Below are 48,119 nucleotides of genomic sequence, written 5' to 3'. Positions count from 1 at the left end.
CCTCCCCGGGGCCGACCCCGCGAGCCCCCGTCCGCCGGGCGCCGCCGGACCGCCCCGGCCGCCGGGAGGGCCGTGCGCCGGACACCGCGGGCCGCCCCGGCCGCCGCTCCCGGCGCGGCGCCGCCGTCCGCCCGGCCGCAGGTGGGGCTGCCCGCGGCGGGTCCGGCGTGCCCCGCGGCAGCGCGTGCGGCTCGGTTAGCCTGTGCGGCATGGACACCGCCGCCGCGCCCGGGTTCCGGCCCGCCACCGCACAAGACGTTCCCGCGCTCGTCGCGCTGATCGAGTCCGCCTACCGCGGCGACGCCAGCCGTGCCGGATGGACGACGGAGGCGGACATCCTCCAGGGGCGGCGCACCGATCCCGAAGGTGTGCTCGCGGTCATAGAGAAGGCCGACAGCAGGCTCGTCGCGGTGGAGAGCGACGGCGAGCTGGTGGCCTGCTGCCAGCTGGAGCACCGCGGCGGCCACGCGTACTTCGGGATGTTCGCGGTGCGCCCGACGCTCCAGGGCGCGGGGCTCGGCAAGGCCGTCATCGCGGAGGCGGAACGCTTCGCCCGCGACGAGTGGGGCGTCGCCGAGATGCACATGACGGTGATCTCGGTCCGCGAGGACCTCATCGCCTGGTACGAGAGGCGCGGCTACGCCAGGACCGGGCAGACCAGCGCCTTCCCGTACGGCGACGAGCGGTTCGGGCTGCCGACCCGCGACGACCTGGAATTCGAGCTGCTGGCCAAGAAGCTCTGAGGGCTCCTCCCGGCAGGGCTACAGCCGTCCCGCCGCCGTGATCCGGCGCAGGAAGTCGCGGGTGCGCGGCTCGCGGGGCGCGCCGAAGACCTCGGCCGCGGTACCCCGCTCCAGCACCACCCCTCCGTCGAGGAAGCACACCTGATCGGCGACCTCGCGTGCGAAGGCCATCTCATGGGTGGCGATCACCATGGTCATGCCCTGCTCCTTGAGGTCGCGGACCACGGCCAGGACCTCGCCGACCAGTTCCGGGTCGAGCGCGGCAGTGACCTCGTCCAGGAGCAGCAGCCGCGGCCGGGTGGCGACCGCCCGCAGGATCGCCACCCGCTGCTGCTGGCCGCCGCTGAGCCGGTCGGGGTACTCCCCGGCCCGGTCGGCGAGGCCCAGCCTGCCCAGCAGCCCTCGCGCACGCTCCTCCGCCTCGGCCCGCGGCACCTTGTGCACCCGGCGCGGTGCGAGGGCGATGTTGTCCAGCACGGTCATGTGCGGGAAGAGGTTGTAGGACTGGAACACCACGCCGATCCTGCGGCGTACCGCGTCCTGGTCCGCGCGCGGGTCGGTGATGTCCTCGCCGTCCAGCAGGATCGCACCGTCGTCGACCTCCTCCAGCAGGTTCACGCAGCGCAGGAGGGTCGACTTGCCGGAGCCCGAGGCGCCGATGAGCGCGGTCACGGTGTGCGCGGGCACCTCCAGGGTGAGGTCCCGCAGCACCACGGAGCCGCCGTAGGTCTTGCGCACCGACTCCAGCGACAGCACGGGCGTGCCGGTCAGCGCGGGCACGGCGTCCTTCGCCAGCGGGTCGGTGCTCATACGGCGCCTCCCTGCGACTGGCGCCGGTTCATCCGGGCGGTCACCCAGTCGGTGAGCCGCGTCATGGGGATGGTGAGTGCCACGAAGATCACTCCGGCGACGACGTAGGGCGTGTAGTTGAAGGACCGGGACGCGACGATCTGGGCCGCCGCGACCGCGTCCACCGCGCCGCCGATGGACACCAGGCCGGTGTCCTTCTGCAGCGACACCAGGTCGTTGAGCAGCGGCGGCACGACCCGGCGCACGGCCTGCGGCAGCACCACGTACCGCATGGTCTGGGCGCTGCTCAGGCCGAGCGAGCGGGCCGCGGCGCGCTGGCTGGGGTGAACCGTCTCGATGCCGGCCCTGAACACCTCGGCCACATAGGCGGTGTAGGTCAGGCACAAGGCGAAGCCGCCCAGCAGGACCGGGTCGTTGGTGACCCCGCTCAGCCGCAGCGCGGGCACTCCGAAGACGACGGCGAGCAGGCAGATGATCAGCGGCAGCCCCCGGAAGAAGTCCACGTAGGCCGTGGCGAGGGCGCGCAGCGGAAAGAAGACCGGCCCGCGAAGGGTGCGGACCACGGCCACCAGCAGCCCGGCGACCAGGACGACCGCGCCGCACACCACCATCAGCTGGACGTTCAGCCACAGGCCGTGCAGCACGTCGGGCAGCGACTTCTTCGCGTAGTGCCAGTTGAAGAAGGTCTCCCGGGTGCGCGACCAGCCCGGCGAATTCACCACCAGCGCGACCAGTACGGCCGCCGTCGCGAGGGTGCTGCCCGCCGCCACCAGGCCGGCCCTGCGGGTCCTGGCGCGCCGGTCGCGCTCCCGTTCGATCCGCCGGGCGGACGGCCGGTAGAGGTCCGGCGGGGCCGGGTCGTCCCGGACCGTCACGACAGCAGCGGGGCGTCGACGGCGTCGGAGAGCCACTGCTTCTCCAGCGCGGCGAGCGTGCCGTCGGTGCGCAGCGCGGTGACGGCCTTCGAGACGCACGCGGTGAGCCGGCTGCCCTTGTCGAGCACCAGCCCGAACTGCTCGGGCGCGCCGCCGGCCGCGGCGAACTGCCCCACGACCTTGGCGTCCTGGACCTCGGCGCCGGTGATGTAGAAGGCGGTGGGCAGGTCCACCACGATCCCGTCCACCTGGCCGTTCTTCAGCGCCGCGACGGCCAGGTCGTTGCGCTGGAAGGCGGCGGGCTGCTTCGAGGGCTTGACCACATCCGTGACCGTGTCCAGGCTCGTGGTGCCGATCTGGGCGCCCAGCTTGGCGTTCTTGAGGTCGGCGATCGAGTGCGCGCCGGCGATCTTCGACCCCTTGCGGGCGACGACCGCCTGCCGCACGTCGTAGTAGCCGGGCGAGAAGTCGACGGTCTTCTTGCGGTCGGCGTTGATCGAGACCTGGTTGATGTCGAAGTCGAAGTCCTTGGCGCCCGGGGCGAAGGCGGAGTTGAACGGCACGGTCTTCCAGGTCACCTGGCCCGCCGCATAGCCGAGCTGCTTGGCGACGGCGTACGCGACCGCCGACTCGTAACCCTTGCCGTTGGAGGGCTTGTTGTCCGAGAACCACGGATCGTACGCCGGGTTGTCGGTGCCGATGGTGAGCGTGCCGCCGGAGTGGGTGGGCAGCGCGCCCGACGGGCACGCGTCGGCGGCGGTGGTGGCGGACGCCGAGCTGCCGGCGGCGGGCGACGACGGCGAGTCGGACGCCGTCGAATCGTCCTGCGGGGAGCAGCCGGCGAGCGCGAGGACGAGTGCGAGCGGGGCGGCGGCCGCGAGGGCGGCGCGCTTCCGGGCCAGTCGGATCACGGGACGCATGGCGGGACCTTGGCATCCCGCGCGGCAACTGTCCACGTGATTGAGGTCGATGTCCGGATGGCGGACGTTTGTGTCCGCAGTATTGCGCGCGCAGTCCGTACGCCCCGCCCGGTCCGCGTGGCGTGCGCCGGGCGTGGCGTACGCCTTACGGCTGCTCGGCGGGCGCGGTCGGCAGGTCGGTCGCGGCGCCGTCCAGCCGCAGCGCCCGGGCCAGCGCCCAGTCCTGCGCGGTGTTCACCGTCCAGGCCATGACCGCGATCCCCGCGGCCTGGCAGCGGCGTACGACGTCCAGGCTCAGGTGGGTGAGGTCCAGGCTGACCAGCCGGGCGCCGACCGCCTGGGCGCGGGTCACGATCTCCGGGCCGAGCCTGCTGGCCACCAGAACGGTGCGGACGTCGGGCAGCAGCGCGTGGATCTCGGCGAGTGCCTCGTCGTGGAAGGACAGCACGCTGACCCGCTCGGTCTCGCCGCGCTCGCGGAGCGTGTCGGCCAGCGCGCGGGCCGCCGCAGCGTCCTTGATCTCGGCCTGGATCGGGCAGCTCACCGCGTCGAGCACCTCCTCGAAGGCCGGCACCCGCTCGCCGAGCCCGGCGTCCAGGGTGCGGATCTCGGCGAGCGTGAGGTCGCGGATCGCCCCGCTGCCGTCCGTGGTGCGGTCCACGTCGGCGTCGTGCATCACCACCAGTGCGCCGTCCTTGCTCAGATGGAGGTCCAGCTCGATCTGGTCCAGGCCGGCCTGCTCGGCGCGGCGGAAGGAGCGCAGGGTGTTCTCCGGCTCGACGCCCATGACGCCGCGGTGACCGACGGTGAGGAAGCTCATACCGGCACCATAGGCCGTGCGGGCGACACCAGGCCGAACGCGCCCTGACGGCCCGGCGCCGCCGGGCGGACAGAGGAATCCGTCGCCCCGTACCGGGACAACGGCCGCAAGAACGGCCGTCGAGAGGTGATTCGGCAGGACGATCCGCTTCGACCGCCCTTGTAGCGGGAACAATGTCGTGGATACGGTAGGGTCACGACATTTTTTTCTGTAAAGGAGCGGTCATGGGTGAAGTTCTTTCGTCGGCGACGGCTCACACCGGCCGGCCAGCCGGTGACGACGTCGCCGGGCACCCCGCGTGGGCGGCGCTCAAGCAGGCAGTCGAGGCCATCAGGCCCTGGCAGCTCAAGGACGGCTCCCTCGACTTCGACGCCGAGGGCGCGCCCACGCGCGAGGACGCGGCGCGCGCGGTGGAGCGGGTCGTGGACGCGGTCGGGCAGCTGACCGCGCTGCTCCCGCACGACGCCGCCTATCACCGCGCCCTGGCCGCCGACCTGCGCCGCTGGGCCGACGACGGCTTCGCCGTCCCCGACTTCCTGGACTCGCTGCTGGCCTTCCAGCCGTCCGCCGACCGCCGCGACGGCCGCCGCCATGTGGTCGTCTTCCCGATGTACACCCAGAACGGCAACCCGGACCGCAACCTGGAAGCCGTCGCCCTGCGGGTGATGTGGCCCGACTGGCTCGCCGAACTGGAGCGCACCAGGTACGACAACCCGCAGTTCGTACCGATCACCTTCGAGGACTTCACCCCCGGCTACGACACCAATTCCGCGGTGCTCTTCCCCGAGACCGTCGCCGTGCGCACGCCCCCGGAGCGGTGGACCTGGGGCGCGATCTTCTGCGACCGCGAGGCGGCCCGCTTCCGCGCGGTGACCGCCGCCGCGGTGGACACCCTCGGCCTGGAGCTGCCGCCGGAGGCCGCGCGCCTGGTGGCCGACCAGGAGCTGGCCCAGCAGACGTACGTGCTCTGGGACATGATCCACGACCGCACGCACAGCCACGGAGACCTGCCGTTCGACCCGTTCATGATCAAGCAGCGGGCGCCGTTCTGGATGTACGGTCTCGAAGAGCTGCGCTGCGACCTCACGACCTTCCGTGAGGCCGTCACGCTCCAGGCCGAGGGCCACCCCATGGGGCTCGGCGTGCAGTACGCCATCCTCTTCGACCGGCTCTTCCGCTTCCCGGTCACCGGGGAGCGGGTCCGCAACTACGACGGACTCGGCGGTCAGCTGCTCTTCGCGTACCTGCACAAGCACGACGCCGTACGCTGGACGGACAACACCCTGCATATCGACTGGGAGCGCGCACCGCAGGTCACCAACCAGCTCTGTGCCGACATCGAGACGCTGTACAGGGACGGCATAGACCGCCCCAAGCTCGTGCACTGGTTCGCCGCGTACGACCTGGTCGCGAGCTATCTCTCACCGCATCCCGGCTCGGTCTGGGCCAAGGGGCCGGACGCCCTGGACCTGACGCTGCCCCCGCGCAAGCTCGTGGACGACGTGCTGGCGGACGAATTTCCGCTCAGCATGTTCTACGAAGCCCTTGCCAAGAAGCTCCGTGAAGTGATCGCCTCCACCAAGGGGATCACGGGCGAAAGCCCGGTACGGAGCGCCGCGTGACCGGTGCGGCCGAGGAGGCGGACATGACGACCGACACGTATTCCGGCGGTCTTGACGGAGCGGTGATCGCGGTGGCAGGTGCCGGCGGACCCGCCGGCCGCGCCGTACTGCAGCGGCTGGCCCGCGAGGGCGGCCATGTGATCGCGGCGGACGCCGACCCCGAACGGCTGGCGGAGGCCGTCGACGCGGCGCGCTACGACGCGGGCGGCGCCGACATCACCGGGGAGATCGTCGACCTGCTCGATCTGGAGGCCACCCAGGACTGGGCCGGCCGGATCGAGAAGGACCACGGCCGGGTCGACGGCCTGGTCCACCTGGTCGGCGGCTGGCGCGGCTCCGCGTCCTTCCCCGAGACCGAGCTGGCCGACTGGGACGTCCTGCACAAGCTGCTGATCCGGACGGTGCAGCACACCTCGCTGGCCTTCCACGACGGCCTGATGCGCAGCCCCGGCGGCCGCTACGTGCTGATCAGCGCCGCCGGCGCGAGCCGGCCCACCGCGGGGAACGCCGCCTATGCCGCGGCGAAGGCCGCGTCCGAGGCCTGGACGCTCGCGCTCGGCGACTCCTTCCGCAAGCTCAGCGGCGACACCGGGCCCACCGCGGCGGCCACCGTACTGGTGATCAAGGCGCTGGTGCACGATGGGATGCGGGCCGAGCGCCCGCAGTCCACCTTCGCCGGTTTCACCGATGTACGCGATCTCGCCGACGCGATCGCCGACGTCTGGAACCGCACCGCCGACGACGTGAACGGGACCCGCCAGTGGCTGACGCCCCAACCGTGACCGACCCGACCGTGACCGTTCCGGCCGTGACTGACCCGGCCGACCCGACCACCGGCGCGCGGCGGGAAGCCGCGCCGACCGACGCCGTACGGCGGCACGACCCGGGCGTGCGCGGCTTCGCCAGCGACAACTACGCCGGAGTCCACCCCGAGGTCCTGGCCGCCCTGGCACTGGCCAACGGCGGCCACCAGGTCGCCTACGGCGGGGACGGCTACACCGCCCATCTCCAGGAGATCTTCCGGTCGCACTTCGGCCCCACCGCCGAGGTCTTCCCGGTCTTCAACGGCACCGGCGCCAACGTGACCGCGCTCCAGGCCGTCACCGAGCGCTGGGGCGCGGTGATCTGCGCCGAGTCCGCGCACATCCACGTGGACGAGTGCGGCGCGCCCGAGCGTGTCGGCGGGCTGAAACTGCTGACCGTCCCCACCCCCGACGGCAAGCTCACCCCTGAGCTGATCGACCGGCAGGCGTACGGCTTCGACGACGAGCACCGGGCGCAGCCGCAGGTCGTCGCGATCACCCAGACCACCGAGCTGGGCACCTGCTACACGCCCGAGGAGATCAAGGCGGTCTGCGACCACGCCCACCAGCTGGGTATGGCCGTGTATCTGGACGGCGCGCGGCTGGCCAATGCCGCGGCGAGCCTCGGAGTGCCGCCGGCCCGCTTCACCACCGACGCGGGCGTGGACATCCTGTCCTTCGGCGGCACCAAGAACGGCCTGCTGCTCGGCGAGTGCGTCGTGGTACTCAACCCGCAGCGGGTCCGCTCGCTGGCGTACTTGCGCAAGCTGTCGATGCAGCTGGCGTCCAAGATGCGCTTCGTGTCGGTGCAGTTCGAGGCGTTGCTGGCCGGCGACCTGTGGCTGCGCAGCGCCCAGCACGCCAACGCGATGGCCCGCAGGCTGGACGAGGCGGTGCGCGGCATCGACGGGGTGCGGGTGCTGCGGCCCGTGGAGTCCAACGCGGTCTTCGCTGTCCTGCCGCGCCAGGTCAGCGAGCGGCTGCAGAAGCGCTACCGCTTCTACTTCTGGGACGAGTCGACCGGCGAGGTGCGCTGGATGTGCGCCTTCGACACGACGGAGGAGGACGTGGACGGCTTCGCCGCGGCCATAGCCGAGGAGATGGCGTCCGGCGGATGAGGCGGCGCGTGTGCAAGCTGGATATGTATACGTGATGCAGTAAATTGATTGATCGGAGGCCGGTGGATCTCTAGGGTCGGTCCATGCAACCGATCCCGGAGACCGCTGTCCTCTCCGCATATCTCGCCGCCGACGACGTCATCGACCACCACGACCCGCTCGTGCGGGAAACCGCCGCGCTTCTGGCCGAGGACACCGGCAGCCCGCATGAATATGCGGAGGTGGCCTTCGAATACGTCCGCGACGCGATCCCGCACTCCTTCGACTCCGGCGATCCGCGGGTCAGCTGGCGGGCGTCCGACGTGCTGGAGCAGCGCAACGGCATCTGCTATGCCAAGTCGCACGCCCTGGCCGCGCTGCTGCGGGCCCGCGGCATACCCGCCGGGCTCTGTTACCAGCGGCTGACCGAGGACGACGGCTCACAGCCGGCCCTGCACGGCCTGATCGCCCTGCGGCTGCCCGGCACCGACCGCTGGAGCCGGCTGGACGCCAGGGGCAACCGGCCGGGCGTGGACGCCCGCTTCTCGCTGACGACCGAGCGACTGGCCTTCCCGGTCCGCCCGGAGCTGGGGGAGCGCGACCACCCGCTGGTCTACGCGGCCCCGCCGGCGGCCGTGGTGGCCTGCCTGCGGGCGGCGCGGAGCAGCACCGGCATCGTGCTGCCCGCCGACCTGCCGGACCGGTCCTAGGCGGCCGTCCTAATCGGCCGCCTGCTGCGCGCGGTCCCGCTCCGCCGCCACCTCGGGTGTCGGGGCGGTGCCGCCCAGGTGCGACGGCAGCCACCAGCGGTCGTCGGGGCCCGAGGGGCGGCCGGGGTACGTCCGCTGGGCGTCCTCCAGCAGTTCCTGGACCCGCAGCCGGAGCCGCCGGGTGAGCGCCCCGGGCTTCTCCTCGTCGTGCGGGCGCATCTGCTCGCCGATCCGCATCGAGATCGGGAGCCTCGTCCTGCCGAGATTGCGCGGCCGGCCCTTGGTCCACAGCCGCTGGGTGCCCCACAGCGCCATCGGCAGCAGCGGCACCCCCGCCTCCATCGCCAGCCTGGCGGCGCCCGACTTGAACGACTTCAAGGTGAAGGACTGTGAGATGGTCGCCTCGGGGAAGACCCCGATGATCTCGCCCCTGCGCAGCGCCTCCAGTGCGTGCGCGTACGCGTGCATGCCCTCGGAACGGTCCACGGGGATGTGCTTCATGGCGCGCATCAGCGGCCCCGACACCTTGTGCCGGAAAACCGACTCCTTGGCCATGAACCGCACCAGGCGCTTGGCGGGCAGCGTCGTCAGGCCGCAGAAGACGAAGTCCAGATAGCCGATGTGATTGCTCACCAGCAGGGCGCCGCCCTCACGCGGTATGTTCTCGGTGCCCCGGATGTCGAACCGCAGGCCCTGCACCTTGAACATGGTGCGGGCGAAACCGATCACCGGTGGGTAGACGAGTTCGGCCATGTCAGGGCACCTGCTCTCTCCGGGGCGGCGCTCCCGGCGGAAGTTACGCGCCCGTAGGTTGTCCGGCCGCTGAGCGATGGTGCCCTGGCAGCGGGTCCGCTGTCACCCCGGGCGGTCCCGACCCGGGGAGATTCTTCTCACGTCACGCCATTAGCACCGCCACGCCGCCTCCGCGTCGATGGCCGGTTGCCCCGCTCAGGTGAGAGTACGCCTCAGGGCCAGGTACATCTCGCACCCGAGGCAATAGGCGAAGGCGGCGTTCAGAAAGGCGGCGGCGAGGGCGCAGCCGGTGGCCGCCATGCCCAGCCACTGCGGGCCCGCCAGGTAGCCCACCACCCCGACAACGGCGAAGGCCAGCCCCACGGCCTGTGCGAAGCGCGGCGGCGCCGTGTCCTCGGTGGCGGGCGGCGGGCCGATCCTGGGGCGTATCAGGGTGCGGAAGACCCAGCCGTACGGCGACCGCTGCACACCGGCCGCCGCGCCCACGGCGAACAGCGCCGCCTGGACCGCGAGCAGCACGCCGCTGCCGGTGGTCAGGACCGCCGCGAGCACTGCCGTGGTGAGGGCCGCGCCGAACCGGGGGCCGCGTACGTCGATGTCCATGACCGGAATGATGACCGACCCGCGGGCGGCTGCGCCCGCGGGAATCATTGCGGTCGTATAAACGCTGACGTGCGGGAATACGGCGCGGTTCGCGCGCGGGCGGACAATGCGGCGCGGTGGCGGCGGAGGAGGAGGACGGCGATGACGGGCCTGGTGGTGTGCCTTGCCGTGCTCGCGGCGGCGAGTGCCTTCGGTGTCCTGCACCGGCGCAGGGACGGGAGGATCCGGGTGGGTGCCAAGGACGGCGACGAGCGGCTGACGGCGGCGGACCTCGGCGGGCCGCTGGGCGAGCGGGCCACCCTGGTGCAGTTCTCCAGCGCCTTCTGCGCGCCCTGCCGGGCCACCCGGCGGGTGCTGGCCGAGGTCGCCGCCCTGGTCGAGGGGGTGCGCCATGTGGAGATCGACGCCGAGGCGCAGCTCGACCTCGTCCGGCGGCTGCACATCGTCAAGACGCCCACCGTGCTGGTGCTCGACGCGGACGGCGCGGTGGTCCGCAGGGCGTCGGGACAGCCCCGGAAGGCCGACGTGATCGCCGCGGTGGGCGCCGCTGTCTGACGCGCGGTTCGGCGCCCCGGCGGGCGGGGTAGGGCAGCTCACAGCGGACGAACCTTGCGAAGCGGCGGCACTGTCTGTGTACTGGCGAGTAATATATCTGCCGGGGTACTCGCCGCGACGTGGGTTGCGTCCCGGCGGGGACCCGCAGCCGCAGGCGCCTATGCTGCCAATTCCGGGGCACTTGCCAGGGCGCTGCCGGGGCAGTTGACGAAGACGTGCAGGACGATGCAGTAGGTAGGAGAGCAGGCGTGAGCTTGAGGATCGTAGTCGCTGTGAAGTACGTGCCCGACGCCACCGGCGACCGTCACTTCGCCGAAGACCTGACCACCGACCGCGACGCGGTCGACGGCCTGCTGTCGGAGCTGGACGAATACGCCGTCGAGCAGGCGCTGCAGATCGCCGGCGCCGCCGACGACGCCGAGATCACCGTACTGACGGTCGGTCCCGAGGACGCCAAGGACGCGCTGCGCAAGGCGCTGTCCATGGGCGCGGACAAGGCCGTGCACGTCGAGGACGACGCGCTGCACGGCACCGACGTCATCGGGACGTCGCTGGTGCTCGCCAAGGCCATCGAGCACGTCGGCTACGACCTGGTCGTCACCGGCATGGCGTCCACCGACGGCACGGCGGGTGTGGTGCCCGCGCTGATCGCGGAGCGCCTGGGCATCCCGCAGGTCACGCTGCTGTCCGAGGTCGCGGTGGCCGACGGCAAGGTCACCGGGCGCCGCGACGGCGACGCGGCCAGCGAGCAGCTGGAGGCGTCGCTGCCCGCACTGGTGTCGGTCACCGACCAGTCCGGCGAGGCCCGCTACCCGTCCTTCAAGGGCATCATGGCCGCCAAGAAGAAGCCGGTGGAGGCCCTGGACCTGTCGGACCTGGGCATCGACGCGTCCGACGTGGGCCTCGGCGGCGCCTGGACCGCCGTGCAGGACGCCACCCAGCGCCCGCCGCGTACCGCGGGCACGATCGTCAAGGACGAGGGCGAAGGCGGCAAGCAGCTCGCGGCCTACCTCGCGGAGCAGAAGTTCATCTGATGAACGGCCCCGCCCGGCGCCCCGCGCCAGGGCGTGGCAGCGACCGCAGGCCCGCCCCCGCCCCTCACTTTCCGCAGGAGAACGATTCCCATGGCTGAAGTCCTCGTCCTTGTCGACCACGTGGACGGTGCCGTCCGCAAGCCGACCCTCGAACTGCTGACCCTGGCCCGCCGGATCGGCGACCCGGTCGCGGTCCACCTCGGCCCAGGCGCCGAGGCCGCCGCCCCGGCGCTCGCCGAGCACGGTGCGGTCAGGGTGCTCGCCGCCGACGCGCCCGAATTCACCGACTACCTGGTCGTGCCCAAGGTGGACGCGCTGCAGGCCGCGGCCGCCGCCGTGTCGCCGGCCGCCGTCCTGGTGGCGTCCTCCGCCGAGGGCAAGGAGATCGCGGCCCGCCTCGCGCTGCGGCTCGGCTCGGGCATCATCACCGACGCCACCGACCTGGTGGCGGGCGACGACGGGCCGGTCGCGACCCAGTCGGTCTTCGCCGCCGCCTTCACCACCAGGTCCCGGGTCAGCCGCGGTGTACCGGTGATCACCGTCAAGCCGAACTCCGCACCGGTCGAGACCGCCCCCGCGGCCGGCACCGTCGAACCGCTGGCGGTCACCTTCGGCGAGCTGGCCACCGGCACGAAGATCGTCGCCCGCACCCCGCGCCAGTCGACCGGGCGTCCTGACCTGACCGAGGCCGCGATCGTGGTCTCCGGCGGGCGCGGCGTCAACGGCGCCGAGAACTTCTCGGTCATCGAGGCGCTCGCCGACTCGCTCGGCGCGGCCGTCGGCGCCTCGCGCGCCGCGGTGGACGCCGGCTGGTACCCGCACGCCAACCAGGTCGGCCAGACCGGCAAGTCGGTCTCGCCGCAGCTCTACATCGCCAACGGCATCTCCGGCGCGATCCAGCACCGGGCCGGCATGCAGACCTCCAAGACGATCGTGGCGGTCAACAAGGACGCCGAGGCCCCGATCTTCGACCTGGTCGACTACGGCGTGGTCGGCGACCTCTTCCAGGTCGTCCCGCAGCTGACCGAGGAGGTCAAGGCCCGCAAGGGCTGAACCGCCGCCGCGCGACCGCGTTCCGGCCCCCGTACGCCCCGCGTACGGGGGCCGCGGCGTGCGCCCTTCGGGTGTTGACCCGGCCGAACGCCGCGGCTAGCGTCGCTTCAACGGTTTGTTGAATTCGGGAGGGTGGTCCATGCCGCAGCCGGCCGGTACGACACTTGCGGACGCGTACGTCGCGGAGATCGGCGCGTCGCTGGCCGCCACCGACGCCGAACTCGCCCTGCGCTACCCCGGCGACCCCGGCACCCGGCAGCCGGTGCACACCGTCTATGTGCCCGCCGACGCCTTCACCGCGGGGACCGTGCGGCATTGGGGCGACCGGGCGCTGGCGGCGCTGGACGAGCACGCGCCGGACGCCGCGGCGCTGGCCGGCGTGGTCGGGCTGCCCGACGGCCTCGCCGCCGACGTCCACGACCGGGTGCGGGACAAGCTGCGCCGCGAGCCGGTGGAGGACCTGCGGATCGACTTCGAGGACGGCTACGGCGCCCGGTCCGACGCCGAGGAGGACGCCGCCGCGCTGGCGGCGGCGCACACCGTGACCGCGATGACCGAGGACGGCAGCGCCCCGCCCTGGATCGGCATCCGCATGAAGTGCATGGAGGCGGCCGTACGGGACCGCGGCATCCGTACCCTCGACCTCTTCCTCACCGCGCTGCTCGACGGCGGCGGGCTGCCGGAAGGGCTGGCGCTCACGCTGCCCAAAGTGACCTTTCCCGCACAGGTGGCCGCCATGGCCGCGCTGTGCGGGCAGTTCGAACGGGCCGCGGGGCTGCCCGCGGGCCGGATCGGCTTCGAGATCCAGATCGAGACCACCCAGTCCATCCTGGGCCCCGACGGCGCCGCCACCGTGCCCCGGCTCATCGACGCGGCGGCGGGCCGCGCCACCGCCCTGCACTACGGCACCTTCGACTACAGCGCCGCCTGCGGGATCAGCGCCGCCCACCAGGCCCCCGACCACCCGGCCGCCGACCACGCCAAGGCCGTGATGCAGGTCGCCGCCGCAGGCACCGGCGTACGGCTCTCCGACGGCTCCACCAATGTGCTGCCGGTCGGCCCGACCGAATCGGTGCACGCCGCCTGGCGCCTGCACTACGGGCTCGTGCGCCGCTCGCTGGCCCGCGGCTACTACCAGGGCTGGGATATGCACCCGGCGCAGCTGCCGACCCGTTATGCGGCCGTCTACGCCTTCTGCCGGGAGGGCCTGGACACGGCTGCCGCGCGGCTGGCCGACTACGTGGCCGAAACCGCGGGCGCGGTGCTCGACGAGCCCGCGACGGCCCGCGCGCTCAGCGGTTATCTGCTGCGCGGCCTGGACTGCGGCGCTGTGGACCCGGCGGAGGTCAGCGGGCGCACCGGGCTGGCCCGCGGCGAACTCGACGCGCTGGCCGGCCGGTAGCGGTACGCCCGCCGGGGGGCGGCCCCGGCGTGTCAGGAGGCCGGCGGGATCTCGCCGGAACCGCGCGGGATCAGCCGGGCCGGCAGTTCGATGCGGCTGGGCTCCTCCGAGGTGACGCCGTCCAGCCGGCGGAAGAGCAGCTGCGCGGCGTTGCGGCCGAGGCCGGGGGCGTCCTGGGCCACGACGGTGACCGGCGGGTCGAGCAGGTCGGCGAGTTCGAAGTCGTCGAAGCCGACCAGTGCGACCGGCTGCGGGCGTCCCGACAGCACGCGTACCGCCGTGACCGTCACCCGGTTGTTGCCGGCGAAGAGCGCGGTGACCGGCTCGGGCCCGGTGAGCATGGTGGCCAGCGCCGCCCTGACCCGGTCGGGCGTGGTCGGGCCCATCGCGTACCAGTCGGGGCGTACCGGCAGCCCGGCGTCGGCCATCGCCTCGCGGTAGCCGCGCAGCCGTTCGGCGGCGGTGTGGATGCCGGGCTGGTCGCCGATGAAGCCGATCCTGCGGTGGCCGTGCGCGATCAGGTGGGCGACCCCGGTGCGGGTGCCGCCCGCGTTGTCGGTGAGGACGACGTCCGCGTCGATCCGGCCGGCCGGGCGGTCCACGAACACCGTGGCCACACCCGCGTCGATCTCCGGGGTGAGATAGCGGTGGTCGTCGCCGGCGGGCACCACGACCAGGCCGTCGACCCGGCGGGCGCAGAAGGCCAGCACCAGTTCCTGCTCGCGCCGCGGATTCTCGGTACTCGAACCGGTGAACAGCAGCGCGCCGTGCGCGCGGGCCACATCCTCCACCGCGCGGCTGAGCGACCCGTAGAAGGGGTCGGCGAGGTCTTCGAGCACCAGTCCGACGCTCGCGGTCCTGCGGGTGCGCAGCAGGCGGGCGCTGTCATTGCGCCGGAAGCCGAGGGCGTCGATGGCGGACTGTACGCGGGCCACGGTGTCGGGCGTGACGCCCGGTTCCTCGTTCACCACCCGGGAGACCGTCTTGAGTCCGACGCCCGCCCTGGCGGCGACATCCTTCATGGTGGGCCGGGGGACACGTCCAGGAGTATGGGTCACGGTCGTAGTATTCCCTGCGGCAAGAGATGGACAACGTTGTCACGGTCAGGCGAGACTACCTCTGGGACCGCCGTCGCGGAACCCGGGCGACACAACGATGAAGGAGACCCCCGAACGATGCACCCCCACGGCGCGACCGGTCCACTCGTGGCCGCACTGGACATCGGCGGTACGAAGATCGCCGGGGCGCTCATCGACACCGAGGGCCGCCCCGTGGCGCGGGCCCTGCGGCCGACGCCGGCGGGGCAGGACGGCGAGACGGTGATGCGGGCCGTCGCCGAGGTCGTCGCGGAATTGCGCGCGGCCCCGCAATGGTCCGCGGCGGTCGCCGTGGGCATCGGCAGCGCGGGCCCGGTGGACGCCCCGCACGGCACCGTCAGCCCGGTCAACGTCCCCGGGTGGCGCGACTTCCCGCTGGTACCGCGGGTCGGCGAGGCGGCCGGCGGCCTGCCCGTCGTGCTCACCGGCGACGGCGTCGCGATGACCGCGGCCGAGCACTGGCAGGGCGCGGCCCGCGGCTACGACAACGCGCTGTGCATGGTGGTGTCCACGGGCGTCGGCGGCGGGCTCGTGCTCGGCGGGGCGCTGCTGCCCGGGCCGACCGGCAACGCAGGGCACATCGGCCACATCAGCGTCGACCTCGACGGCGACCCGTGCCCGTGCGGCTCCCGCGGCTGCGTCGAACGCATCGCGAGCGGCCCCAACATCGCCCGCCGCGCCCTGGAGTCCGGCTGGCTGCCGCCGGCCGGCACCGAGCCCACCGCGGCGGCCGTCGCCGAGTCCGCGCGGGCCGGCGACCCGCTCGCGACGGCCTCCTTCGACCGCGCCGCGCAGGCTCTCGCGGCCGGTATCGCCGCAACCGCGACCCTGGTCGAGATCAATGTCGCGGTCATCGGCGGCGGCGTCGCGGGCGCGGGCCCGGTGCTCTTCGACCCGCTGCGCGACCACCTGACCCGCTACGCCACGCTCTCCTTCGCCGCGGGCGTGGACGTGGTACCGGCCAAACTCGGCACGGACGCGGGCCTGGTGGGCGCGGCAGCGGCGGCGGCCCAGGGCCTCGGCCTGGCCGGCTTCGTGGCCGGCTGACGGCGCGGGCTCGGGTCCGGGGGGCCGGGACCGGCAGGGTCGCTGCCGCGTACGATCGGCGATGACCTCTCCCGTCACCCTCACGGCCGGCGCGACGCCCACCGCTCCCGCTCTCGTCCTTCGCCCCTGGTGCGCGGAGGACGTCGCTGCGCCGGCCGAGGTGCACCGGGATCCCGTGTTGCGGCGTTGGACGCGCTGTCCCGTGGACACTGAGGACGCGGGGCTGACGTGGGTGCGGGCCCAGGCCCAGGAGTGGGGCTGGACAACGGGCGAGCGGTTCGGCTGCGCCGTCCTTGAAGCGGCCCATGACGCGGGGCTCGGCGCGGGACTTGACGCGGCGCCGCCGCGGTTGGTGGGCTATGTGGTCCTCAAGGGCGTCGTTTCCGATACGCCGTCCGCCGAGGCCGGCTACTGGACGGCGGCACAGGCGCGCGGGCGGGGTGTGGCACCACGGGCCGTCGAGGCTCTCACCGCCTGGTCCTTCGAGGCCTTCCGGGCCGACGGCCTGGAACGCCTCGAACTCCTCCACCAGGTCGACAACCCGGCGTCCTGCCGCGTCGCCGGGAAGAGCGGCTACCGGCTCGACAGGACTCTGCCGTCGGCTCCTCCCGCCTACCCGCGCGACGGTCACCTGCACATACGGCACGCCGCTGCCTGACCCTGCTTCGCCGCGGCAATTGCGGCGGCGCCGGAGCGGGCGGCCGTGCGGCGGGCACGACGGGCCAGCAGCAGGACGGCGCACGCGCCGACGAGGCAGGCGGCGGAGCTGAGCAGGAAGGCGTGGTTGGCGCCGGTGGCCAGTGCGGCGGCGGGAGAGGGGCCGCGGGCCGCCGTCACGACCGAGACGGTCAGGGCGACGCCGAGGGCGGAGCCGACGTAGCGGGCGGTGTTGTTGGCGCCGGAACCCATCGCGCTGCGCTCGGCGGGCACGCCGGCGACCGCCAGCCGGGCCAGCGCCGCGTTGAGGATGCCGCTGCCGACACCGGCGACGGCGAGGCCAGGGAAGAGCCGGCCGTACGAGCCGCCGACGTGCATGCCGTACAGGGCGCCCTGGCCGACCGCGGAGATGGCCAGGCCGAGGGCGGCCTGGGTGTCGGCGCCGATGTGCGGGGCAAGGCGGCGGGCCAGCAGCGCGGACACCGCGGAGACGCCCGACCAGACCACGAAGAGCAGACTTGTCGACACCGCGCTGGTGCCGAGCACCCCCTGCACCATGGTCGGCAGATAGCTGAACAGGCCGACCACGGCCAGACCGGTGGTCAGCGCTCCGACTCCGGCGGCGAGGAAGGCGGGGCTGCGCCACAGGGCCGGGTCCAGCAGGGGTTCCGCCACCCGGCGCTCCACCGAGGCGAAGACGGCGAGCGCCAGGACGGCCGCGGCCAGCAGGACCAGTACGGCCGGCCGCAGCCAGCCGCCGCGGCTCTCCCCGAACCCGGCGACCAGCGCGGCCGTGCCGGCTCCGAGGGCGACCGCGCCCGCGACATCGAGGCGGCGGGGGTGCTCGGCCCGCGACTCGGGGACTGCCGCGGTGAGCGCGGCCACCGGCACGGTGAGCAGCGCCAGGCCCCAGTAGAGCGACCGCCAGCCCCACTCCTGGGTGAGCAGGGCCGCGTAGACCGGGCCGATCGCGATACCGCCGCCGACAGTCGCGCCCCATATTCCCAGGGCGCGGACCCGGTGCCGACCTGCCGGGTGGGCGTCGGCGATCAGGCCGAGGCCGGCGGCGAGCACGGCGGCGCTGGCCACGCCCTGGAGGATCCGGCCGGCCAGGAAGAGCGCGGTGTCGGGAGCGGCGGCCGACAGCGCGGTGGCGAGCAGCAGCAGGACCGCGCCCGCCGCGAACGTACGGCGCCGCCCGCGGGCGTCCGCAACGCTGCCCATGGTGAGCAGCAGGGCGGCCAGACCCACCGGTGTGCCGGTCAGCATCCAGGTCTCGGCGACCGCGCCCGAGTGCAGCCCGCGCGAGGTGGCAGCCAGCGTGGTGGCGGGGGCGGTGAAGGCCATCAGCGTGACCAGGGTGCCCAGGCCGACGGTCAGCAGCGTCATCGCGGCTGCCGCACCGGGTCCGCCGTCGGACTCCGGGTCAACGGGCGGGGCGGCGGCCGTCGCCGCGGTGCGCTGTGCGGCCTGCGTGTTCATCGGGTTTCCTCCGCTGGGGGAGCCGGTCCGGGAGCGCCGCGACAGTGAGTCTGGTCAATGAACTCATCGGAGCGGACCGCAGACTAGCATGTAAGTCTGTTCAATGAACCTGGCGGTAGGCTGGGCCGTATGGCACTCGGAACCGATTACGCCCAGCAGGACTGCTCGCTCGCCCGCGCCCTGGAGGTGGTCGGCGAGCGCTGGAGCCTGCTGATCGTGCGGGACGCCTTCTACGGCGTCCGCAGGTTCAACGACTTCCTGGTCCACCTGGACATCCCGCGGGCCGTGCTCACCGCGCGGCTGGCCGCGCTCACCGGGGCGGGAGTGCTGCGCAAGGAGGCCTACCAGCAGTCGCCCCCGCGGTACGACTACGTCCTCACCGACGCCGGCCTCGACCTGTGGCCGCCGCTGCACGCGCTGATGCGCTGGGGCGGGCTGCACGCCTCGGCGGGAGAGCCGGCCAGAACCTTCCACCACGCCGTCTGCGGCACCCGGCTGGACATGACCGGCGGCTGCCCGGTGTGCGGGGTGGCGCAGGTGGCGCCCGCCGACGTCGAGAGGCGCTACCTGCGCCCCGGGGACCGTCCGGGCCGCGCCGACCCGGTCGCCGCCGCGCTCACCGCCCCGGCCCGGCTGCTGCAGCCGGTACGCGGCGCTGCCGGGGCGGGCGCGTTTGCCGGGGGCGATGATCCGGGCAATTCGTAGGGGTCAACGGATAAGGGGGCACCGTGATCATCTGGGTGAACGGGGCGTTCGGCGCGGGCAAATCCAGCGCCGCGCGCGAGATGCTCGACCTCATACCGGAGAGCACCCTGTACGACCCCGACGTGCTCGGGGGCTGCCTGCGGCAACTGCTGCCGGAGAAGCGGCTCCAGGAGGTCACCGACTACCAGGAACTCCGGATCTGGCGGCGGTTGGTGGTCGAGACCGCCGCCGCACTGCTGGCCGAGGTCGGCGGAGTCCTCGTGGTCCCGATGACGCTGCTGCGCCAGGAGCACCGGGACGAGATCTTCGGCGGGCTCGCCTCCCGCGGGATCGAGGTACGGCATCTGCTGGTCGATCCCGGAGAAACGATCCTGCGACGTCGGATCACCGCGTGGACCGAAAACCCCGACCGTTCCCCGGTCGGCGAGCCGGCCCGGCGCTGGGCGCTGGAACGCATCCCCGACTACCTCGACGCGCTGCCCTGGCTGGCGCGTGACTCCCATGTGCTCCGCACCGCCGAGCTCACGCCGCGGGAGACGGCGCTGCGACTCACCGAGGCGGTCGGCCGCGGCGAGGGTGCCTGCGGCATCGTACAGACTCCTGAGCCGCGGGCCGAGACGGTGGCGGCAGGAGTGCTGCTCTTCGACGAAGCCGACCGTGTCCTGCTGGTCGACCCCACCTACAAACCCGGCTGGGAATTCCCCGGCGGAGTCGTCGAGCGCGGCGAGTCACCGGTGCGGGCCGGACACCGCGAGGTCGCCGAGGAACTGGGCATCGAGCTGACCCGCGGGCTCGAACTCCTCGTGGTCGACTGGGAGCCGCCGCACCCGCCGGGCCACGGCGGGCTGCGGCTGCTCTTCGACGGCGGCCGGGTGCCGACCGCCGACATCGGCCGGCTGATGCTGCCGCCCGCCGAACTCCGCGACTGGCGCTTCGTCACCGAGGACGAGGCCGCCGGCCTCCTGCCGCCGGTCCGGCTCGACCGGCTGCGCTGGGCGCTGCGCGCCCGCGAACAGGGCCGCCCCCTCAACCTGGAAGCCGGTCACCCGGTCGAATGACCCGCCGCCGGTCCCGCCCCCGGCGCTCGGGCGGGTCCGGCAGCACGCGTCCCCGGCGCTCAGCCGGCCGAGGCGGGCGCCTTCGACGCCGCATAGCGCTGCAGGAAGACCGCCTCCGCCAGCGCCAGCCGCTCCAACTCCTCCGGCGACACGCTCTCGTTGGCCGCGTGGATCTGCGCCTCCGGCTCGCTCAGCCCGATCAGCAGGATCTCCGCCTGCGGGTAGAGCGTCGCCAGCGTGTTGCACAGCGGGATCGAACCGCCCTGCCCGGCGATCGACAGCTCCTGGCCGTACGCCTCCCGCATCGCCTCCGCCATCGCCTCGTAGGCCGGGCTGCTGGTGTCCGCCTGGAAGGGCTGGCCGCTGCCGCGCTGCGTCACCTCGACCCGGGCGCCCCACGGCGCCGCCGACCGCAGATGCTCCGTCAGGGCGTGCGAGGCCTGCTCCGCCGTCACGCCGGGCGGTATCCGTACGCTCACCAGCGCGCCCGCCGTGGCCTGCACCGAGGGCGTGGCGCCGATGACCGGGGGCGCGTCGATGCCCACCACGGTCACCGAGGGGCGGGCCCAGATGCGGTCGGCGACATTGCCCGTGCCGACCAGCTCCACCCCGTCGAGCACCTTGGCGTCCCGGCGGAAGTCCTCGTCCGGATAGCTCAGCCCCGCCCATGTGCCGGAACCGTCCAGACCGTCGACGGTGGTCGCCCCCGAGGCGTCCCGCAGCGAATCGAGTATCCGGATCAGTGCCGCGAGCGCGTCGGGCGCCGCCCCGCCGAACTGGCCCGAGTGCAAGTTGCCCTCAAGCGTGGCCACCCGCAGCTCCAGCAGCACCATGCCGCGCAGCGTCGAGGTCACGGTCGGCACCCCGACCCGGAAATTCCCCGCGTCGCCGATCACGATCGCATCGGCAGTGAGCAACTCGGGGTGCGCCTCGGCATACCGCTCAAGACCGCCGGTGCCCTGCTCCTCCGAACCCTCCACGATCACCTTGACGTTCACCGGCGACCCGCCGTGCTCACGCAGCGCCCGCAGTGCCGTCAGATGCATCAGCAGCCCGCCCTTGCAGTCCGCGGAGCCCCGGCCGTACCACCGGCCGTCGCGCTCGGTCAGCTCGAACGGCGGTGACAGCCACGCCGACTCGTCCAGTGGCGGCTGCACGTCGTAGTGCGCGTACAGCAATACCGTGGGCGCGCCCACGGGGCCCGGCAGCAGGCCGTAGACCGACTGGGTGCCGTCCGGTGTGTCGAGCAGGGCCACGTCCTGGAAGCCCTCGTCCCGCAGTGCTCCGGCCACCCAGGCCGCCGCCTTCTCGCTCTCGCTGCGCGGGAACTGCCGCTCGTCGGCCACCGACGCGAACGACACCAGCTCGGCCAGCTCGATACGGGCCCGGGGCATGAGTGAGGCGACGGTCTCGGACAGCGGAACGGACGGCATGGGCTGCTCCTCGCAAGAAATCAGGGGGCTGCTGTGGTGGTTGGCGTACGCAATGGGTCGCTGCCGATGGTGCCACAGCGAACCGAACCCGGGGGGCGCAATAGGATGCGCTGAGCAGGGGCGACGACAGCCGGACGGGCCGAGCGGGAGCGGAAACAGACGTGAGCGGTGAGCAGGCGGCGCAGGACAGCGGTGCGGGGGATGGCGAGACGCCAACGGTCTGGGACGTCGTGGTGATCGGAGCAGGCCCCGCGGGAGCGTCGGCCGCCCATGCGGCGGCGGTCACCGGGCGCCGGGTCCTGCTGCTGGAGAAGGCGGATCTCCCCAGGTACAAGACATGCGGCGGCGGCATCATCGGCCCTTCGCGGGACGCGCTGCCGCCCGGTTTCGAACTGCCGTTGCGCGACCGGGTGCACGCGGTCACCTTCAGCCTGAACGGCCGGCTGACCAGGACCAAGCGCTCCCGGCAGATGCTCTTCGGGCTGATCAACCGTCCCGAATTCGACGCGGCCCTGGTCGACGCGGCCCGCGAGGCCGGCGCCGAGGTGCGCACCGGTGTGACCGTCTCCCGGGTGGAGCAGCACGGCCCCGGTGTGCCCGACCGGCGCACGGTGGCGGTGATAGTGAACGGCAGCGGGGGAGCGACAGGCAAGCGCGACGAGGAGATCGTCTACGCCCGCTCCGTGGTCGGAGCCGACGGCAGCGCCAGCCGGATAGGAGCACACGTCGGGGTCAAGCTCGACCAGGTCGACCTGGGCCTGGAGGCGGAGATCCCGGTACCGGCGGCCGTGGCGGAGGACTGGAGCGGCCGGGTGCTCATCGACTGGGGTCCGCTGCCCGGCAGTTACGGCTGGGTGTTCCCCAAGGGCGACTCCCTCACCGTGGGCGTCATCTCCGCCCGCGGCGACGGCGGCGCCACCAAGCGCTACCTGGACGACTTCATCGCCCGCCTCGGTCTGGCCGGCTTCGAGCCCAGCGTGTCCAGCGGGCACCTCACCCGCTGCCGCGCCGACGACTCGCCGCTGTCCCGCGGCCGGGTGCTGGTCTGCGGTGACGCGGCCGGACTGCTCGAACCCTGGACCCGCGAGGGCATCTCCTACGCGCTGCGCTCCGGCCGGCTCGCGGGGGAGTGGGCGGTCCGTATCGCCGAGTCGCACGACGCGGTGGACGCCCGTAGGCAGGCGCTCAACTACGCCTTCGCCGTCAAGGCCGGCCTCGGCGTCGAGATGGGCGTCGGCCGCCGGATGCTCACCCTCTTCGAGCGGCGCCCCGGCCTGCTGCACGCGGTGCTCACCACCTTCCCGCCGGCCTGGCGGGCCTTCGCCGGCATCACCCGCGGCAGCAGTTCGCTGGCCGAGATCGTCCGTACCCACCCGATGGCCCGCAGGGCGCTGGACAGCGTGAACCGGGCCTGACGGCCGGCCGCGGCGGCACCCGGGGGCGGTGCGCACGATCCGGCGCCCCCGGACCGTCACTCACCCCTGCCCGCGCCTCCGGCGTCGCGCCCGGCCTCTTCGGCCGGTGATATCCGGAAGACCGGGTGCCTGGGCGCTATCGCGCGCAGCTCCTCAGCGGTGGAATCCGGGCCGACGCCGCCGAAGAAGACCCCGACCTCGGCCTTCCAGCGCTTGAGGTACCCGCGCAATATCGGGGTCTTGTCGTCGTCGGCGACCTCCACCGCGGTGAACTCCTCGACCTTCTTCCCCAGGTGCAGCCGGCCGCCGCCTGCCGCCCGCATGTTGTGCGTCCACTGGACGTGGCCGCGAGGAGCCACCAGATAGCGCTCGCCGTCCAGCGTGAGCACATTGACCGGTGTGGTGCGCCACTCGCCGCTCTTGCGGCCCCGGACGGCCAGCACCCGGGAACCCCAGACGCTGAAACCGCGGCGGGTCAGAAACGCGACGGTGCGGTTGAGGACATTGACGGTGAACCAGCCGGGCTTCTGAACGTGCTGGACCTGCTCGGACATGAGGGTCTCTCCCGATTCTGTGAGCGGTGCTCTCGCTTGAGAACAGTGTGCCCGATGAGTGCGCCTCAAAGCAAGAGCACCGCTCTCTAATTTTTTCATGGCTCTCGTTCTTGGTCATCGCTCTTGGAAGTGGCACACTGGACCCCATGAGTGCGATCAGAGGAGCCAGGGAACGGGCCAGGGCGGAGATCACCGCGGCCATCAAGGAAGAGGCGGGCCGGCAGTTGGCCGTGCACGGACCGTCCGGTCTGTCGCTGCGCGCGGTCGCCCGCGAGCTCGGGATGGCGTCCTCCGCCCTCTACCGCTACTTCCCCAGCCGCGACGACCTGCTCACCGCCCTCATCATCGACGCCTACAACGCGATCGGCGCCGCCGCCGAGCAGGCGCTCGCCGAGGCCGATGCGGCGGTACCGCCCGCGCGCGCCGCCGGACCCGCCGACGGGACGCCCCCGGCCGCGGACCCGCTCGACCGCTGGGTCGCGGTGTGCCGCGCGGTCCGCGGCTGGGCGGTCGGCCACCCCTACGAATACGCCCTGATCTACGGCTCGCCCGTGCCCGGCTACGCGGCGCCGCAGGACACGGTCGCACCCGCCTCCCGGGTCGCTCTCACACTGGTGTCGGTGGTCCGTGACGCCCATACAGCCGGCCTGCTCGGCGAGCCCGCCGGCCGCCCGCTGGCCGGTCCCGTGCGCGCGGACGCCGGGCGGCTCGCCGCCGAGCTGGCCCCCGAGCTGCCGATACGGGTGATCGCCGCGCTGGTCGCCGTGTGGGCCCAGGTCTTCGGCATCGTCAGCTTCGAGCTCTTCGGCCAGTTCAACCGGGTCGTGGCGGCTCGCGGCGAATTCTTCGAGCAGGCCGCGGTCTTGCTGGCCGCTCAGGTGGGGCTGCGTACGGACGGCGGCCCCCGGGCCGGTGCGATACCCGTCGGCGCGGTGGCGACCACACCGGGCGGCAGCGCCGCGGACGGCGGTGACGGCGTACTCCCGGCGAAGTAGCCACGGTGACCCCGAGCAGCGGATGCCGGTGCCGCGGGCCGCGGTCTAGCGTGGACGGATGACGCGCGAGGTGCAACCGGAGAGTCCGCCGCGGCATGGGCTCTTCCCCGCCGGCCGGGGCGGTGGCGGTATGCCCTCGCTCTGGGTGCCCGCGCTGGCCCTGGCCTTCGTCCAGGTCGCCGGCTCCAGCGTGGCCGGACGACACCAGACCGTACGCGTCGACCTGGACCGGCTCGGCTGTCTGCTGCTGCTCGCGGGCCCCGCGCTCCTCCTGCTCCGCCGCCGCAGGCCGGTCCAGGTGGCCGCGGGCACCGCCGTGGTGACGCTGCTCTACACCGTTCTCGGCTATCCCTACGGGCCGGTCTTCGCCAGCCTCGTGGTCGCCTTCTTCAGCGCGGTGGCCGCCGGGCACCGCAGAGCAGTTCTCATCGTGGCGGGCAGCGCCTACGTCGGCCACGTGCTGGTCGGCGAGTGGCTCTACCGCTGGCTGCCGCCGTCCGGGGACACCCGGACGTCGTGGATGGAGCTGTCGGGCGCCGCGGCCTGGCTGCTCGCGGTGCTGGCCGCGGCGGAGCTGTTCCGGGTGCGGCGCGAGCAGATCGCCAGGGAGTGGCGGGAGCGGGCCGAGGCGGAACGGCGCCGGGTGGACGAGGAGCGGATGCGGATCGCCCGTGAGCTGCACGATGTGCTGGCGCACAGCATCTCGCTGATCAATGTGCAGGCCGGGGTCGCCCTCGCGCTGATCGACGAACGGCCCGAACAGGCCCGCAGCGCGCTCACCACCATCAAGGCGGCGAGCAAGGAGGCCCTCGGCGAAGTGCGGCAGGTGCTCAGTACGCTGCGGGCGCCGGGCGAGGCACCGCGTACTCCGGCCCCGGGCCTGGACCGGCTGCCCGAGCTGCTGGAGCAGGCCATGGCCGCCGGGCTGCGGGCCGAAGTGACCGTCGAGGGCGCCCGGGTGCCACTGCACCCGGGCGCCGACCTCGCCGCCTTCCGTATCGCTCAGGAGGCGTTGACGAACATCGTGCGGCACTCGGGATCGCGCACCGCGCGCGTACTCCTCGGGTATCGGTCCGACTGCGTCGAGGTACAGGTGGACGACGACGGGCCGGCGGTGACCGGCATCGAGAGCGGCGGCAACGGCCTGGTCGGCATGCGCGAACGCGCTGCCGCGCTGGGAGGCACGGTCGAGACGGGGCCGCGCCCCGGCGGCGGCTTCCGCGTACGGGCGAGGCTGCCGCTCATCGCACCCGACCCGCAGGACTGGCCCGACCACACCGGGCCGCTGCCCGCGGGGGAGCCCGCCCTCAGCGGGCCGCCACCAGCAGATGACCCCGCCCCTGCCTGGCCGCCGTCCTCCGGGGACCCCGCCCCTGCCGGGCCGCCGTCTGGGGTGGACCTCGCCTCCGGTGGATCGCCGCCCGCGCCCGGGTCGGGTGCGCGCGCCGGTCAGGAGGTCACGCGTGGCCCCGGTGCCCCCGCCAGACGGTCGGCCGTCGAAGCCCCTGTCTCCGCCGGGTCACCGGCCATGGATGATCCGGCCCTCGCCGGGCCGCCGTCCTCCGGGGATGCCGCCCCTGCCGGGCCGCCGCCCGCGGCCGACCCTGCCCCTGCCGGGCCGCCACCCGCCCGCGACCAGGGCACCGCCATGAGTGCCGAGTGCCCCGCCACCGATGCCGCCGACAGGGGCCGGCCGTACGATGCGGGTCGGCGGCAGGGGATGACCGCCGCCGGGGAGCGACCATGATCCGCGTTGTGCTGGCCGACGACCAGGCGCTGGTGCGGGCGGGCTTCCGGGCGCTGCTCGACGCGCAGAGCGACATCGAGGTCGTCGGGGAGGCGGCCGACGGGCGGCAGGCACTGGAGGCGGTGCGCGAACTGCGCCCAAACGCCGTGCTGATGGACATCCGGATGCCGGTGATGGACGGGCTCGCCGCCACCCGGCACATCACCGGCGACACCGCGCTCGAACAGGTGAGAGTGGTCGTCCTGACCACGTTCGAGCTGGACGAATACGTCTTCGAGGCGATCCGCGCCGGCGCGTCGGGCTTCCTGGTCAAGGACACCGAGCCGGCCGAACTCCTGCGCGCGGTCCGCGCGGTGGTGGCCGGCGACGCACTGCTGTCGCCCGGCGTCACCCGCCGGCTGATCGCCGAATTCGCCGCCCGTTCCAAGGAACCGGCAGCGATGAGCGCCCTCGACCAGCTCACCGACCGCGAGCGCGAGGTGATGGCGCTGGCCGGTATCGGCCTGTCCAACGACGAGATCGCCCGCCGCCTGGTGGTCAGCCCGCTCACCGCCAAGACCCACGTCAGCCGGGCCATGATCAAGCTGGGCGCCCGCGACCGCGCCCAGCTGGTCGTGCTGGCCTACGAGTCCGGCCTGGTACGCCCGGGCTGGCTCGGCTGACCCCGGCGGACCGCCGTCGCAGGCCCGTACCCGTACCGGTTCGGCGCCGCCCAGCCCGTACCTGCGCCACCTCGGCGCCGCCCAGGCCCGTACCCGCACAAGCTCGGCCCCCAGACCGGTGCCCGCTCAGCTCGTACACCCCCACAAGCCCGGCCCCGCACCGGAAAGGCGCGGGGCCGGGGCCGTGCGGGGAGGCCGCAGGCAGGCGGGAATCAGTCGCGCACCGCGCCCCCGTCCGAGGCGGAGGCAGGTCCGGACGCGGACCCGGAAGCAACCGGAGCCGCCGCCGGAACCGGAGCCGCGGACCCCGCCCCGGCCCCGAGCGCCGATCCGCCCTCGCCCCGCACGGCCCACCGCGCCTCGTCGTCGGCAGACGACGCGACGAGGATGCCGTACGAGGGCCGCCGGGAGCGCAGCCCCGACGCGGTGAGCAGCAGGCCGACCACACCGATGCCGGTGACCACCCACAGAGCCGGCCGGTAGCTGTCGAGCACCGCCTGCCTGCCGCCGCCGTGGCCGCCGGTGTTGGCGGTGACCACCGCGGTGACGACCGCCAGGAAGATCGCGCCGCCGACCTGGAAGGAGGTGTTGAGCAGGCCGGAGACCATGCCCTGCTCCTCGTCCCTGACGCCGTTGGTGGCCTGGATGTTGAGTGAGGGGAATGCCAGCGCGAAGGCCGCGCCGAGCAGCAGCATCGACGGGAGGATGACGGCCGGGTAGCTCGGGTGCAGGTCGATCCGCAGGAAGAGCGCGTAGCCGGCGACCAGCGACGCGAAGCCGGCCGCGATCACCCGCATGGTGCCGAAACGGTCCACGATCGGCCCCATCCGGGTGGACAGGATGGCGACCAGCGAGCCGGCGGGCAGGAAGGCGAGCGCGGTCTGCATGGCGCTGTAGCCGAGCACGTTCTGCAGATACTGCGTGACCAGGAACTGGAAGCCGATGTAGGAGCCGAAGAAGGTGGCGCCGCCGAGATTGGCGCGGACCTGGTGCGAGGAGCGGAGCACCGCGAGCCGGATCAGCGGGTGGGACGAGCGGTGCTCGATCGCGACGAACGCCACGAGCAGCGCCGCGACGGCGGCGAAGGAGCCGAGCGTACGGGCCGAGGCCCAGCCGGCACTCGACGCCGAGACCACGGTGAACACCAGCAGCAGCATCGACGCGGTGCCGGTGACGGCGCCCGGCAGGTCGTAACCGCGGCCCTCGGTGCGGTCGCGCGGGGTCTTCGGGATCAGCTTCAGGCCGGCGATCAGGGCGATCAGGGCGACCGGCGCGGGCAGCAGCATCGTCCAGCGCCAGCCCGCCTCGGTCAGGAAGCCGGAGAGCACCAGGCCCATCGAGAAGCCGGTGGCGCCGCAGCTGGAGTAAATCGTCAGGGCGCGGTTGCGCACCGGGCCCTCGGCGAAGCTGGTGGTGATGATCGACAGGCCGGCCGGCGCGGTGAACGCGGCGCTCAGGCCCTTGATGAAGCGGGTGGCGATCAGCAGCGAGCCGGAGTCGACCAGGCCGCCGAGCAGCGAGGCGACGGCGAAGATGCCGAGTGCGATGAGGAAGACGCGGCGCCTGCCGAGCAGGTCGGCCGCCCGGCCGCCGAGCAGCAGCAGGCCGCCGTAGCCGAGGATGTAGCCGCTGACGACCCACTGCAGCGAGTTCGTGGACAGGTGGAGGTCGTCGCCGATCGAGGGCAGCGCCACGCCGACCATCGAGACGTCGAGTGCGTCGAGGAAGAGGGCGCCGCAGAGCACGAAGAGCGTGCCCCATTGCAGGGCACTCCACCGCTCTTCGGTCCGGGGGACGGTGGTTGACGGAGAAGTCATGAGCGGTAGATTACATGCACGCGCATCGGATGCAAGTGCATTTAATGTCCGTGCATCAGGGTCCGTTTTCTGCTACCCTGCGGGCATGAGCGTGGACAAGAGTGAGCGGGCGCTGGAGCGCGAGTGGCGGGAGATCCTCGCCATCCATGCGCGTACGGCGTGCGAACTCGATCGTGAGCTGCACCAGTACGGGCTCTGCGCGAGTGATTTCGAGGTGCTCGACGTCCTTGCGGGCGATCCCGAGGACGGCGGCTGCACCTTCCGTGTGCAGGAACTGGCCGACCGGGTGCACCTCAGCCAGAGCGCGCTGTCCCGCCTTGTCGCCAGGCTGGAGAAGGACGGCCTGGTCGACCGCGGCATCTGCACCGAGGACCGGCGCGGCGTCTACGTCGCGATCACCGAGGGCGGCAGGCAGCGTTACGAGCAGGCCCGCCCCGGCCACCGTGCCGTACTGGAGCGGATGCTCGCCCGGCCCGCCCAGGTGTGACGCCCGGCGTACGAGCCTAGGCGCCGTGAAACTGCCGCCCCGGGCTCAGGAGCGCCGGGCCGGGCCGGTCGCGGTGCGCCGGCGGGAGTATCTGGCGGCGTAACCGAGCAGGACGGCGTTGAGCGCGGCCGAGACCAGCGCGGCGGCCACCGCCAGCGCCCAGCCGGACCATCCGAAGGCCGTGGTCCTGGCGTCGAGTCCGCCGGCCGACGCGACCAGTGACCAGAGCAGCGGCGTCCAGGGCAGCGTCACCACCAGCAGCAGGAAAGCGGTGGGCGAGGCGTGCCGGTGCGAAATCAGCGCGGTGTCCACGAGCAGTAGCAGCGTGGCGATGCCGACCACGACCAGGTAGATCCGGGACAGCCGCTCCCTGTGCGCCAGGCGGGTGGCGTTGACCAGCCAGGTCGGTATGCGCATCGCTCCTCCTCGGGCCCGCTGCGGGCTCGGCCGGTCAGGGCTCCCCGCGGCCGCCCCCAGCATCCCCCGGTCCGGCGTTGCGGGCGCCTGTGATGTGCATCAAGTCCTGCGGCCGCTGTTGCGTACCGCGTAGGCGATGACGGCGGCGACCGCGGCCAGCGCCGACACCGTGGTCAGCGCGATCGGCAGCCCTATGGCATCGGTCAGGAAGCCGATCGAGGGCGGCCCGAGCAGCATGCCCCCGTAGCCGAGGGTGGAGGCGGCGGCGACCCCGCTCGCGCCGGTCAGCGCGCCCGCCCTCGCGATCGTGGTCGGGAAGCTGTTGGCCAGGCCGAGGCCGGTGAGCCCGAAGCCCAGGATCACCAGCGGGATGACCGGTGCCAGGGCACCGAGCAGCATGCCGCCGGCCGCGGTGAGCCCGCCCAGCACCAGTACCCGGGTCTGGCCGAGCCGCTCCAGCAGGGCGGTGCCCGTCAGCCTGCCCAGGGTCATCATGAGCGCCACCGCCGCGTATCCGGCCGCCGCGATCCCGGGGCCGCCGTGCAGGTCCTGCTGGATGTGCAGCGGCCCCCATTCGGCGAGCGCCCCCTCGCCGTACGAGGAGCACGCCGCGATCAGGCCGAAGACCGCGACCAGCAGGCGGGTGTGCCGCACGCCGCCGGACGTGGGCGCGGACGTGGGCGCGGAATCGGACTTGGACGCGCGCTCGGCGGCGGGTACGGCGGCCTCGGAGCGCGCGGAAGCCGTGGCCCGGGCGATGTGCTCCCGCGGTACCTCGATCGGGTGAGCCAGCAGGACGCGTCCCGCGAAGGCGACGGTGAGCAGGCCGACCGGGGTGAGCAGCAGCAGATGCGTGGCGGGCGACAGGTGGGGCGCGAGCAGTCCGCCCAGGCTGGCGCCGATCAGCCCGCCCAGGCTGTACGCGGCGTGGAAGCTCGACATGACCGGCCGGCGCAGCGCGGCGACCAGTTCGACGGCGACGCTGTTCATTGCGACGTTCAGACCGCCGTACGATACGCCGAACACCAGCAGGACCAGGCCGAGTGCGAGTGCCGAGTGCGTTCGCGGCGGCAGGGCGATGCTCAGCGAGAGGACGACGCCGGTCGCCAGGGTGACGCGGTCGCTGCCGAAGCGCCGGCACAGCCGTCCGGTGAGCACCATCGTCGCCACGGCGCCCGCGGACACGCCGAGCAGCGCCAGCCCCAACTGGCCCGCGGAGGCGCCCGCCTGGGCTTTGATGGCGGGGATGCGCACCACCCAGCTGGCGAAGAGGAAGCCGTCCACGGCGAAGAAGACGGTGAGGGCGAGGCGCATGCGGCGCAGCGCGGGGTCGATGGCGGGAGCGTGGTGGGACCGGCCCAGGGCCGTCCCTATTTTGTTTAGCGTCGGCACAAAGTCAGAATAGGGGGGTGACACAGATTCGGACAAGGCTTGAGCGGGGCCGCGGTGCACTCGGTCCCGCGCTCTCCCTCGTGCACACCGGCCGCGCGGCGACCCGCGCACTGCTCACCGCTGAACTGGGGGTGACCCGTGCGACCGCGGGTGCGGTCGCCGCGGAGTTGGAGGCGCTGGGGCTGATCCGGGTGGACACCCGGCCGAGCGGCCCCTCCGGGGCGCAGGGCCGCCCCTCGCACCGGCTCGACGTGGCGCCCGAGGGGCCTGTCGTGCTGGCCGCCCAGGTCCACGCGGACGGCTTCCGTGCCGCGCTCGTGGGGCTCGGCGGGGAGATCGTTGCCACCGCGCCCGGCAGTATGACCGTACCGGCCGACCCCGCGCACGTGCTGGGCGCGGTCGTCGAGGCCGGCGCCGCGCTGCTGCTCGGGTCGGGTCGGCTGTGTGTCGGGGCGGGCCTGGCGGTGCCGTCCGCGGTCGCGGAGCCCGAGGGCACCGCGCTCAACCCGCTGCACCTGGCCTGGCCCGCGGGCGCCCCGGTGCGCGAGGTCTTCGCGGGCCAGATCGCCCGGGTGGGCATCCTCGGCCCCGACGGCGACCCGGTCGCGTCCTTCGTGGGCAACGACGTCAATGTGGCGGCGCTGGCAGAGCACCGGCACGGCGCCGGGCGCGGCGCGCAGCACCTGCTCGTGGTCGCGTCGGGCCACCGCGGCGTCGGCGGCGCGCTGGTGCTCGACGGCCGCCTGCACACGGGGAGTTCGGGGCTCGCGCTGGAGGTCGGCCACCTCACCGTGCAGCCCGACGGGCGCCCCTGTCACTGCGGCAGCCGCGGCTGCCTGGATGTCGAGGCGGACCCGCTGGCCTTCCTCGAAGCGGCCGGCCGGGTCCCCGGCCCCGAGGTGTCGCTGCTCGAACAGTGCCGCGACCTGCTCCGTACGGAGTACGCGGACCCGGCCGTCAAGGCCGCCGCGCACATGCTGATCGACCGGCTCGGCCGCGGCCTGGCCGGGATGGTCAACGTCCTGAACCCCGACCGCATCCTGCTCGGCGGCCTGCACCGCCATCTGCTCGACGCCGACCCGGAGGCGCTGCGCGCGGTGGTGGCCGACCACAGCCTGTGGGGCCGCAGCGGCAGCGTGCCGGTGCTGGCCTGCGCCCTGGACCACAACAGCCTGGTGGGCGCGGCCGAGCTGGCCTGGCAGCCGGTGCTCGACGACCCGCTGACGGCGCTGGGCGGCTGACGGGCGCCCGCCGGGTGCGGTGCCCGCGCCGCCGCGTACTCCGCGCGGAGCAGCCCCGCTGCCGCCGGCCGTACGACGATTTCGGCGGCGGGGGGCGGCAGGCTGGGTGGTGTCGGGAGAACCCCCACCATCCGAGGAGATGACGGACGATGAACACCCTGGCGTGGCATGACGGAGGGCCCGGCCCGTGGATCCTGTTCCTCCCCCTGGCCTGGGTGTTCGCCGTGGCCGCCGTGGTCACCGTGCTGCGCCGCACGGTGTGGCGCAGGCGCGGCGGGCCGTGGCGGCAGACCCGGCCGGCGGCGGGCGAGCACAGCCCGCCGGCGGTGCTCGGTCGGCGGTTCGCCTCCGGCGAGATCGACGAGGAGGAGTATTGGCGGCGGATGTCGGTGCTGGAGGAGCACTTCGCCCGTGACCCGCGCGACCTCCGCGGCGGCGGGAACGCCGCGCTGTGAACGGCCTGACGGCAGCCCGCGCGGCCCGCGTCATGGACGCGGCCACGGTCCGCGGTTCTGCGGACGCGCCCGCAGAACCGTCAGGGCCGGGCGCCGCCTCCCGGTGGGGAGGCGGCGCCCGGCCCGCGGTCTGCCTGCGGGCACGCCCGCAGTGCCGCGGTCAGGCCGCGGCAGCGATCCGCTCGGGCACCGGCACCGGCTCGGGCATCGCGCGGTCGAACGGCATGGTCGTCCGCATCGGCACCAGCGTCGGTACGGTCAGCGGGGTGCGCAGGACGAACCACACGACCTTGCCCTTCTCCCCGGGCAGCAGGTCGGTGCCCCAGCTGTCGCTCATCGCCTCGACCATGGCGAGCCCTCGCCCGGTGGTGGCCATCGGCTCCGCCGGCCTCAGCTGCGGAAGTCGCGGGTCGTGGTCGGTGACGGCCACGGTGAGACGGTCGTCGGCGAGGGTCAGCCGTACGCCGCACTTCTTGTCCGGCTGCGCGTGCCGGTGCACATTCGCCAGCAGCTCGCTGGTGGCGCTCGCCGCGGGCTCGATCAGCGGATCGAGGCGCCAGTAGCGCAGCTGCGCGGACACAATGCGGCGGATCTGCTGGATCCGGTAGGGATGCGCGTCGAGTGCGAGTGTGCACTCGCGTTCTGTTCGATGGGTCGGGTCGGTCCTGTCGGTCTGGTCGACTTGCATGATCACGGCTGCGACTCCCTCCGCGGCTGGGCCGCGCCCCGCGTACGCGAGGGTCCGGCCGTTCGCCGCTCCGATGGGGACACCTGAGCGAAATGCGTAGAGTGACTGCTACAGCACTCCGTGATGCGATATCAGCGTCACCCGATGTGAGGAATCCCGCAACTCGTCGCATACGAGGGCTCCGACCGGCCCTTTCGCCCTTCCGGCCGGGGTGAACCGGAATGCCGGGAGGCCGTCCGCACGCGCCGGCCGCCGGGGGTGTTCACTCCGGCGCCGAATCGTCGGGACCGGTGCGGGCCAGGGCCGCCAGTGTGGTCAGCGCCTTGTGCAGCACCGGCGGCGGGGGAGAGGCGAGGCCCAGGCGTACGGCGGCGGGCGTGCGGTGCGGACCCACCACGAAGGACGCGGCCGGGGTGACAGCGATGCCGTGCCGGGCGGCGGCGGCTACGAAGGTATCGGCGCGCCAGGGGGCTGGCAGCTCCCACCAGCAGAAGTACGATCCCGGGTCGGATCTCGTCGCGAGGCCGGCCAGGGCGTGCGCCGCGATGTGCTGCCGGTCGCGCGCGTCGGCCCGTTTGGCCGCGGCGACCGTCGTGGCGGTGCCGTCGGTCAGCCAACCCGTCACCGCCGCAAGGGCGTAGCCGGCGCTCGCCCAGCCGCCGGAGCGCAGGGCGGCCGTCACGGGGGCGGTCAGGTCCGGCGGGGCGACGGCGAAGCCCGCGGTCAGGCCCGGCGCGAGCCGCTTGGACGCGCTGTCCACCAGGATCACCCGCTCGGGCGCGTATGCCGCGAGCGGTGGCGGCGCGTCCTCGCGCAGGAAGGACCAGATGGCGTCCTCGACCGCGCTGAGCCCGGTCTCCCGCAGGGCCGCGGCCAGTTCGGCCCGGCGCGGGCCCGGCATGGTGACGCCCAGCGGATTGTGCAGCGTCGGCTGGACGTAGACCCCGCCCAGCGGCGCCGCCCGGTGCGCGGCGAGCAGCGCACCGGGCAGCATGCCTTCCTGGTCGCACTCCAGCGGCACGAGGGTGATGCCGAGCCGGGCTGCGACAGCCTTGACCACCGGATACGTCAACGCCTCGACGCCCACGCGGCCGCCGGGCCGTACCAGCGCGGCGAGGGCGGCGGCGACGGCCTGCCTGCCGTTGCCGGCGAAGAGCACGCCGTCCGGGTCCGGCGCCCAGCCCGGCGCTGCGAGCAGTCCCGCGACCGCGGCACGCGCAGCGGGAGTGCCCGCGGCGGCGGAGGGGCGCAGCGCGGCGGCCAGCACATCGGGCCTGGCCAGCCGGGCGAGTCCGGCGGCCAGCAGCTCCGAGTGGCCCGCCGTGACCGGGTAGTTCAGCTCCAGGTCCACCCGCGCCGACGCCGGCTCGGCGAGCGCCGGGTCCGGCGCGGGCGCGGCGGCCCGCACGAATGTGCCGCGCCCGACCTCGCCGGTCACCAGGCCGCGGCGGGCGAGTTCGGCGTACACCCGGCTCGCGGTCGACTCGGCGATCCCGTGCCGGCGCGCGAAGGCCCGCTGTGTCGGCAGCCGGTCACCGGGACGCAGCCGGCCCGCGGCGATCTGCGCCGCCACCACGTCGGCCGCCCGCCGGAAGTCCCGCACCATGTCCGCGCCCTTCGCCATGTCCCGCGCCAGCATATTGCACCGAGATCAAATGCGGCCATTGCCCTCGCCAATGCCCCGCGCCTAGCCTTGGAGTATCGGCCGAAGAGGGGAAACCAGCAGGTGAGCAGCGCTTTCATCAACGGCATCACCATGACCTACGACAACACGGGCGGCGGCGGTGATGCCGGCCGCGGCAGGGGCGAGGCGCTGCTGCTGGTGCACGGGCACCCCTTCGACCGCACCATGTGGCGCCCGCAGCAGGATGCGGCGCCGGGCCACCGGGTGATCGCACCCGACCTGCGCGGCTACGGCGACAGCCAGGTCGTCGCCGGCCTGACCCCGCTCAGCACCTTCGCCCGCGACCTCGCGGGGCTGCTCGATCACCTGGGAGTGCGGCGGGCGGTCCTGTGCGGGCTGTCGATGGGCGGCCAGATCGTGCTGGAATTCCACCGGCTCTTCCCCGGCCGGGTCGCCGGGCTCGTCCTCGCCGACACCTTCGCGCAGGGCGAGACCGAGCGCGGAAGAAAGGAACGCAACGCGCGCGCCGACCAGTTGCTGCGGGACGGCATGTCCGGCTACGCCCACGAGGTGCTGGACTCCATGGTGTCGCCCGCGACCGTCGCGGACCTGCCGGAGGTGGCCGCGCACGTGCTCGGCATGATGCTCGCCGCCCCGCCCGAGGGCGCCGCCGCCGCACTGCGCGGCCGGGCGGAACGCCCCGACTACACCGCGACGCTGCCGACCGTCGCGGTGCCCGCGCTGGTCGTGGTCGGCAGGGACGACGTCTTCACGCCCGTCGCGGACGCCGAACACCTGCACCGGCACATCCCGGGCGCGCGGCTGGCCGTCATCGAGGGCGCCGGGCACCTGCCCAACCTGGAGCGCCCCGCCGCCTTCAACGACGCGCTGGCCGGCCTGCTCGCCGCCGTACGGCAGCACGCGCCGGGCGCCGAGGATATGACGGAATTCTGACGTCCCGCGGCCGGCCCTGGCCAGACGGCGGCCGACGTGCTCGAATCGACCCATGGACGACCGCACGCCGTCGGTGAAGGCACCGGAGAAACCCCCGAACCCCGCCCCGGGACCCTCGGAGGAGGGCCGCGGCACCCCGGTCGGGCGGCGGGTCGTCCTGGGCATGCTCGGTCTCGGCGCGGCGGGCGTCGGCGTCGGCGGCGCCGTCCAGGGCAAACTCGACTCCGTCCTGGCGTCGGTCAGCGCCAAGGACCCCACAGGGGTGACAGGACTGCTGCCCGGCGGCGGCGGTTTCCGCTTCTACTCGGTGTCCAACTCCATCCCGCACCGCGGCGAGAGCGACTACCGGCTCACCGTCGGCGGCCTCGTCGACAGGCCAGGCGGCTACGGGCTCGCCGACCTGCGCGCCCTGCCGCAGACCCGGCTGGTGCGCGATGTGCAGTGCGTCACCGGCTGGCGGGTGCCCAAGACCGCCTTCTCCGGGGTGCGGCTGTCCACCCTGCTGGACGCGGCAGGGGTGCGCGAGGGCGGCACCGCGATCCGCTTCACCTGCTTCGACGGCGTCTACACCGAGAGCCTGACCCTCGAACAGGCCCGCCGCGCCGACATCCTGGTGGCGCTCACCATGAACGACAAGCCGGTCACCGCCGCCCACGGCGGGCCGGTCCGGCTCTACGCGGCGCCCATGTACTTCTACAAGTCCGCGAAATGGCTGTCCGGCATCACCGTGACCAAGAAGGTGCAGCCCGGCTACTGGGAGCACTACGGCTACGACGTGGACGCCTGGGTCGGCAAGTCGAACGGCCGCGGTGATGACCCCACTTCGTGACACCCGGGTGATGACCGGGCTGCGCCGCTTCACCCGCGCCGAGACCTGGGTGCACCGCTCGGTGAACTGGCTGATGTGCATCTGCGTCCTCACCGGCGGCTGCCTGTACTTCCCGCCGCTCGCCGAGATCGTCGGCCGCCGCAGGACGGTCGTCACGCTGCACGAATACTCCGGGATCGCCGTCCCCGTGCCGGTGCTGCTCGGCCTGGTCTCCCGCGCCTTCCGCCGCGACCTCGGACGGCTGGGCCGCTTCTTCCCGCACGACTGGCGGTGGCTGCGGACCGCCCTGCGCCGGGGCAGGCGGGAGCCGAGCCTGGCGGGGAAGTTCAACGCGGGCCAGAAGCTCTATGCCGCCTTCGCCGCCGGTGCCCTGCTGATCATGGCGGGCACCGGGGTGCTCATGTGGTTCCCGAAGCTCGCGCCGCTGATCTGGCGCACCGGGGCGACCTTCGTGCACGACTGGCTGGCGCTGGCCTTCGGCGCGGTGATCGCCGGCCACGTGTGGTTCGCCACCAAGGACCCCGAGGCGCGGCGCGGACTGCGCACGGGCTACGTACCGCGCTGGTGGGCGCGCGAGGAGCACCCGCTGTGGCAGCCGGAACCACCGCGGGAGCCGCCCGCCGAACGGCTCTGACGCGGCGTCAGCCGTCCTGTCCGACTTCGATCGGCTTCGCGGCAGTTCTGTTGCGGCCAGGACACCCGGCACTCGTCCCGGGGTCACCGGGGTTTCGCGGGCCGTACCCAGCGTCGCCGTATGACGATGTCTCAGACGGCCCCGCCCGCGCGGGAGGTCACGGCAGGGGAGGCGCCCGCCGTCGCCCCCGCGCCCAGGCCCGAGCCGTACCGGCCGCCCCGCCGCGTACAGCCGGCGGGCAGCGGACCCCGGCGGCTCGGCGTCCGCACCGTGGCGGCCCTGCTGGTGGTCGGCGCGCTGTGCGCGGTCGCAGTCGCGGGCGCGATCACCGTACGGGACAGCGCCGGACGGCTCGGCACCACCGTCGCCCAGCGCGCCGCCGTGGCCGCGCAGCTGCGCTTCGCGCTCGCCGACCTCGACGCCCAGCGCGCCGACACCCTCGCGCCGGGCCGCTCCGCCACCGACGCGGACGTCATCGTCGGCAACCAGCTCAACGCCCTGATCACCGGGCGGCAGCGGCGCGCCCAGGTCAGCGGCCTGCTCCGGCAGCTCGGTGCGGACCCGGGCCAGGGCGCGCGGGTGCGGGCGCTGCTCGACGGCCTCGGCCGTTACGACGGCCTCGGTGGTCGCGCGGCCTACGTCGCGGAGCAGGACCCCGGCCCGGTCGCCGGCCACCCGCCGCGTTTCGCCGTCGCCATGAACGTCCAGGCCGGTGACGTCGTGCACGACGAGTTGCTGCCCGCCGCCGACGCCCTGTCCGCGGCCTACCAGCGGCAGGCCGACGAGCAGCGGACGGCCGGGGCGCTCGGCCTGGCCGCGGTGCTGGTCGTGCTCGGCGTACGTCCGCGGCTCGTCGAATACCGCTGACGCCGGTCCTGGCCGGGACCGTACTTGTCACGTGCGGGGCACGGCAGGTAGAAGTGGCGGGGACGTATCGATGCGCCGGTGGGGGACCGCGAGCAGCTCGCCGACCCGGCCTTGCCTGGACGAGACGAGACGAGAGCGCCGACAGTGACCACCGAACCCTCACCCGCGGCCGAGGAGCCGTCGCTGCCCGACGACGTCTGGGAGCTCTTCGCCAACGACTCGGAACGCGCGATACGCCTCAGCGCCCCCAAGGAGCCCTCCGCCCGGGCCAGGATCGTCGCCCGCCGGCTGCGCGAGGAGGACGAGCGGGCCGCCGAGGCGGAACCGCGCCGCTGGGGCCGGCGCCGCCAGGAGCGGCCGCACACCCCCTCGCAGGCCACCACCGCCTGGCGCCCCGACAACCGCCCGCCCAGGCCGCCGCTGTCGCCCTCAGTACGCCGCCTGCGCGCGCTGCTCGGCATCATGCTGGTGGCCGCGGTGGTCCTCGTCGTCCTGTCCCCGGGCCGCGCCTGGTCCTGGTTCAGCGGCTGACGACGCCCTGACCGCTGCGGGCGCTTGTGCGTCAGCCCGCTGGGTTGTTTGTCGGTCTTCCTGCTCGTGTCCTTCGCGGGCGGCCTCGTGCCTCGGCCGACCGCTGCGGGCGCTCGTGCGTCAGCCCTCTGTGGGCTCGCCTGCCACGATCAGTTCCGACAAGTGCTCGGCGATCTCCGCCCGCAGCACCTCGGGGATGCCCGCGTCCGTCACCAGGGTGTCGACGTCCTCCAGGGCGGCGAAGGAGCTCAGGCCGACCGTGCCCCACTTGGTGTGGTCCGCGATCACCACCACCCGGCGGGCCGAGCGGACGAAGTGCCGGTTGGTCTCGGCCTCCGCCAGATTCGGCGTGGACAGGCCTGCCTCCACCGAGATGCCGTGCACGCCGAGGAACAGCAGGTCGAAGTGCAGCGCCTGGATCGCCCGGTCGGCCACCGGGCCGACCAGCGTCTCCGAGGGGGTGCGCACACCGCCGGTGATCACCACGGTGGCCGTCGCCTCAGCGTGGTTCGCACCGGGCCGCCGCTGGCCCGACTGGAAGACGTCCGCGACCCGCACCGAGTTGGTGACCACGGTCAGGTCCGGTACGTCCAACAGGTGGTGCGCCAGCGCGTACGCCGTCGTACCGCCGGCCAGGGCGATCGCGCTGCCCGGCGCCACCAGTGTGGCGGCGGCCGTCGCGATGGCCTCCTTGGCGCCCAGTTCGAGCCCCGACTTCGCCTCGAAGCCCGGCTCGTGACTGCTGGCCTCGACCACCGGCACCGCACCGCCGTGCACCTTCTCGACCACGCCCTGCCGGGCCAGTGCGTCCAGGTCGCGGCGCACCGTCATGTCCGAGACATTGAGCCTGCGGGTCAGTTCGTTGACCCGCACTCCGCCGCGTCGCCGCACCTCGTCAAGGATCAGTGCACGGCGCTGCTCCGCGAGGAGGTTCTGGTTGTCGCTCACCCGTGACCTCGTTCTGTCCGCCTCGTTGTGTGCGATGCCGTCTGCCGGCGCGCTGCGGTCATCCTTCCACGCACCGCGCCCTCCGGTGTATGCCGGGCCACGGGTCGGAACACCCTGGCGGCGGTGAACCGCGCCCGCGCGGCCCGATCGCGGGCCGCCCGGTACCGCGGAGGGCCGACCGCAGGCCGGGTCGGGCGCCACATCCGGGACGGAGGGGGCACAGGAGGCAGCCGTGACGGTCGGGACGGACATCGACGCGGCAAGCCAGCCGCGGCTCGCCCTGGAGCTTCTGGTCCACGGTGTCGGCGGCACCACCCCCGAGCGGATGCTCGACGACCCCCGCACGGTCTGCCTCGCGGGCGACGCCACGGCCGGCGTCCACCGCCGCGCCTGCGACGCGGACGCCGAGGAGCACCCGGGGCAGCGCCGCGAGGAGCCGGTGCCCGAGGCCTACTGCTGGGCCAACCTCACCTCGGGCAACGGCAGCCGGGCGCTGTGGCTGCTGCTGCTCCCGTTCATGATCGCGAACCTGGCGCACTGGATGCGCCCGCCCTCGCACCGGCTGCGGCTGGCCCGCGGCTACGGGACGGCCGTCCGGCTGCTCGCCCTCACCCTCACCGTGCTGCTGGTCGCCGCGGCCGGCGAGGTGGCGCTCGACCTGGTCGGCTGGCAGTGCGCGGGCAGCGCGAGGTGCAGCCGCGGCGCCTCCTGGCTCGGCTTCGCGGCCGCCGGGCGCGGCGGCTGGTGGAGCGAACCGGGCCGCAGGCTCGCCCTGGCCGCCCTCTTCCCCGCCGCACTGACCGCGCTGCTGTGGTGGCTGTCGCACCGCACCTGGTCGGCGTACGAGTCGCAGCGCCCGGCCCCCGGCCCCGCGCCGGCCCCGGGCGCCCCGCCGCTGGCCCAGCCGGGCTTCTGGTACGGCCGCCGCTCGGTCGCCCGGCTGCGTACCGCCCACACCGCGGCGGGGCTTCTCACGGTGGCCGCGGCCGTCACCTTCCCCGCGCTGCGCCAGGACCGCGGCGCCGCCGCACTGCCGCTCCAGGCACTCGGCTGGGCACTGGCCGCCTCGATCGCCGCCCTGGCCGCGACGGCCGTCACGGTCACCTGCCGGGCCGCCCGCAGCGAGGCGGGGCCCGACGAGGCCACCGACCACGGCGTCAGCCGCGCCCTGCTCGGCTGCTCCCTCGCCGCGCTGACCGCCGCCGCCCTCTACACGGGCTGGCACCGGGCCGGCTGGACCTCGGCGGGACGACTGCCGGCGGCGCAGGCCTTCACCGCCCTGACGGTGCTCCAGGGTGCGCTGATCGCGGTACTGGCGGCGTCGGCCCTGCTGCTGCACCGGGCGCCGCCGCGGGACGCGGCGTCCGGTGACACGGGACCGGCGGCGGACGCCGTAACGGCCGTGCCGCCGGCCCGGACAGGCGCGGCGGACGGACCGCCCGCAGGCCACGGGGACACCCCGTCCTGCGCTGTCGCGCTGCGGGGCCTGGCGGGCCCCGCAGTCGCGCTGCTCGCGTGCGGCCTCGGCGGGGTGCTGACCGGCGGGCTGGCGCAGCGGGCCGCCGACGTGCTGGACCGGGGGCGCACGCCGGGGGAGGCGGGCAGTCCGCTGCCGGGACCGCCCGCCGTGCTCACCTGGGAGGCGTCGGTGATCCCCGTGGTGCTCGCGCTGCTCGCCGTGACCGGTGCCGCCGTGCTGTGGCGGCTGCGCCGCCGGGAACGGGCGCTGCGGGGCGAGGTGGAGGCGATGTACCCGGACGAGCAGCACCGGCCGGCCCGTACCCGGCAGATCGCCGGCGCCCTCGCCCGCGCCGGGCTGACCGACCGCGCGCCGCTGCTGGCCGCCGTGGTCTGCGCGGCGGCCTTCGTCCTGGGGGCCGGCGCCGTCGCCGGTGCCTGGACGGGCGGCGGCACACCGCAGGACCGGGCGGCCGGCGCGCCAGCCGCCGTATCGGCGCTGGCCGGGGCCGCGCAGGCGACCGGCTCCTGGCTGGTCGGGGCGGGCGTCGTCGCCCTGGTGGCGCTCGGCCGCCGGGCCTACCGCGATCCGGCGGCCCGCCGCACCGTCGGCATCCTGTGGGACGTCGGCACCTTCTGGCCGCGCGCCGCCCACCCCTTCGCGCCGCCGTGCTACGCCGAGCGCGCCGTGCCCGACCTCAGCTGGCGGATGGCGTCCTGGACCGCGCGCACGGGCGGGCGGATCATCCTGTCGGGCCACTCGCAGGGCGGCGTGCTGGCCGCCGCCGCGGTCTGGCAGCTCGACCCCGCCGCCAGGGGCCGGGTCGCCCTGCTCACCTACGGCTGCCCCCTGGCCCGGCTGTACGGCCGCTGGTTCCCCGCGTACTTCGGGCCCGGGCCGCTGCGCGGACTGCACCGCGACATGCACGCCTGGCGCAATCTGTGGCGCCGCACCGACCCGATCGGCGGCCCGGTCCTGCTCGCGGGTCCTGAAGGCCCGGTGGACCGCGGCCCGCTGCTCGACCCGGTGGCGTACGGCCGCAGCGCCCGCCACCCGCTGCCGGAGCCCGTACGCGGCCACTCCGGCTTCCAGGCGGACCCGGCCTTCGCACGGGAGCGGGCCGCGCTGCTCGCCCGGCTGGCGGGGGCGGAGGGCAGAGCGCTGCCGGCTCAGGGCAGTTCCGGCAGGTCCTCCGGGTAGAGCAGCTGCAATTCGTCGTGCGTCGGCTCCGCGACATGTGCCAGGCGCACCGCGTGCCGCTCCACCATCGCCTCGAAGGTCTGCCGCGCCGCCCTGCCGTTGCCGAAGGCCGGTCCCTTGGGGAGCGCAGTGAAATACTTGAGCAGCGCCTCGCCCGCGTCCTCGCCGAGCCGGTACTCGTGCTCTGCGGCCTGCGACTGCACGATGCTCAGCAGCTCGTCGGCGGTGTAGTCGCCGAAGGTGATGGTCCGGGAGAAGCGGGACGCCACACCGGGGTTGGACGCCAGGAAGCGCTCCATCTCCGCCGTGTAGCCGGCCACGATCACCACCACCGCGTCCCGGTGGTCCTCCATCAGCTTCACCAGGGTGTCGATGGCCTCCCGGCCGAAGTCCCGCCCCGCGTCCTCCGGTGCCAGCGCGTAGGCCTCATCGATGAACAGCACGCCGCCGCGGGCCCGGTCGAAGGCCTCCTGGGTGCGGATCGCCGTGGAGCCGATGTGCTCGCCGACCAGGTCGACCCTGGCCACCTCCACCAGGTGGCCGCGCTCCAGGACGTCGAGCGAGTGCAGGATCTCGCCGTAGAGCCGCGCCACGGTGGTCTTGCCGGTGCCGGGGGAGCCGGTGAAGACCAGGTGGCGGCGCGGGGACGGCGCCTTGAGGCCGGCCTGCTCCCGGCGGCGGCCCACCGCGATCATGTCTATCAGGGTGCGGACCTCGCGCTTGACGCTGTCCAGGCCGACCAGGGCGTCGAGGTCGTCCAGCACCTCGGTGCTCTCCCGCGCCGCGGGTACGGCAGCCGGCTCCGCCTCCGCGGGCCGCTGCTGCGGTACCCCGCCGAGCAGGCCGTACGACTGGGCCGCGGGCTGCCGGTCGGGCGCCGCGGGGGCAGGGACCGGCGCGGGCTCGGGCGCGGCGGTGCGGTCACTGGAGCAGTCCTCGGTGACCGGGCCCGGCTCGGCGAATTCGTACCCGCCGCGGGCGCAGCGCTCGGTACGGCACCGGGTCAGGGTGGACCGGCAGCCGTCGATGATGTGGAAGCCGTAGCCCTTGCTGCCGGTCACCCGGCAGCCGGTGAAGGTGCCGCGGCCCTCGGCCGACACATAGATGCCGGACTCGGTCGCGTTGGTGACCGTGCAGCGGTCGAGGGCCGGGTCGGCGCCCTTGGTGACGATCACGCCGGTCGCGGTGTCGTCGATGGTGACCTGGGCGAAGGTGCCGCCGCTGCCGTGGTCGCGGAACCAGGCGCCGGTCGCGGCCTCCCGGATCCGGCAGTCGTCGAGCTGGACGTTGGCGCCGTCGCTCACCGACACCGCCGTATTGCGGATCTGCGTGAAGTCGCTGTCGACGACGTCCGCGCGTGAGCCGCGGTCCAGCACGAACAGCGCGTCCGGTACGTCGTGCACACGGCAGGCGTCCAGTATGGCGACGGCGCCGTCGCTGACCCACACCGCCGGATAGTCGCCGGTGCTGTCGTGGATCTCGCACTGGTTGGCGTCGGCCCTGGTGCCCGGGTCCCACACCGACAGGCCGTTGCGGCCGAAACGGCGGACCGTGCAGCGGGTCAGGGTGAGCACCGAGCGGGCCCGCAGATCGACCGCGTTCTCCGGGATGTCGTGGATGTCGCAGTCGGCCATCGCCAGCACCGCGTCGGTGTCGAGCGAGATGCCGTCGCCGGTGGTGCGGTGCAGCTGGCAGTCGGTCAGGCTCCCGGACGCGCGCTGCGACAGGTGCAGCCCGGTGCCGTGGATCTCGAAGATCTCGCAGCCCACCGCCTCGATCGAGCTGTGCTCACCGGTGACGGAAAGACCGGAGCCCGACGTGTGGTGCACGCGGCAGCGCTCAAGCCGGGGGCTGCCGCCGCCGCGTACCGCGACACCGCTCTGGCCGGCCGCGACCACCTCGCAGTCCTCGAACAGCCCGCCCGCCGCGTCCAGCACGCTGATGCCGAGCCCGGCCGGGTTGTCGACCGTGCAGCCGCGCACTGTGGGACGCGCGCTGTCGCGCACCTCCAGGCCGACCGCGGAACGGGTGCTGATCCGCAGTCCCGACAGCTCGGGGGCGCAGGCCTCCACCAGCAGTGCGGCGGCGGCGCCGTCCTGGCCCTCGATCAGCAGGTCGTGCACCGAGGCCGCTGCCCGTACGGTCAGCGCCACTCCGGACGCCGGGGCGATACGGACCGTGCCGGGTCCGTCCGCGCAGCGCAGGGTGACCGCCTGGTCGACCACCAGATTCTCCCGGTAGGTGCCGGCGGACACCGACAGCACGTCGCCCTCGCCCGCCGCCTCCAGGGCGGCGGCCACGGTGGCGTACTCACCTGTGCGGCGCCGCCACCGCGAACTGCTCGGGTTGGTGACCTGCACCACGCCATGTGCCATCGGGCTGCTGCCCCCACCTCTTGCTTCGGGCGACCGGGGATCAACCGTAGCGCGCGCGGCGGGTGGTCGTTGACGACAGCCCGTCAGGCGGACACCGCCGCCCGCCGCAATGGTCCGCGCCGCCCGTCAGCCGCCCGCGCCGGCCCGGCCCCAGTCCTGGCCGATCCTGGCCCACTCGCGCTCCCAGGAGTCCATTCTGCGCCGCATCAGCCGCCACATCAGGACCTGCCGGGACACCAGCAGGACCCCGCCGGCCGCGCTGCCGGTCGCCAGGCCCGCGAGCACCGCGTGCGTGGTGGCCGTGGCATTGTCCAGCGGCGGCGGTACGAGCACGCCGGTGCTGTCCGTCCACAGCAGCATCTCATTGCCGCGCCAGACCTCCAGGCCCACCGGAACCTTCGCCGTGTGCAGCGAGTGGTCGGGCGCGATCCAGCGCAGCACATCGCCGCGCCGCGGGTCGGAGTCGGCGCCGGCCGCCGCTGCCGCCGCCTTCGCCGCGCCGGGCGCCGCGGTGGCGTCGGACGCCGCGGGGGACTGCACCACCGCGGCGGGCACCAGGGTGCGTTCGGTCCGCTGGGTGCGCGCCACGCGCTGCAAGGTGCGGTCGACGGACTGCCCCGCCCACCAGCCCGCCAGCGGAGCCACGCAGAACAGCAGGATGGTGACGACTCCGAGCCACGCCTCGACGACGTCGGAACGCCGGCGCAGCGGATTGCGCCGCCACCGCCACCCGCGCTTGGTGAGCCTTGTGCGACGAGCCATGGCTGACCACCCCCTCCACCCGTTCAGCTACCGCAAGCGGCGCGACTCATGCGTGTGGTCTTCTATCCCGCTGGGGCCACGGGCATGCCGCATCGACGCGTTACTTCACCATCGTCAACGGATCGCCCACGCGCAGGGTTCCGGAATGCTCGGGTACCAGATTCTGTCCGAAAATCAGCCCGGATCCGATCCTGCGGTGCCGGCCCAGGGTGCGCAGCGGCTCCTTGCCGCGGGTCCCGGCGTCCTGGTCGGTGGTGGTGACCACGCAGCGCGAGCAGGCCTTGGGCACCCGGAAGGTCACCTCGCCGATCCGCACCCGGCGCCAGTCGTCCTCGGCCCAGGGCGCGGTGCCCTCGATCACCGCGTTGGGCCGGAAGCGGTTCATCGGCAGCGGACCCTCCTGCGCCCGGTCGCCCGCGGCGATCAGCGCGTTCAGGGCGTCGAGCGAGGCGGCCGTGGTGACCAGCAGCGGATAGCCGTCGGCGAGGCTGACCGTCTCGCCGGGCAGCGCGTACCGCGGGTCGATCGGGCGCCGGACCGCAGGGTCGTCCAGGTGCACCAGCCGCGCCGCCATGCCCAGGAAGCCGGAGAACCAGGCGTCGGCCTCCTCGCCAGCGGACATGACGTCGACCTTGCCGGCGAAGAGCCGCACCGTCCGCAACGGCCCCTCGGCGGGCGGCAGGACGTCCAGCGGCGGGAGCCCGGGCCCGGTCAGCCGCAGGCCGCCACCCCCCACGGGCAGTGCGGCGAGCAGCGCCAGACGCGGTTGTTCCCGCTGGGTCAGCGCGCTGTCGGCGGCGGCGTCGACCAGCATCCAGCGGCGGTCCCCCGCGAGCCCCCACGGCTCGACGACCGCCTCCTGCATGCCGACGGCGCGCAGCGACTTGACCGGGTACACGTGCAGCGCGCTGAGACGAGGCGTGGTCATGACGCCATTCTTCCAGCCCGCCGTAACGGATCAGCCCTGGTAGTAGCCCCCGCCGCCCTGGCCGAGGTTGCGCCGCGGGTACTGGTCCTCCGGGTGCCCGCCGGGCACCTGCCGCGGCGGTACGGGACGCGGCGGCACCGGCCGGGCGGCCTCGTAACCGCTGGGCGAGGGCTGCGGCGGCATGGCCGGATAGCCGTTGCCGTTGGCGTTCGGGTAGCCGTTGCCGCCGTAGCCGCCGCGTGGCGCGGCCGGCTGCGGGATGTACGGCGCGGGCGGCTGCTGGTAGCCGCCGCCCTGGTAGCCGCCCTGCGCCGCGGGCTGCGGCTGCTGGTACGACGGCGAGGACGGACCCGACGGCAGCGCGGGAAGCGCTGGCAGGGCCGGCAGGTTGCTGCCGCCGCTGTAGCCGTTGGCGAGTCCCGCGTCGTAGCCGGAGTACGGCGACGGCACGCGGATGGGCGCGATCTGCGGGGTGCCGCGCTCGGCCACGAGGCTGTCGTAGATCGGGGTGTCCGGGAAGGACGAAGACGAGGGGGAGTAGCCGCCGTAGCCGCCACCGTACGAACCGCGGGGGGTGGTCATGGGCCATAAGTTAAGCCCACGATGTGGTCGTTGGGGAGACCGATTAGAGGGTTGTTTGACGGGCGGGGAGCGACACCACGTCCCCAATATGAGCGAATCCTCGGAAACCGGTCACCAAGACATGGTGTGATCAGGTAAAAGGCGTGTGTCCGAGGGGATATCGGGGAGTCATGACGCACCGGGGGAGGGGCAACATGATGCTGCGCAGGGGGGAGAGTGTCCGTTTGCCGACCGCCGAAGTCCGGCTGGAGTTCGGCCGGCGGACCGGTCCTGACATACCGCGTGCCGATATGTGCGCGCTTCTGCTCGTCGGCGGGGCACCGCGCGGGGTCGGCGATCTCGTCGACGCGGATGTGCCCGCGCACGGCTCGGGAGCGGTCACGCACTCCCGCGAGCGCGCCGGCGGCACCGTTGTCGACACCCTCGTCCTCGACCTGGCGTCACTCGAAAGAGCAGTGACCGCGGTGCTCGTGGTCGTACGCGCCGAGGGCGGCCCGCTCGGCCGCATCCCCGGACTGCGGCTGAGCGCGGCGGCCGAGGGCGCGCGTTCGGTGCGGCTCGACTGCGGCGGTGTCACCGGCGGGCGGATGCTGGTGGTCGGCGAGTGCTACCGGGAGGGGGACGGCGACGGGTGGCGGCTGCGGGCCGTCGTCCTCGCCGCGCCTGTTCTCCCGGCCGAACCGCGGCCCGCGCCGCCGTCCTCTGTGCTCCTGCCGTCCGACGGTATGTGCGCCGGGCCCGGGCTGCTGCGGATCGCCTTCGGCGCGCAGGGGGGTACGGCGGCGGGCGTCGAGCTGTGCGCGCTTTTCGAACTCGCCGACGGTCGCAAGGGGGTGGTCCAGCCGCTGGGCGGCGCCGCCGGTGCGTTGCGGCTGCCGCCGTACGTGCGGCTGGACGTGGACCGGGGCGGGGCCGGCGGGGCCGAGCTGAGCGTCAACCTCGACCACACGGTGCGGTTCCGGCGGGTCCTGGTCTACCTCGCGCTGCGCGGCGCCGGGCGCAGCTTCGCCGATGTGCGCGGCACGGTCATGGTGCGGCCCGACCACGGGCCGCCGCAGGACTTCGCCCTCGGCCCCGGCGGCCCCGACTCCACGGCCTGCGCGCTGCTTCTGCTCACCCCGGAGGGGGACGCGCTGCGGGTACGGCGGGAGGTCCGCCATCTCGCCGTCCGGCGGGGGGTGAGTCCGCAGCGGATTGTCGACTACGCGTATGGCTGGGGTCTGGTGTGGACCCCGGCCGAGGTCTGAGCTGTTGCCCTAGCGGGGTCGGGTGGGCGG

At 73.8% G+C, this 48,119-nt stretch carries 46 protein-coding genes and 1 pseudogene; 27 read left to right on the top strand and 20 right to left on the bottom strand.

Annotation, left to right across the window (positions count from 1 at the left end):
- Positions 1-209: 209 nt before the first annotated feature.
- The gene (locus V7E46_RS06155) at positions 210-743 is read left to right on the top strand and encodes a GNAT family N-acetyltransferase (RefSeq protein ID WP_333767447.1); all 534 of its coding nucleotides are present in this window, start codon (positions 210-212) and stop codon (positions 741-743) included.
- An 18-nt stretch (positions 744-761) separates the two neighbouring features.
- On the opposite strand, the gene V7E46_RS06150 is transcribed toward V7E46_RS06155, so the two are convergent.
- From V7E46_RS06150 to V7E46_RS06135, 4 genes are all read right to left on the bottom strand, one after another.
- Positions 762-1,553 (bottom strand): amino acid ABC transporter ATP-binding protein, encoded by a 792-nt coding sequence (locus V7E46_RS06150; RefSeq protein ID WP_333767446.1) that lies wholly within the window; start codon positions 1,551-1,553, stop codon positions 762-764.
- Entirely contained in the window at positions 1,550-2,428 is an 879-nt protein-coding gene (locus V7E46_RS06145; RefSeq protein ID WP_333767445.1) for an amino acid ABC transporter permease, read from the bottom strand. Before V7E46_RS06145 ends, V7E46_RS06150 begins: the two co-directional genes overlap by 4 nt.
- Positions 2,425-3,348 carry an ABC transporter substrate-binding protein gene (locus V7E46_RS06140; protein WP_333767444.1) on the bottom strand — a complete coding sequence of 308 codons (924 nt, stop codon included), beginning with the start codon at positions 3,346-3,348 and terminating at the stop codon, positions 2,425-2,427. Before V7E46_RS06140 ends, V7E46_RS06145 begins: the two co-directional genes overlap by 4 nt.
- A 145-nt stretch (positions 3,349-3,493) precedes the next feature.
- A complete protein-coding gene (locus V7E46_RS06135; RefSeq protein ID WP_333767443.1) occupies positions 3,494-4,168 on the bottom strand; it encodes a glycerophosphodiester phosphodiesterase in 675 nt (224 codons plus the stop codon).
- A gap of 224 nt (positions 4,169-4,392) precedes the next feature.
- On the opposite strand from V7E46_RS06135, the gene V7E46_RS06130 reads away from it, so the two are divergent.
- From V7E46_RS06130 to V7E46_RS06115, 4 genes are all read left to right on the top strand, one after another.
- Complete coding sequence (locus V7E46_RS06130) at positions 4,393-5,790, top strand: DUF6421 family protein (protein WP_333767442.1); 1,398 nt, start codon at positions 4,393-4,395, stop codon at positions 5,788-5,790.
- A gap of 23 nt (positions 5,791-5,813) precedes the next feature.
- The gene (locus V7E46_RS06125) at positions 5,814-6,572 is read left to right on the top strand and encodes an SDR family oxidoreductase (protein ID WP_333767441.1); all 759 of its coding nucleotides are present in this window, start codon (positions 5,814-5,816) and stop codon (positions 6,570-6,572) included.
- Positions 6,573-6,598: 26 nt separating this feature from the next.
- Positions 6,599-7,711 carry a threonine aldolase family protein gene (locus V7E46_RS06120; protein ID WP_333767440.1) on the top strand — a complete coding sequence of 371 codons (1,113 nt, stop codon included), beginning with the start codon at positions 6,599-6,601 and terminating at the stop codon, positions 7,709-7,711.
- Between the two features lie 83 nt (positions 7,712-7,794).
- Positions 7,795-8,400 (top strand): transglutaminase-like domain-containing protein, encoded by a 606-nt coding sequence (locus V7E46_RS06115; protein WP_333767439.1) that lies wholly within the window; start codon positions 7,795-7,797, stop codon positions 8,398-8,400.
- Positions 8,401-8,409: 9 nt separating this feature from the next.
- Here V7E46_RS06115 and V7E46_RS06110 read toward each other — a convergent pair whose 3' ends face one another.
- Positions 8,410-9,153: a lysophospholipid acyltransferase family protein gene (locus V7E46_RS06110; RefSeq protein ID WP_333767438.1), complete on the bottom strand. Its 744-nt coding sequence runs from the start codon at positions 9,151-9,153 to the stop codon at positions 8,410-8,412.
- Between the two features lie 195 nt (positions 9,154-9,348).
- Positions 9,349-9,756 carry a DUF4395 domain-containing protein gene (locus V7E46_RS06105; protein ID WP_333767437.1) on the bottom strand — a complete coding sequence of 136 codons (408 nt, stop codon included), beginning with the start codon at positions 9,754-9,756 and terminating at the stop codon, positions 9,349-9,351.
- 141 nt (positions 9,757-9,897) lie between these two features.
- On the opposite strand from V7E46_RS06105, the gene V7E46_RS06100 reads away from it, so the two are divergent.
- The 4 genes from V7E46_RS06100 (at position 9,898) to V7E46_RS06085 (ending at position 13,800) form a co-directional block, all read left to right on the top strand.
- Positions 9,898-10,311, top strand: a complete 414-nt coding sequence (locus V7E46_RS06100) for a thioredoxin family protein (protein WP_333767436.1) — start codon at positions 9,898-9,900, stop codon at positions 10,309-10,311.
- Positions 10,312-10,559: 248 nt separating this feature from the next.
- Positions 10,560-11,345 carry an electron transfer flavoprotein subunit beta/FixA family protein gene (locus V7E46_RS06095; protein WP_333767435.1) on the top strand — a complete coding sequence of 262 codons (786 nt, stop codon included), beginning with the start codon at positions 10,560-10,562 and terminating at the stop codon, positions 11,343-11,345.
- 90 nt (positions 11,346-11,435) lie between these two features.
- The gene (locus tag V7E46_RS06090; protein ID WP_333767434.1) at positions 11,436-12,398 is read left to right on the top strand and encodes an electron transfer flavoprotein subunit alpha/FixB family protein; all 963 of its coding nucleotides are present in this window, start codon (positions 11,436-11,438) and stop codon (positions 12,396-12,398) included.
- A 139-nt stretch (positions 12,399-12,537) separates the two neighbouring features.
- On the top strand, positions 12,538-13,800 hold the full coding sequence (locus V7E46_RS06085) for a DUF6986 family protein (RefSeq protein ID WP_333767433.1): 1,263 nt from the start codon (positions 12,538-12,540) through the stop codon (positions 13,798-13,800).
- A gap of 32 nt (positions 13,801-13,832) precedes the next feature.
- Here V7E46_RS06085 and V7E46_RS06080 read toward each other — a convergent pair whose 3' ends face one another.
- The gene (locus V7E46_RS06080) at positions 13,833-14,822 is read right to left on the bottom strand and encodes a LacI family DNA-binding transcriptional regulator (RefSeq protein WP_333767432.1); all 990 of its coding nucleotides are present in this window, start codon (positions 14,820-14,822) and stop codon (positions 13,833-13,835) included.
- Between the two features lie 153 nt (positions 14,823-14,975).
- On the opposite strand from V7E46_RS06080, the gene V7E46_RS06075 reads away from it, so the two are divergent.
- Together V7E46_RS06075 and V7E46_RS06070 are read left to right on the top strand one after the other, a co-directional pair.
- Positions 14,976-15,944: an ROK family protein gene (locus V7E46_RS06075; RefSeq protein WP_333767431.1), complete on the top strand. Its 969-nt coding sequence runs from the start codon at positions 14,976-14,978 to the stop codon at positions 15,942-15,944.
- A gap of 61 nt (positions 15,945-16,005) precedes the next feature.
- Positions 16,006-16,602 carry a GNAT family N-acetyltransferase gene (locus V7E46_RS06070; RefSeq protein WP_333767430.1) on the top strand — a complete coding sequence of 199 codons (597 nt, stop codon included), beginning with the start codon at positions 16,006-16,008 and terminating at the stop codon, positions 16,600-16,602.
- On the opposite strand, the gene V7E46_RS06065 is transcribed toward V7E46_RS06070, so the two are convergent.
- A complete protein-coding gene (locus V7E46_RS06065) occupies positions 16,572-18,083 on the bottom strand; it encodes an MFS transporter (protein WP_333767429.1) in 1,512 nt (503 codons plus the stop codon). The two genes, V7E46_RS06070 and V7E46_RS06065, sit on opposite strands and share 31 nt — an antisense overlap.
- Positions 18,084-18,212: 129 nt before the next feature.
- Between V7E46_RS06065 and V7E46_RS06060 the strand changes: the two genes are divergently transcribed.
- A complete protein-coding gene (locus tag V7E46_RS06060) occupies positions 18,213-18,788 on the top strand; it encodes a winged helix-turn-helix transcriptional regulator (protein WP_333767428.1) in 576 nt (191 codons plus the stop codon).
- A 23-nt stretch (positions 18,789-18,811) separates the two neighbouring features.
- On the top strand, positions 18,812-19,846 hold the full coding sequence (locus V7E46_RS06055; protein ID WP_333767427.1) for an NUDIX hydrolase: 1,035 nt from the start codon (positions 18,812-18,814) through the stop codon (positions 19,844-19,846).
- A gap of 59 nt (positions 19,847-19,905) precedes the next feature.
- On the opposite strand, the gene V7E46_RS06050 is transcribed toward V7E46_RS06055, so the two are convergent.
- Positions 19,906-21,279 carry a dipeptidase gene (locus tag V7E46_RS06050; RefSeq protein WP_333767426.1) on the bottom strand — a complete coding sequence of 458 codons (1,374 nt, stop codon included), beginning with the start codon at positions 21,277-21,279 and terminating at the stop codon, positions 19,906-19,908.
- A gap of 161 nt (positions 21,280-21,440) precedes the next feature.
- Between V7E46_RS06050 and V7E46_RS06045 the strand changes: the two genes are divergently transcribed.
- Positions 21,441-22,694 carry a geranylgeranyl reductase family protein gene (locus V7E46_RS06045; RefSeq protein WP_333767425.1) on the top strand — a complete coding sequence of 418 codons (1,254 nt, stop codon included), beginning with the start codon at positions 21,441-21,443 and terminating at the stop codon, positions 22,692-22,694.
- 56 nt (positions 22,695-22,750) lie between these two features.
- Here the strand turns inward: V7E46_RS06045 and V7E46_RS06040 are convergent, their stop codons facing one another.
- Entirely contained in the window at positions 22,751-23,248 is a 498-nt protein-coding gene (locus V7E46_RS06040; protein ID WP_333767424.1) for a nitroreductase family deazaflavin-dependent oxidoreductase, read from the bottom strand.
- Positions 23,249-23,394: 146 nt separating this feature from the next.
- Here V7E46_RS06040 and V7E46_RS06035 point away from each other — a divergent pair, with 146 nt between their 5' ends.
- The 3 genes and pseudogenes from V7E46_RS06035 (at position 23,395) to V7E46_RS06025 (ending at position 26,652) form a co-directional block, all read left to right on the top strand.
- Complete coding sequence (locus V7E46_RS06035; protein ID WP_333767423.1) at positions 23,395-24,243, top strand: TetR/AcrR family transcriptional regulator; 849 nt, start codon at positions 23,395-23,397, stop codon at positions 24,241-24,243.
- A 58-nt stretch (positions 24,244-24,301) separates the two neighbouring features.
- Positions 24,302-25,486 (top strand): annotated as a pseudogene (locus tag V7E46_RS06030) (sensor histidine kinase); the annotation flags it as partial.
- A gap of 500 nt (positions 25,487-25,986) precedes the next feature.
- Positions 25,987-26,652 carry a response regulator transcription factor gene (locus V7E46_RS06025; protein WP_333767422.1) on the top strand — a complete coding sequence of 222 codons (666 nt, stop codon included), beginning with the start codon at positions 25,987-25,989 and terminating at the stop codon, positions 26,650-26,652.
- 212 nt (positions 26,653-26,864) lie between these two features.
- On the opposite strand, the gene V7E46_RS06020 is transcribed toward V7E46_RS06025, so the two are convergent.
- Complete coding sequence (locus V7E46_RS06020; RefSeq protein WP_333767421.1) at positions 26,865-28,469, bottom strand: MFS transporter; 1,605 nt, start codon at positions 28,467-28,469, stop codon at positions 26,865-26,867.
- Between the two features lie 85 nt (positions 28,470-28,554).
- Here V7E46_RS06020 and V7E46_RS06015 point away from each other — a divergent pair, with 85 nt between their 5' ends.
- Positions 28,555-28,956: a MarR family winged helix-turn-helix transcriptional regulator gene (locus tag V7E46_RS06015; protein ID WP_333767420.1), complete on the top strand. Its 402-nt coding sequence runs from the start codon at positions 28,555-28,557 to the stop codon at positions 28,954-28,956.
- Between the two features lie 45 nt (positions 28,957-29,001).
- Here the strand turns inward: V7E46_RS06015 and V7E46_RS06010 are convergent, their stop codons facing one another.
- Both V7E46_RS06010 and V7E46_RS06005 read right to left on the bottom strand, forming a co-directional pair.
- Entirely contained in the window at positions 29,002-29,373 is a 372-nt protein-coding gene (locus V7E46_RS06010; protein WP_333767419.1) for an SCO4225 family membrane protein, read from the bottom strand.
- Between the two features lie 99 nt (positions 29,374-29,472).
- A complete protein-coding gene (locus V7E46_RS06005) occupies positions 29,473-30,765 on the bottom strand; it encodes an MFS transporter (RefSeq protein ID WP_443054007.1) in 1,293 nt (430 codons plus the stop codon).
- A gap of 17 nt (positions 30,766-30,782) precedes the next feature.
- On the opposite strand from V7E46_RS06005, the gene V7E46_RS06000 reads away from it, so the two are divergent.
- Together V7E46_RS06000 and V7E46_RS05995 are read left to right on the top strand one after the other, a co-directional pair.
- On the top strand, positions 30,783-32,006 hold the full coding sequence (locus tag V7E46_RS06000; RefSeq protein WP_329181263.1) for an ROK family protein: 1,224 nt from the start codon (positions 30,783-30,785) through the stop codon (positions 32,004-32,006).
- A 149-nt stretch (positions 32,007-32,155) separates the two neighbouring features.
- Positions 32,156-32,461, top strand: coding sequence for an SHOCT domain-containing protein (locus tag V7E46_RS05995; RefSeq protein WP_333767418.1), 306 nt, complete (start codon positions 32,156-32,158; stop codon positions 32,459-32,461).
- Between the two features lie 160 nt (positions 32,462-32,621).
- On the opposite strand, the gene V7E46_RS05990 is transcribed toward V7E46_RS05995, so the two are convergent.
- Together V7E46_RS05990 and V7E46_RS05985 are read right to left on the bottom strand one after the other, a co-directional pair.
- Positions 32,622-33,149 (bottom strand): ATP-binding protein, encoded by a 528-nt coding sequence (locus V7E46_RS05990; protein ID WP_333767449.1) that lies wholly within the window; start codon positions 33,147-33,149, stop codon positions 32,622-32,624.
- A 262-nt stretch (positions 33,150-33,411) separates the two neighbouring features.
- Positions 33,412-34,773: an aminotransferase-like domain-containing protein gene (locus V7E46_RS05985; protein WP_333767417.1), complete on the bottom strand. Its 1,362-nt coding sequence runs from the start codon at positions 34,771-34,773 to the stop codon at positions 33,412-33,414.
- A gap of 102 nt (positions 34,774-34,875) precedes the next feature.
- Here V7E46_RS05985 and V7E46_RS05980 point away from each other — a divergent pair, with 102 nt between their 5' ends.
- The 5 genes from V7E46_RS05980 to V7E46_RS05960 all read left to right on the top strand — a co-directional run bounded on the left by V7E46_RS05980 (position 34,876) and on the right by V7E46_RS05960 (position 38,588).
- Complete coding sequence (locus V7E46_RS05980; RefSeq protein WP_333767416.1) at positions 34,876-35,727, top strand: alpha/beta fold hydrolase; 852 nt, start codon at positions 34,876-34,878, stop codon at positions 35,725-35,727.
- A gap of 52 nt (positions 35,728-35,779) precedes the next feature.
- The gene (locus V7E46_RS05975) at positions 35,780-36,556 is read left to right on the top strand and encodes a molybdopterin-dependent oxidoreductase (protein WP_333767415.1); all 777 of its coding nucleotides are present in this window, start codon (positions 35,780-35,782) and stop codon (positions 36,554-36,556) included.
- A complete protein-coding gene (locus V7E46_RS05970) occupies positions 36,540-37,190 on the top strand; it encodes a cytochrome b/b6 domain-containing protein (RefSeq protein WP_333767414.1) in 651 nt (216 codons plus the stop codon). Before V7E46_RS05975 ends, V7E46_RS05970 begins: the two co-directional genes overlap by 17 nt.
- A gap of 120 nt (positions 37,191-37,310) precedes the next feature.
- Positions 37,311-38,057 carry a hypothetical protein gene (locus V7E46_RS05965; RefSeq protein WP_333767413.1) on the top strand — a complete coding sequence of 249 codons (747 nt, stop codon included), beginning with the start codon at positions 37,311-37,313 and terminating at the stop codon, positions 38,055-38,057.
- A gap of 144 nt (positions 38,058-38,201) precedes the next feature.
- Entirely contained in the window at positions 38,202-38,588 is a 387-nt protein-coding gene (locus tag V7E46_RS05960) for a hypothetical protein (RefSeq protein WP_333767412.1), read from the top strand.
- 120 nt (positions 38,589-38,708) lie between these two features.
- On the opposite strand, the gene V7E46_RS05955 is transcribed toward V7E46_RS05960, so the two are convergent.
- Positions 38,709-39,536, bottom strand: a complete 828-nt coding sequence (locus tag V7E46_RS05955; protein ID WP_329181274.1) for a DeoR/GlpR family DNA-binding transcription regulator — start codon at positions 39,534-39,536, stop codon at positions 38,709-38,711.
- A 232-nt stretch (positions 39,537-39,768) separates the two neighbouring features.
- On the opposite strand from V7E46_RS05955, the gene V7E46_RS05950 reads away from it, so the two are divergent.
- Positions 39,769-42,195 carry a hypothetical protein gene (locus V7E46_RS05950; RefSeq protein ID WP_443054005.1) on the top strand — a complete coding sequence of 809 codons (2,427 nt, stop codon included), beginning with the start codon at positions 39,769-39,771 and terminating at the stop codon, positions 42,193-42,195.
- On the opposite strand, the gene V7E46_RS05945 is transcribed toward V7E46_RS05950, so the two are convergent.
- The 4 genes from V7E46_RS05945 to V7E46_RS05930 form a co-directional block, all read right to left on the bottom strand.
- Positions 42,165-44,570, bottom strand: a complete 2,406-nt coding sequence (locus tag V7E46_RS05945; RefSeq protein ID WP_333767411.1) for a right-handed parallel beta-helix repeat-containing protein — start codon at positions 44,568-44,570, stop codon at positions 42,165-42,167. The genes V7E46_RS05950 and V7E46_RS05945 overlap by 31 nt on opposite strands.
- A 126-nt stretch (positions 44,571-44,696) precedes the next feature.
- Positions 44,697-45,332, bottom strand: a complete 636-nt coding sequence (locus V7E46_RS05940) for an Rv1733c family protein (RefSeq protein ID WP_333767410.1) — start codon at positions 45,330-45,332, stop codon at positions 44,697-44,699.
- A gap of 100 nt (positions 45,333-45,432) precedes the next feature.
- Positions 45,433-46,260, bottom strand: a complete 828-nt coding sequence (locus tag V7E46_RS05935) for an MOSC domain-containing protein (protein ID WP_333767409.1) — start codon at positions 46,258-46,260, stop codon at positions 45,433-45,435.
- 30 nt (positions 46,261-46,290) lie between these two features.
- Complete coding sequence (locus V7E46_RS05930) at positions 46,291-46,842, bottom strand: DUF6643 family protein (protein WP_333767408.1); 552 nt, start codon at positions 46,840-46,842, stop codon at positions 46,291-46,293.
- A gap of 224 nt (positions 46,843-47,066) precedes the next feature.
- Here V7E46_RS05930 and V7E46_RS05925 point away from each other — a divergent pair, with 224 nt between their 5' ends.
- Positions 47,067-48,089, top strand: a complete 1,023-nt coding sequence (locus V7E46_RS05925; protein ID WP_333767407.1) for a Tellurium resistance — start codon at positions 47,067-47,069, stop codon at positions 48,087-48,089.
- Positions 48,090-48,119 lie beyond the last annotated feature (30 nt).

Source organism: Streptomyces sp. IBSBF 2435 (assembly GCF_036815005.1).
GTDB lineage: Bacteria > Actinomycetota > Actinomycetes > Streptomycetales > Streptomycetaceae > Actinacidiphila.
Note: the sequence above shows the minus strand (reverse complement) of the source record. Positions and strands in the feature narration are given on the sequence as shown.

Excerpts from the sequence above, each read along its gene's own strand:
- V7E46_RS06080 (WP_333767432.1), bottom strand. The coding sequence starts at position 14,822 with ATGAAGGATGTCGCCGCCAGGGCGGGCGTCGGACTCAAGACGGTCTCC.
- V7E46_RS05945 (WP_333767411.1), bottom strand. The coding sequence starts at position 44,570 with ATGGCACATGGCGTGGTGCAGGTCACCAACCCGAGCAGTTCGCGGTGG.
- V7E46_RS06040 (WP_333767424.1), bottom strand. The coding sequence starts at position 23,248 with ATGTCCGAGCAGGTCCAGCACGTTCAGAAGCCCGGCTGGTTCACCGTC.
- V7E46_RS06035 (WP_333767423.1), top strand. The coding sequence starts at position 23,395 with ATGAGTGCGATCAGAGGAGCCAGGGAACGGGCCAGGGCGGAGATCACC.
- V7E46_RS06140 (WP_333767444.1), bottom strand. The coding sequence starts at position 3,348 with ATGCGTCCCGTGATCCGACTGGCCCGGAAGCGCGCCGCCCTCGCGGCC.
- V7E46_RS05940 (WP_333767410.1), bottom strand. The coding sequence starts at position 45,332 with ATGGCTCGTCGCACAAGGCTCACCAAGCGCGGGTGGCGGTGGCGGCGC.
- V7E46_RS06065 (WP_333767429.1), bottom strand. The coding sequence starts at position 18,083 with ATGAACACGCAGGCCGCACAGCGCACCGCGGCGACGGCCGCCGCCCCG.
- V7E46_RS06125 (WP_333767441.1), top strand. The coding sequence starts at position 5,814 with ATGACGACCGACACGTATTCCGGCGGTCTTGACGGAGCGGTGATCGCG.
- V7E46_RS06020 (WP_333767421.1), bottom strand. The coding sequence starts at position 28,469 with ATGACTTCTCCGTCAACCACCGTCCCCCGGACCGAAGAGCGGTGGAGT.
- V7E46_RS06110 (WP_333767438.1), bottom strand. The coding sequence starts at position 9,153 with ATGGCCGAACTCGTCTACCCACCGGTGATCGGTTTCGCCCGCACCATG.
- V7E46_RS06060 (WP_333767428.1), top strand. The coding sequence starts at position 18,213 with ATGGCACTCGGAACCGATTACGCCCAGCAGGACTGCTCGCTCGCCCGC.
- V7E46_RS06150 (WP_333767446.1), bottom strand. The coding sequence starts at position 1,553 with ATGAGCACCGACCCGCTGGCGAAGGACGCCGTGCCCGCGCTGACCGGC.
- V7E46_RS06075 (WP_333767431.1), top strand. The coding sequence starts at position 14,976 with ATGCACCCCCACGGCGCGACCGGTCCACTCGTGGCCGCACTGGACATC.
- V7E46_RS06070 (WP_333767430.1), top strand. The coding sequence starts at position 16,006 with ATGACCTCTCCCGTCACCCTCACGGCCGGCGCGACGCCCACCGCTCCC.
- V7E46_RS06135 (WP_333767443.1), bottom strand. The coding sequence starts at position 4,168 with ATGAGCTTCCTCACCGTCGGTCACCGCGGCGTCATGGGCGTCGAGCCG.
- V7E46_RS06025 (WP_333767422.1), top strand. The coding sequence starts at position 25,987 with ATGATCCGCGTTGTGCTGGCCGACGACCAGGCGCTGGTGCGGGCGGGC.
- V7E46_RS06105 (WP_333767437.1), bottom strand. The coding sequence starts at position 9,756 with ATGGACATCGACGTACGCGGCCCCCGGTTCGGCGCGGCCCTCACCACG.
- V7E46_RS06085 (WP_333767433.1), top strand. The coding sequence starts at position 12,538 with ATGCCGCAGCCGGCCGGTACGACACTTGCGGACGCGTACGTCGCGGAG.
- V7E46_RS05985 (WP_333767417.1), bottom strand. The coding sequence starts at position 34,773 with ATGGCGAAGGGCGCGGACATGGTGCGGGACTTCCGGCGGGCGGCCGAC.
- V7E46_RS06050 (WP_333767426.1), bottom strand. The coding sequence starts at position 21,279 with ATGCCGTCCGTTCCGCTGTCCGAGACCGTCGCCTCACTCATGCCCCGG.
- V7E46_RS06155 (WP_333767447.1), top strand. The coding sequence starts at position 210 with ATGGACACCGCCGCCGCGCCCGGGTTCCGGCCCGCCACCGCACAAGAC.
- V7E46_RS05975 (WP_333767415.1), top strand. The coding sequence starts at position 35,780 with ATGGACGACCGCACGCCGTCGGTGAAGGCACCGGAGAAACCCCCGAAC.
- V7E46_RS05990 (WP_333767449.1), bottom strand. The coding sequence starts at position 33,149 with ATGCAAGTCGACCAGACCGACAGGACCGACCCGACCCATCGAACAGAA.
- V7E46_RS06010 (WP_333767419.1), bottom strand. The coding sequence starts at position 29,373 with ATGCGCATACCGACCTGGCTGGTCAACGCCACCCGCCTGGCGCACAGG.
- V7E46_RS06100 (WP_333767436.1), top strand. The coding sequence starts at position 9,898 with ATGACGGGCCTGGTGGTGTGCCTTGCCGTGCTCGCGGCGGCGAGTGCC.
- V7E46_RS05995 (WP_333767418.1), top strand. The coding sequence starts at position 32,156 with ATGAACACCCTGGCGTGGCATGACGGAGGGCCCGGCCCGTGGATCCTG.
- V7E46_RS05930 (WP_333767408.1), bottom strand. The coding sequence starts at position 46,842 with ATGACCACCCCCCGCGGTTCGTACGGTGGCGGCTACGGCGGCTACTCC.
- V7E46_RS06015 (WP_333767420.1), top strand. The coding sequence starts at position 28,555 with ATGAGCGTGGACAAGAGTGAGCGGGCGCTGGAGCGCGAGTGGCGGGAG.
- V7E46_RS05935 (WP_333767409.1), bottom strand. The coding sequence starts at position 46,260 with ATGACCACGCCTCGTCTCAGCGCGCTGCACGTGTACCCGGTCAAGTCG.
- V7E46_RS06090 (WP_333767434.1), top strand. The coding sequence starts at position 11,436 with ATGGCTGAAGTCCTCGTCCTTGTCGACCACGTGGACGGTGCCGTCCGC.
- V7E46_RS05965 (WP_333767413.1), top strand. The coding sequence starts at position 37,311 with ATGACGATGTCTCAGACGGCCCCGCCCGCGCGGGAGGTCACGGCAGGG.
- V7E46_RS06115 (WP_333767439.1), top strand. The coding sequence starts at position 7,795 with ATGCAACCGATCCCGGAGACCGCTGTCCTCTCCGCATATCTCGCCGCC.
- V7E46_RS06130 (WP_333767442.1), top strand. The coding sequence starts at position 4,393 with ATGGGTGAAGTTCTTTCGTCGGCGACGGCTCACACCGGCCGGCCAGCC.
- V7E46_RS05970 (WP_333767414.1), top strand. The coding sequence starts at position 36,540 with ATGACCCCACTTCGTGACACCCGGGTGATGACCGGGCTGCGCCGCTTC.